This window comes from Planctomycetota bacterium (genome assembly GCA_039182125.1).
GTDB lineage: Bacteria > Planctomycetota > Phycisphaerae > Tepidisphaerales > Tepidisphaeraceae > JBCDCH01.
The window spans coordinates 1-41,112 of record JBCDCH010000032.1 but is presented as its reverse complement, the minus strand read 5'-3'; the positions used below and the strand labels follow the sequence as shown (position 1 = coordinate 41,112).

Genomic DNA, 41,112 nt, shown 5'->3' with positions numbered 1-41,112 from the left:
GGAACAGGTTGTTGAAGTGCCGGTTGAGGAACCCGCTCCGACCCCCGTGCAGGAGGAAGCCTTCGCTCAGCCCGTCGAAGCGCCCGATGTCCAACCTGCACCCGAGCCGGCGCTGCGGTTGTCGATGGTGCCGGAAGACGAGTCGGAATCGGTTGTCGATCTACCGGTGGGCGGTGATGTGGTTGCGGCGGTGTTGGAGTCTCGGCCTGACCTCATCGCCTGTAAGATTGACGTGCCGGGCAACGTGGGCCGTCTGGCCATTCGACGCGACGGTCGGCTCGCGCTGCTGAGTGTCGCGGACGAGCACCTCGCCGACCTGGAACAGCATGCGACGGCGCTGCACTGGATCCAACAGTCGGCCGGGCTGATCGCACAGGCATTGCCGCAACTGGCCGTCCGGTCTGACGTCTCACCGGTGCTGATGTTGCTCGTGGCCCACCGCCGCGCAGACGCCTCGGCCTTGCAGCCGCTGGTCGCCTCGGGCAAGGTCGAACTGCTGCCGTATCGCAAAGTGAAGTGGGGCGAGAAGACCGGTCTGTTGCTCGCAGCTTGATTGCGGCGTCAGACCTCGAAGTCTTCGTAGGTCGACTCGTCACGGGTGAGGATGTGTCGGCCGATCTCGAGCTTGTGGACAACGGACTCCATGTTGCCGGGCCGTTTGCTCTGCTTGCTGGCGACACATTCCATGACGACCTGACTGACCACCGGCGGGACGCGCGGGTTGAGGTCTTGCGGGGTCTGAATGCGGCTGTCGACGAGGAAGGCGTTGTCGCCACCCTTTTTCTTGACGGTGTAAGCCGTGGGGATATGGGTACCGGTGAGTGCCCAGTAAAGCGTTGCTCCGAAGTTGTACGCGTCGGTCGTGATGTCGACGGGTTTGCGAAGCACCTGCTCGGGGGCGATGAAGTCGGGCGTGCCCTGGATACGGTCCTTGATGGTGCCGATCGGGCATGACTGGCCGTAGTCGATCACCTTCACCATGCCCTCGGTGTCGCGCATGATGTTGTTGGGCTTCATGTCGCAGTGCACATAGCCAAGGTTGTGCATGTACTGCAAGCCACGACCGGCCTGAATGAAGGTGTCGAGCGCCTCAAGCATCGACTGCGGTGGTTTCACGTCGAGCGAGTGCCCCTCGACCAGTTCGAGAATCAGGTATGCTTCGGTGATCTTCAATAGCATCGACTTGCTGATCTTCAGATCGAAGGTCCGGCGCAGGTTTGGGTGGTTGAACTGGCGGGCGATCTCGAACTCCGCCTCCATCTGTTCGACAAAGCGGATGTCCTTGGGGTTGTGGCGAACGACGTGCTTGAGGGCGACCTCGCGGCCCGTGCGGCTGTCCCGGGCGCGGTAAATCGTGCTGCCGGCACCTTCGCCGAGTCGCTCGATGATGTCGTAGTGGAGCAGACGCTGAGACATCGGGCGTTACTTCGACAGGGACGGGGTTGAGACAGGTACGAACATCCGCGGGCGGACGGCATCAACACGGGCCGGACGGGGCGAGATGTGGCATTGGCCCGCTACAGGCATCTTCATCGGTCGTCCGCCGGGGTGTGATAAGCAGCCGGGCTCGGATGAGCGAGCAAATGGCCGGCGACGGCCTCAATCGGGAGGGGGGAAAGACAACGCACGAATCGCATTATACGTGCTGTCTTGGCACCCGCGTCAGGGTTTTGGCCGCATACACACCGCATTCCAGCGAAGTTACGGACCAATCCGATCCGTGTCCAATCGTCGATGGTTCATCGACCCGTGCGTTACCGGCGCGTCGTGATCACGGTCGGACTGCCGCCGGTCAAGGAAGGGGTGTCGTCGAGTGTGTTGCCGAGCGATGACGGGGTCGTGGTGTCGGTGGCGACCACGAGGACGGGGGCCTGATCGACGGGCGTAAGCGGCTCCGGCTCCAAGGCGAGTAACAGCCCGCCCGTCAGGGTCAAAACGGCCAGAAACGAAAAAAACACCGTGATCTGTCGGGTTGGCTGCATCGAGAATCCTGCGGCAGGTGTGTACGAGGTCGACGTCCGTGGCGATCCGTCCGATAACCGGATGTTGCCCTGTTGTAGTGGAATCGGAATCTGTGCCAAGCGCACGCCAGATTTTCGCCAGCGCGGCAGGTGATCGGACGTCGGCTCAGGGGCGAACGAGTCGCTGCAACTCCGCGGGGGAGATCGTGATCGATCGCCCGCCAGTGGATTTGGCCAGGTTCTCGAACGTTCCGTCGAAGTGATCGCTGCCGACCGCGACGGTGAAGACCGGTACCGAGACCGTGTGTGGACGCTCTCCGAACGCATCGCCGGGTACCTGCCAAGCCTTGGCGCTGATGAGCACGACGGTTCCCGTCGGCACCAAACCGCCGGCCGCCGTTTCCGCGATGGCCAGTGCCGCGGGCAGGTCCGATGCCGGGCCAGCGTCGAGGTCGATGACGGTGTCGTACAAGTCCGTCGCCGTGGACCGCGTCCATTGCGTGGGGGCGACCGGATACACCAGCTCCGGCGTCTCGCCGGCGAGCACCATTTGCACCGGCCGCTGCTCGTCGAGGCTTTGAACGCTCTTGCGGATGAGTCGAGCGTACTCCTCGCGATGCTCGGCGAAGCTCGGCCCGACATCCAGCACGTACACCACGGGGCCATCCTCGGGCAGCAACAACTCGAGCACCATCGGGTCACGGTCGGCCGCCGCCTCGCCGGAGGTCGCGACGATGGCGCCGCCGACGATCAGCCCCGCCGTCACCAATCCGACAGCCACGGCGATCGCCAGCCAACGTGTCGATCGTTTCGCCGGATCGGTTGGCCTGGCCTGCTTGGCTCGTTTGCGGGTGCGCTGTCGTAAGCCGGTGCCCATGCTGCCACTGCTCACGAGATCGCCCAACTCGTCGAGTCCCGTTCCCGAGCCGAACGTCGGTTGGTGAAGCGTCGAAGGCGTCCGGACCGGCTGCGGCGTCGGGTTTTTGGGTTTACCCAACTTGTGCTTGCTAGGAACGGTCTGAATCGCACCACAATGCCGGCACCGAACCACGCCACCGGCGAAGGCGTCGTCGATCTCCATTCGATCGTTGCAGTTGGTGCAGGTCAGCTCGATCATGCGACGGTGGGCTGTCGGAACATCATGGTCGCCACAGGTAGTACGCACCACCGGGCAGCGGTTGCAAGGTCTCCGGCAAGGTGATCGGGGATCCGTTGCTCATCGGTCGGATCGGTTCGGCCGCGGCGTAAACGCTGCCCTCGTATCCGAACGGTCGCTTGTAAATCACCACCGTCGGCTTCGTCACGCCGGCCAGTTGCGAGGCCCGATCAATGGCAACCTGGAGCTGACCGATCCCATCGATCATGCCCAGATCGACTGCGGTCTTGCCGGTGAAGATGCGCCCGCTGGAAATCGTGTCCCACGCATCGGTTGACAGTGTCCGCTGCCGAACCTTCGTCGCAAACTCGTCGAACATCTCGTCGACTAAACCTTCGAACACCGCATCCTGATCAGCGGTGCGCTCCTCCAGCGGCGAGCCCATCGACTTGAGATCGCCGGAGGTGTAAGCCCGTGGTTGAAGGCCCAGCAGCGACATGGTGCCGGTGGCGTCGAAGGTCTGGATGATCACGCCGACCGAGCCGACCAGGCTCGTCGGTTGGGCGTAAATCTCATCGGCGGCAAGGGCGACGTAGTACCCACCGGACGCGCCCAGTTCCTGCACCGCGGCGACGACGGGCTTGCCGGTTCGGGTGCGAAAGTCGGCGACGAGGTGATACAGCGCGTCGGACCCCGCGACGGTGCCGCCGGGACTGTTGACACGCAGGACGACGGCCTTGACGTGTTTGTCCTTGGCCGCCCGGTCGAGTTGCTCGGCGATGAGCGAGACCTTGTTCTCCCCGGGGCCGCCGATCGGTCCGCCCCCGGCCCGGGCATTGACGAGCAACCCTTCGACCGGGACGACCACGATCTTGTCCCGGCCGCCCTTGTCGACGACCGACTCTTGTAACCCCGTCGGGTTGGTGATCGGCGTGACCAGGAAGCTCGGCAGTGAACAACCGGCCAACAGGAACAAGCCCACGATCAACAGGCTGGGCGACATCCATTTCGGCATGTGGCCGATTGTCGTCGAGGGCGTCCGGCCTTGCAACCGCATACGGTTGGTTGTGCCGCATACGGTTTCAGAGTCCGAGTTCAACGCCCTGGTCGAGCAAGCGATCCGGCTTTTGCCGCCGAAGTTTGCCAAAGCCCTCGCCGATGTTCGAGTCGAGGTTCGCGACCGGCCGACGCCGGAACTGCTGCGGTCGATGGAGATGGAACCCGACGAGCTGCTGCTCGGGCTTTACGACGGCATTCCGCTGACTGAGCGGGGCGTCGAACCACCGACGCGCGCTCCGGACGTGATTTTTCTCTACCGAGACGACATCATGAATGTCGCCAAGAACGAAGACGACTTGGTCGATCAGGTGACGATCACGCTTTTGCACGAAATCGGTCATTACTTTGGCCTCGGCGAGGATGACCTGACGCGACTTGGTTACGGATAGCCGGTAGCGTCGGACGGTGAAACTTATTAGCCCATGATGGCGTCTCGCCGATGAAAGTCGAGACACTTTGACGAACAACCAGCCCGCAACGCCGTAATAGCGTTGACCGGACGGAGACACACACCATGCCGATTCAAACCAAACTGACCCGTTCCGCACTGATCGCCGCCGTCCTGACCGGCGGTGTCCTGATCGCCGATCGCGCCATCCCCGCTGCGAATGCATTTCAGGCCGCGTCCGAGAACGAGGCCGCCCCGGTCGTGATCGGCACCACCATGCCGAACGAAGATTTGGAACTGGCGTTCCCGACTCGTGGCCGTGTGACAGAAGTGCTCGTGAAGCCCGGCGAGATCGTTAAGGCCGGCCAGCCGCTTATCCGCCTCGACGACCGGACGCAGCAGGTCCAGTACAAGCAGGCCATGATGGCGATGGAAAGCGAAGTTCCGACCCGCATCGCGCTCCGGGAGTTGCAGCTCGACAAGGCGGAGCTCGACCTGAACAAGCGGCTCGAACAGAACAAGATGGCCGAGGAACAACGCCGCGGCCCGGTCTTTAACGCCGACGAAATCGCCGAGTACACGATCGCCGTGGAAGAGGCCAAGACCAACCTCGAGCTCGAAAGGATCGCTCTCCAGAACGCAGAGGCCGAAGTCGAGGCGGCGAAGGTGATCATCGACCAGTTGCTCGTGAGCAGTCCGGTGGACGGGATCGTCCGCGACATCGCCATCGGACTCGGCGAAGCGGTCGATGAACGGACCCCGGCCGTCATCGTGGTGCAGAACAATCCGCTCAAAGTTCGCGTCAACGATTTGACCCCGGCGCAGGTCTCGAAGCTGGAACTGGGGCAAGCGATGGAGGTCCGATATGCTGACGGTGCCGGAGGGCGTAGTGATTGGCTCACGGCGAAGCTGACGTTCATCGACCCGAAAGTCGACTTCGCCAGCGGCCGGCATTTCGTGAAACTGGAGCTTGAAAACCCCGAAGGCCTCGAAGCCGGCCGCCGTATCGAGTTGAAACTGCCGCCGGAAGTCGCCGCCCTGGCCGACGGCAGCCTCGGCGGATTCTAACGAATCTGCGTAACATTCGGCTTACTTACAACGTCGTAATCAATACAATCGGGTGTCGCCGGTCGGTTCACCGGCTTGACGGCGACGTGACCCTACCCAAGCCAAAGGCAAGCCTTGAGCACCGTCGCACAGCCATCCGATCAGAAAACGTTCGAAGAAGAACAAAAGCAGCAGCACGAGATCACGCACAACCGTCTCGTACAACGGCTGCTCGGTTCGGGCGCGAACCTGCCGGCTTTCATGGCCGAACTCGCCCGCACCCAGGCGGCCGTCGTCGCCGGCACCGAGGCCGTCGCGTTCGTCATCGAACCGTCGCCCGAGGGGTCCGCGCTCAAGCTCGTCCAGCACATCCGTAATGACAACGCCGCCCGCGATGTCCGGGTCGCCGCACAGAACGCGTTCAAGCAAATCATCCAACCCTGCGTCGAGCAGGGCAAAGACGGGGCGATCCAGGTCGGCGAGGACAGCGACCCCGACGGGCAGCAGTATTGCTTGGTGACCTTGCTCCGTAACGAGTCTGCCGTGGTCGCGGTCAGTGCGGTGATCTGTCGTTGCCGCAACGAAGACCTCGCCGCTCAACGCTTGCAGGCGATGCAACTCGTCGCCGGATACTTTGATCTCTACACACTTCGTCGCAGCCACGAGCAATCGAAGTCGGTGGCCAAGAGCCACCAGGACGTGTTGCAACTTGCGTCTTCCTTGGCCAACGCCGAGGGCTTCCAGCAGGGCGGTGCGGCGCTGTGTAACGAACTGGCCGGCCGGACCGGGGCGACCCGTGTGTCCATCGGCTGGATCAAGGGCTTGTTCAGAGGACGCGACATCGTCCTCCAGGCGATCAGTCACACGGAGGAGTTCGACAAGAAGCAGGAACTCTCGGTTCAGTTGGTCCGCACCATGGAGGAGTGCTACGACCAGGAAGAGATTGTCCAGTTCGACCCGGCTGGCCGTTCGACGGAAAACACCACCCGCGAAGCCGCCAAGCTCTCGCAAATGGAAGGCGGCACGCGTGTCGTCTCTCTTCCGTTGCGTCAGGATCAGGAAATCCGCGGCGTCGTCACGCTCGAGTTCCCCAAGGAGCGCCCGTCCACCACGCAGGAAACCACGACCCTTGCCGTGGCTGCCGAACTACTCGCACCGCAGCTCAAGGATCGTTACGACAACGACCGCTGGCTCATCACCAAGTCGATTCTCAGCGGCCGCGACCTGACCGGCAAAATCATCGGGCCGCAGTACATGCTCGGCAAGCTCATCGCCATCTGCGGATTGGCGCTGATCGTCTTCCTGTTCATCCCCGGCCTCGCCGACCACAACGTCACCGCGCCGTTCACGCTCGAACCGATCACCAAGTCCATTGTCTCCACGCCCATTGAGGGCAAGATCGAGACGGTCCACGTGCTGCCCGGTGCCGAAGTGGCCGAGGGCGATCCGTTGTTGACGTTCGACACGCGGCAGTTGCGTGACCAACAGTTCGCCGCCGAAAAGCAGGCCGCTTCGCTCCGTGCCCAAGCCGCCGAAGCTGAGGCCGAGGGTCGGATAGCCCAGTCACGGGCTTACATCCAACGCGCCGACGCGTCGGAAGCCGAAGCCCGTTTGCTCAAGCGCAAGATCGAAAACGCCACGCTCCGCGCCCCGCAAGCCGGTGTCGTGTTGACCGGCGATTACCGTGACCGGCGCGGCGATGTCGTGCAGGCCTATCAGCAGATGTTCGTCATCGCCCAGGGCGAGAAGTCCAATCTTCATGCCGTCCTCGAAGTCGACGAACGCGACATCCAGGATGTCGAGATCGGCATGACCGGCCAACTCGCCACCCGAGGCGAGCCAGGTAAGAAGTTCACGTTCGAGGTCAAAGACATCATCGAACAACCCGCCGCGATGGAGGGTGCCAGCCGCTACCGCGTCGAAGCCAAGATCGTCGACGACCCGGGCACCAACTGGTACACCGGCCAACAAGGTCAAGCCAAGGTCGATGCCGGCGATGCCACCTACGCCTGGGTGCTGACCCACCGTCTGATCGACTTCATCCGCATCAAGCTGTGGATCTAAAAGCAAGGTGGAAAGCGGAGTGAGGAAGTCGGAAGTCCAGTGAACCGGTACCCGCATTTTCTTCCTTCCGCTTTCCGCACTCCGCCTTCCGATTTTCACCTATGACTCTCCAACTCCGACCGACGTTTTCCGAGAGCTGGTACCGCGTCAAGGATCTGTCGCTGCGCCTCCGGCCCACCGCACAGATCTCACGTCAGTACTACCGCGGGGAGCGTTGGTACGTCGTCCGCGACCCGGCGAGCAACCAGTTCCACCGGCTCTCCGATGCCGCGTACCGATTCGTCGGCCTGCTCGACGGCTCCGTGACCGTCGGCCAGGCGTGGGAGATCGTGGGTGGCCAGATGGACGACATGGCCCCGACGCAGCCGGAGGTCATCCAGATTCTCACGCAGCTCTACGCTGCCAACCTCGTCGAAACCAACATCAGCCCCGACGCTCAGGTTCTGCTGCGTCGCCACAAGCAGCAGAAGACCAAGAAGCTGCAGGGCCGATTGATGAACCTGTTGTTCCCGCGCATTCCGCTGTGGGACCCCGACAACTTCCTGAGGCGTTGGCTCCCGGCGGTCGGGCCGATCATGTCGTGGGGCGGCATGATCGTTTGGCTGGTCGTCGTGGCCGTTGCCATCGCGTTGCTCTTGCCCAAGTGGGAAGAGCTGGGCAATCAGACGTCCGCGCTTTTCCAAGGCGGCGATCCGGTCAAGTGGATGTTGCTGGGCCTGACGTTCGTCGGGGTGAAGTTCATCCACGAGATGGGCCACGCGTTCAGCTGTCGGCGCTTCGGTGGCGAGTGCCACGAGGTCGGCATCATGTTCCTGGTGCTCTTCCCCTGTCCGTATGTCGATGCGTCGACGGCTTGGGGTTTCCCGAACAAGTGGAAGCGCATCTTCGTCGGCGCGGCCGGGATGATCGCCGAGATCTTCTGCGCCGCCATCGCTGCGATCATCTTCTTCTTCACCGACGAGACCTCGCTCACCAGCCAACTCGCGTACAACGTGATGCTCGTGGCCGGCGTGAGCACGATCCTCTTTAACGCCAACCCGTTGCTGCGTTACGACGGTTACTACATCCTGTCGGATTGGCTCGAGATCCCCAACCTTCAGCACAAGTCCCGCGAGTACACGCTCGGCTTGGTGCGGCGGTACATCTACCGCGTGAAGGAGACCAAGCCGCTGCCGCCCAAGAGCCAGCGCTGGCAGCTCGTGTTGTTCAACATCACATCGAGCGTCTACCGCATCTTCATCGGCTTCGCGATCATGCTGATGGTGCTCTATCAGCTGCCCGAAGAGGTCAAGGTCGTCGGCCTGATCATGGGCCTGGGCGCGATCACGACGTTCTTCATCGTGCCGATCTTCAAGCTGATCAAGTACCTGCTCACCGATCCCGAGCTGCACCGCAAGCGGGCCAAAGCATGGGTTTGGACGCTCTCGGCGTTCGGCGCGATCGTTCTGCTCGTGGGGTTGATCCAGTTCCCGAGTTATGTCTGGAGCGAAGGCGTCATCGAACCGGCGCTGCGGGAGACCGTGCGTGTCGAAGCGCCCGGACGGGTCGAGGAAGTGTTCGTCCGCAACGGCGAGAACGTCGAAGCCGGCCAGATCATCGCCCGCCTGTCCAACCCCGACCTTGAGTTGGCCCTACGCCAAGCCGAGGCCGAGTACCAAGCCGCCAAGATCGAATCCCGCGCCGCGATGATGGAGAACATGGCCAACTTCCAGGCCCTCGAACGCCAAGCCGAGTACCGCGAAGAATCCCTCAAGAAAGCCCGTGCCGACTTCGAGGAACTGTCCATCACCGCACCGATCGCCGGCCGATTCATTGCTCAAGATCCGAGCAACTACATCGGCGCATACATGCAACTCGGCCAGGAACTGGGCCGCATCGACCAACGCGATGAGCTTGAGGTGATCGCGTACATCGATCAGCAGTCGCGCGACCGGATGACCGTCCAGCCGACGCCCGAAGCCGTCGCCAACGGATGGGTTCAGGTCCGGCCCGCCGCGGATACCGGTGTCACGCTCGCCGCCGTCGATTGGCAGGTCGATCAGGCTCCGGTCAACTCCGTCGAGAGTTCCATCCTCACCGTCGCCGGCGGCGGCGCATTCGCCAACGACCCGACCGACCAGACCGGCCGCGGCACCAGCGAAGACCTCTACGTCATGCGCATGACCCTCCGCAACCCCGGCGAGAACATCGTCACCGGCCAACGGACCTATGTCCGCGCCCGTGTCGACAAAGAGCCGCTCATCGTGCAGGGCTGGCGCAAGCTGCTGCAGGTCATCCAGTCGCAAAGCACCGCACAGGCACAGGGATAACGCGATGACGATGTCGACCGTCGGAGAACTTCACGACATCTTCCACGCCCGGCGGGTCAAGGCCCCCGAGCTGAAGAACATCGACAAGGGCGTCAACGCGGCCACCGGCTGGGTGCGCAATCGCCTGCCGATCCTCGGTCGGATAAAGAAGCAGGCCGCCGCGATCGAACGCCTCGAACCCCAGGTCAAAGACCTCGGCTCGTCGATGTTCAAGGAGCGCGCCAACGAGTTCCGCGATCTCGCCCGCGTCGGAAAGCTGCAGGGCGAATCCTTCAACTTCGCGATGGCGCTGGTCCGCGAGGCGGCCAACCGATCGCTGGGCCTGCGACCGTATCCGGTGCAGATCATGGGCGCGCTCGCCATGCACCACGGCTACATCGCTGAAATGGCGACTGGTGAAGGCAAGACTCTCACCGCCGCCGTTGCCGCGGCGATCATGGCGTGGGAGGGCAAGCCCGTCCACGTCATCACGGTTAACGACTACCTCGTCGCCCGTGACGCCGAGCTCAACGAACCGCTGTTCAATCTGCTCGGCATGACCGGCGGCAGTGTCGTTCACGAGACCACGCCGATCGAGCGCCAAGACATCTACCGCCGCAACGTCATCTACGTCACGAGTAAAGAACTCGTCGCCGACTTCCTGCGCGATCAGATCATGCTCGGCAACATGCGCTCCAGCAGCCAGACCGCCGTCGCGCTGCTCGGCGGCGGGCAGCAGGGCAAGCTGCTCATCCCCGGCCTGTTCCGCACGCTTGTCGACGAGGCCGATTCGCTGCTGATCGACGAAGCCGTCACGCCGCTGATCATCTCCAACAGCCCCGACGACAACCCCAACGAAAAGCTCTACCGAGCAGCGAACGAGCTGGCGAAGCAACTCGAAAACAAGCGCGACTTCACCGTCGACAAGCAGGTCCGCCACGTCGAGATGACCCAACGCGGCCGACGCCGACTCGCCGAACTCTGCGGCGACGACGATGGTTTCTGGAAAGGCGCCCGGCGCCGCGAGGAAGTCGTCGTTCAAGCGCTTTCCGCTCTGCACTGTTTTCACCTCGACGAGCACTACCTGATCGACCCCGAGGGCAAGATCGTCATCATCGACGAGTTCACCGGCCGCACGATGGCCGACCGCTCCTGGCGTGGCGGTCTTCACCAGGCCGTCGAAGTGAAGGAAGGCGTTGCCGTCACCGCCGACAAGGAAAACCTCGCCCGCCTGAGTTTCCAGCGCTTCTTCCGTCAGTACCCCGAGATGGCCGGCATGACCGGTACCGCGTGGGAGTCGTCCGGCGAGCTTTGGCAGATCTACCTCCGCGCCGTCGTTCGTATCCCGACCAACAAGCCGAACATCCGCAAGCAGCTACCGCTGCGGTTCTTCGCGACGGCCGACCAGAAGTGGGACGCGGTCACGAAGCGCATCTGCGAACTCAACGACAAGGGCGTGCCGGTGCTCGTCGGTACGCGATCGGTGTGGAGCAGTGAGGAAGTGAGCAAGCGGCTCGAAGCACTGGGCCGACCGCACTCCGTACTCAACGCCCGGCAAGACGCGCAGGAGGCGAACATCGTCGCCGAGGCCGGCAACAAGGGGAAGATCACCGTCGCGACGAACATGGCCGGCCGCGGTACCGACATCAAGCTCGGCCGAGGTGTCGCCGAGATGGGCGGCCTGCACGTCATCTCCACCGAGCCCCACGGCTCGGCCCGGGTCGACCGCCAGCTTTACGGCCGCGCCGCCCGCCAGGGTGACCCCGGCTGCGCCCAACTCTTCGCCGCTGCTGACGATGACCTCTTCAAACGCCACGCCAAGAACCTTATCAAGCAGTGGCGCGTGATCGGCGCTTCCCGCGTCATCCGCATCGCCCAGGCCCGAGCCGAGTCGATCGCCCGCTTCAACCGCAAACAGGTGCTCAAGGCCGACGACTGGATGGACAAGTCGCTGCCGTTCTGATTTCTTGGAACAAAGTACCCGATGTCGGCGACAGTTCGTATGCATGCACTACGAACCACTTGAGAACCGCCGTCTGCTCGCTGTCACCGTTGAGCTGAAAGTCACTGGTCGGCTCGAAATCATCGGCGACGATCTAGGAAACGTGATCAACATCTTCTACGAAAACGGCACGGATGTACTGGCCGTCGATGCTGATGGTGTAGTCACAAGATTTGATCCCGATCGTGTCCGACGCTTTGACATCCAGACTAACGACGGGGACGACATCGTTACCGTTGACAGCGGTATTCGGGCCTTCGTGCGAACTGGCGAAGGTGACGATTTCATCCGCACTGCTGGTGGTAACGACAGCCTGTCGGGTGGTTCGGGCAACGATACGCTCGCGGGTGGTAGCGGTAACGACACCATCGGAGGTGGTTTTGGCAATGACATCGTGCTCGGTCAGGCCGGTGACGACGATCTGTCGTTTATCGGCACCCCGCCGGACCCAGGAGAAACCGATAACAACACCATGAACGGCGGGAGTGGTATTGATCTGCTCCGCGGGGTGGGCAGCGCCGGGATCACGGTCAACCTTGCTCTGGGTGTCGCGACCAATGACACCGAAACAACCCAGCTCATCGCCATCGAGAACGTCCGAGGGACGGTGGAGGATGACTCCATCATCGGTGACTCCGGCGCGAACCGTCTAGAAAGTGGTTCCGGTGGCAACGACACTATCTTTGGGCTCGGCGGCCCCGATACGCTTCTCGGCGATTCCGGCGATGATCTCCTCGACGGTGGCAGCGGTGATGACGAGATCCTCGGCGACTCCGGAAATGACACGATCTTCGGCGCTGGCGGCAGTGACGAGCTTGATGGCGAGTCCGGCGATGACTCGATCGAGGGCGGTACCGGAAACGACACGCTCACAGGCGGCTTTGGCGACAATGTGGTACTCGGACAAGGCGGCGATGACATCTTCTCCGTCATCGGTGGAAGTACCGCACAGACCGACGTCCTCGACGGCGGCAGCGAGATTCAAGGGGACATCGTTCAGTTCAATACGTTCAACCGGGTGTTTGCCAGTCTCGACGGCATCGCGAATGACGGTCGCGTCGATTTCGGCGACACGATCAACCTGCTCAACATCGAGAATATCCTGGGCTCCAGCGGGGCCGACACGCTCATCGGTGATGGCGGCCCCAATCTCCTGGATAGCCGCGGTGGATCGGGGCGACACGTCCTGCGTGGTAACGGTGGCGACGACACGCTGCTGGGCTCAACTGCTTCCGACGATGTCCTCTTCGGCGGCACCGGTAACGACGTCCTCCGCGGCTTCTCCGGCGACGACCTGTTCATCGCCGACAACGACGGCCAAGCCGACAGCGTCGAGGGCGGGGTTGGCAATGACACAGCCACCGTTGGCCCCGAGGACATTCTCGACAGCATCGAGAATGTCTGATTCCGTTGCGTGGTTCATTATCGGGCTTTGCCAAACGCATTTGCGTACGTGACTGTTCGACTGTTGCTCCCCGGACCTGCCGATGCAGGGATGGGCTGGGCGGACTCGTACGTGAGAATGCACCTATGACTCGAAACACAAGGCTCTCGAACGTTCGGCGACGCGGCGGTGCGCTGATCTACGCAACCGTGGCGATGCCCGTGATGTTTCTCGGCGCGGTCATCGCCGTCGACGGTGGCGGGCTGATGTCGACGCGTGCCCAACTGCAGTCGACCGCCGACGCCGCGGCACTCTCTGCCGTTTCGGGCATGTCGAACAACGCCTGGCTAAACCACGCGACCAACCTCGTTCTTGACAACGCCAACGGTAGATTCCAGCCGACCATTCCCGCCGATGGCGTGACGCTCGGTTTCTGGAATCCGAACGCGCGAACGTTCAGCAAGACCGCCACCGGAGTTGCCGACGAGGTCCAGGCAGTCCGCGTGACGGTCGAGGCACAATCGCCGACCTACTTCGCATCCTTGTTCGGATTCCAGAGCACCACGCTAACCGCGTCCGCCGTCGCCACGCCCAAGATCGGGTTCCAGGAGGATCACCTCTACTACGCACTCCTGGCCAAGGACAGTATCTACGCCGACGGCACGGCTGACTTCGACAGCTACGACTCCGACGAACGCCGCACCTTCCCCGGGTCCAACGGCTCGGGTGACCGTGAGTTCGAAGGCGGCACCAACGGACACATCACGCTCAAGAGCGGCGTCGAAATCTGGGGCGACTTCTACTCCGGACCGTCGTCGGTCGGCTCGATCCCCAGCAACATGTTCAAGTCCGGCGGTCAACAAGGCGTGATCGACTACGACATCGAGTTCGTCGAGCCGGTCATCCCCGGCCACGCGACCGACCTCGGCAGCGTCGACGTCGATTCCGGCACCTACACGCTCAGCGGCGGCACGTACATCATGAGCTCGTTCGACCTGGACCGTGATGCCAAGTTCAAAACGACCGGTGATGTCACGATCTACCTCACCGGTCACGCCCAGATCGACGGCCGGGTCGAGACACATGACATGTACCCCAAGAACCTGCGCATCGTCCAAACCGCCAACGCCGACATCGACATCACCGCGCCGCACAACACGTCCAACGAACACGAGATGCTTGCCGATTTGTATAACCCCTACGGCAAAATCGAACTCGACGGCAAGGTCGACTTCTACGGCCGCATCTGGGCGAACGACATCGCGTTGAAGAAGGGCAGCGACTTCTTTGCCGACCTCGCCGTGACGAGGCAGATCAAGAAGAAGGGCAAGAGCGCGGCGTTGGTGAAGTGAATGCCAACGGTTTTCAGCCTGTGCCTCCAGGGCTGGGCGAAGGCCGTTCTTTGAACACCCGCCACTGACGCGACTAACGTTCGGGCGTGAAGATTTACACACGCACCGGCGACGAGGGCACCACCGGACTCATCGGCGGGAAGCGGATCGAGAAACATGCGTTACGCCTCGACGCGTACGGCACGGTTGACGAACTCAATGCCACGCTCGGGTTGGCTGCGGTCGCCGCGCTGGCATCCATGCGGGCTACGCTCGCCGGGCAACAGCATGTGCTGTTCAATCTCGGTGCATACCTCGCGCTCGATACCGACGCGCCGGCCAACGTGAGCATGCCGCCGCTGACCGAGGTGTTGGTTGAGCGGTTGGAGCGCGAGATCGACGAGGCCGAGGGCCAGCTTCCGCCATTGACGCAGTTCGTCCTCCCCGGTGGCTGCGAGGCGTCGGCCCGGCTTCACTTGGCCCGAACGGTGTGCCGTCGTGCCGAGCGGGTCGTCACGAATCTCGCCAGCAGCGAGTCGGTTGCCGAACTGATCCCGCGTTACCTCAACCGTCTGAGCGACTGGCTATTCGTTCACGCCCGTCTGGCCAACCACCTCGAAGGGCACCCCGACGTGCCTTGGGACAAGCAGGCGGCCGAGGGCAAATCGCCGCTGTTCGACGAGTGAATCGGCCGCTCAACAGCCGGCCTACGATCGCTGCCCCATGGCCGACAACACCGCTGACCAACGCATCCTCGTTGCCGACAAGCTCGCCGAAGAAGGTCTCGAATTTCTCAATGAATCGGGCGTTTCCTACGACGTGAAGACCGGGCTCGACGAGGCCGGGCTGATCGCCGAGGCACCGAACTACGACGCGATCGCGTGTCGGTCGGGGATCAAGGTGACGGCACCGGTCCTCGAAGCCGGGGCCAAGGGTAAGCTCAAGGCGGTTGCTCGTGCCGGCGTCGGTGTCGACAACATCGACCTCGACGCCGCGACGAATCAGGGCGTGCTCGTGCTCAACACCGCGGCTGCCTCGACGCTCTCGACCGCCGAGCACGCCATCGCGCTGATGTACGCCTTGGCCCGGAAGATCCCCGCCGCCGACGCACATGTTCGTGGCGGCGAGTGGAAGCGGGGCAGCTTCAAGGGCACCCAACTCGCCGGCAAAACCCTTGGCGTCGTCGGCCTCGGCCGCATCGGCCAGACCGTCGCCGTTCGTGCGTTGGCGATGGAGATGAACGTCGTCGGCTTCGATCCCTTCTTCCCGGCCGACACCGCGCTCGACGGCAAGGTGAAAATCGTCAAGGACTTCGACGAGTTCCTCGCTCAGCTCGACGTGATCACCTTCCACGTCCCCAGCGGCGACAGCACCAAGCACCTTCTCGACAAGCGTCGTCTGTTCGAAGTCGCGAAGCCCAACCTGCTGGTGGTCAACGACGCACGCGGTGAGGTGCTCGATGAGTTCGCGTTGGCCGAGGCTTTGGAGGAGAAGAAGATCGCCGGCGCGGCGGTGGACGTGTACGCGACCGAGCCGCCGCAAAAAGACCACCCGTTGTTCGGCTTGGACAACGTCGTGCTCACGCCGCACCTGGGGGCGTCGACGGAGGAAGCCCAGACGGCCGTGAGTGTCGAGGCGTGCAAAGCGCTCGTCGCCTACCTGCAGAGTGGGGAGATCCGCGGCGCGGTCAACGCCGGCGGGATCAAACTCGACGTGCCGGCCGACGAGCAGCCGCTGCTCGAACTCGCGAGCCGCATCGGTCGGTTGCTCAGCGCGTACGGCAAGGGCGGGATCAAGAGCATCACGCTCCGCGCCAGCGGCACCAAGGCACCCAAGCACCTGCAAACGATGCTCCGCCTCGCGGCCGTTGAGCTGCTCCGCGATCACATGGCCGGGCCGACCAACGTGATCAACGTCGAGAAGCTCGCCGGTGATCGCGGCATCGAGCTGAACATGCACCACGAGCCCAGCCCGCCCAACGGCCTCGTCGGCGACATCGTGGGCGTTCGCGTCGATAGCACCGATGGCGAGTCACACCGCATCCTCGGCACCGCGTACCTCGACCGCCTGCCGCGCGTGCTGCGGTTCGACGACTTCAACGTCGACATGATCCCCGCCGGCCCGATGGTTCTCATCGAGAACGACGACCAGCCCGGCGTCATCGGCCACGTCGGCGCGACCTTCGGCGAAGCCGGCGTCAACATCGCCGACATGGTCATCAGCCGCGTCGGCGACAAGGCGTTGATGGTGCTCAAGACCGACGGCGTTCCGAGCAGCGAAGTCATGGATACGCTCCGCTCACGCGCGAACGTCAAGCGTGTGAAGGCGGTGACGCTGCCGGGGCGCTAGACCTTGGAAAGCGCGGCATGGCGGACAAAGTCACCGATACCACGGAAGCCTTTTTGCTTAGCAGCACGCTCAAGCGCCTGCTTCTCATAGCCACTCACACGGATGTTGATTTGTCGGTCCCGGGCTTCGGAGATCGGTCGCGGTGGTGCGACGCCGCGTTCCAAGTCTGTCGCCGCCAGCGTAACGAGACCCTCACGTGCCATCTTGAACGCCGCTTGCGGTGTTTTTCCGTCGCCGAGCGGGGACGGGTACTCCGTGCCGAAGCCGTAATAGCGACCATCGATGAACTGAATTGTGATCTGGTACTCATTCGCTAAGGTCTCGGCCTGCCGAAGGACCTTCGGTGAAAACGGTCGGCGCAGCCAAGCTTCTTCAGCCTCAGGCGTCGTCTTCGTCGGCTTGGTCTTCCGCGATGAGCTTTTCGATTGCACGGACATAAACCGGATCAACCTTTCCTTTATGCACCGGTACCGGGTAGGTCCGACGCCCGGGCTTGGTGAAGTTGTGATGCGAGCCGGAGATTCGTTCAAATGTCCAACCGGCATTTTCCAACATCCGCCGTACAACGGCGAAGCGAACAGGCGATGGCATACAGAATCCTCATGGGCAGTTTCACATTGAAACTGGAGTCAACACGACACATCGGTGGCCTACCCGCTGTGGGCCACTCATCGCTCAGTAGTTCCATGAATGATTCCGATCCGCGCCCGCGTGTGCGGGCGAAATTAGATGCGTCGCGCCTGCGTGGGCAGGCAACCTGTTACTGAGCCAAAGAAGTATAGCGAAAGCTATGCAATCGTCAATCGATCAGCTTCTCCCGCAACCGCTGTTGCACCAGCTTCGGGTTCAGGCCTTTGCCGTTGCGCATGACCATGCCGACGAGGGCGCCGAAGGCGGCTTGTTTGCCGCCGCGGTAGTCTTGGAGCGGTTGCGGGTTGTCGGCGATGAGCTTGTCGATGGCGTCGTCGACGGGGCCGGTGTCGTTGGACTGGATCAGGCCCAGATCCGTCGCGGCGGTCTCGGCGGGGCGGTCGGTTTCGATCAGACTTTCGAGGATTTTTCGGCCGGTCTCCTTGCTCGCCTGCACCTTGCCCTCCTGCACGAGCAGCCCGACCTCGGCGACGCGGGCCGGCGTGAGCGGAAGGTCGGCCAACTCCTCGCGGCGGTTGCCGGCGATCTCGCGCATCGTGTCGATCAGCGCAAGCGCCCGCTTGGGCTCGGCACCGGCGTCGACGATCGCGTCGAAGTAGTCGCCGGCGGATTTGTCCGATGCGATCACCTGCGCCGACTCCGGCGGCAGGCCGAGCTTGGCGTAACGCTCGCGGCGTTGCCGCGGCAGTTCGCCAATGCTCGCCTTGATCTCGTGCAGCCACTGCTCGCTCACGCGTACCGGCATGAGGTCCGGGTCGGGGAAGTAGCGGTAGTCGTGGGCTTCTTCCTTCTCGCGCTGCAAGACCGTTTGCTCGTTGTCCGCGTCCCAGCCGTAGGTCGATTTACGGCCGAGGTCGCCGGTCTCGAGCCAGGTCTGAATCTGCCGCCGCACCTCGTAGTCGGTCGCCTTCTCCAGCACGTTGAAGCTGTTGAGGTTCTTGATCTCGGTGATGGCGGTTTTATGAACGTTGCCGTCGGCGTCGGTGATGTGAACGTTGATGTTCGGCTCGAAGCGCATGTGGCCCATCTGCATTTGGCCGTGGCTGATGCCGAGGAACTGGACGAGGCGTTGCAACTCCTGACCGAACGCGGCGACTTCCTTCGCGGTGCTGAAGTCCGGCTCGGTGACGATCTCCAGCAACGGCGTGCCGGCGCGGTTGAGGTCGACGATGGAGAAGTCGATCTCGTAGCCGCCGGGTGCGTCGTGCAGCAGCTTGCCGGCGTCTTCTTCCAAGTGCGCACGGCGGATGCGGATGGGTCGGACCTCGCCATCGACTTCGAGCTCGAACACACCCTCGCCGCAGAGCGGCTGATCGTACTGGCTGATCTGGTAGTTCTTGGGCAGGTCGGGGTAGTAATACGACTTGCGATCCCACTTGCAGTGCTCGGCGATCTTGCAGCCGAGCGCGAGCCCGGCCTTGATCGAGTACTCGACGGCCTTCTTGTTCATCACCGGCAACACACCCGGCAGGCCGAGAACGACCGGATCAACCTGCGTGTTGGGGTCACCGCCGAAGCCGTTCTTTGCGGCGGTGAACATCTTGGACTCGGTGGCGAGCTGGACGTGAATCTCGAGACCGACGAGGACTTTGTAGTCCTTGACCTGGCGGGCGCTGTCTGGCATGCCGCGACATTACGAACTGCCGGGGCGATGAGCAATCCGCTACGCGTGCTCGCCTTCGACGGCTTGGCGCTTGTTGGGCAAAGCGCGGTCGGAGCGGAGGTTGCCGGGCGTTTCGCCGTCCTCGCCGTAGACCTCCTCGACGTGCTTCTTGAAGCGTTCGTCTTCCATGAGCTGGGACATGAGCACGCGGCGGTAGCCGGCGGCGCGGAGCTGTTCCTTGACGCTGTCGGTGCGTTCCTGTCGGAGCTTCTCGTTCTGGCCGTAGAGGGCTTCCTCAAGTGCCTCGTTCTCGAGCAGCAGGGCGTACATGGCGTCGGCGTTCTTGGAGTTGCTGAAGAGCCCGCCGTAGCCGGCCGCCTTCTTGCGGTACTCCTCGATGCGGTCGGTCATGGTGTCGATCTTCGACTTCAGGTCGTCGTTCTCGGTGCGCAGGTCCTTGAGTTCCTCGTCGAACACCAGCTTGAAGCCGCGCTGGGCGTCGAACAGTTCCTTCTCACGCGACTGGACGTACGCCTTTTGGCCGCGTGCGCCGGCCCAGTGTCCGAGCTTGTAGCCGAGGAAGATGCCGACCGCCGCGATGACGCCGACGATGACCCAGAAGAGCCAGCCGTTGTCGGCGACGAAACCGAGGAAACGCTCCATGACCGTCGGGTCAACCGCGGCGGTCGCAAACGTGACGAGTTCGAGAGGCGTGCTCATTGCCCGCAGTGTAGCGATGTCGGGGCCGACCTGCAGCGGTCAGGCGTCCACTCGCAACAAGTCGCGAGCGACTTTCACCTGACGGGCCATTTTCGCCAGCCGCTTGCGGCGGTACTGCCGGCGGATCGAGTTGACCATGAGCGCCGTCAACGCGATGACCGTCAACGGAATCACCACCGTACTCAGCACCAACGTGTACGTTTGCAACGCATCATGCTGCTGGGCGTCTAGCACCAGGAAGAGCATGTACGCGACGAAGTAGAACAGGAAGATGCTGCCTTCGAAGCGTGTGATCTTGAAGCCGGTGAAGAAGACCGGAAAGCACGCGACCATGACCGCGACCATTACGGGAATGTCGAAATAGAGTGCTTCGGTGGGGACGCGAATGCCTTGCGGGTCGACCACGGACGTGATCCCGAGCACGGCCATGATGTTGAACAGATTGGAGCCGACGACATTGCCGACGGCGAGGTCACCTTGTTTCTTGAACGCCGCCATGCCCGACGCGGCGACCTCCGGCAGCGAGGTGCCCGCCGCGATGATCGTCAGCCCGATGATCAACTCGGAAATCTTGAAGTACTCCGCGATCGCCACCGCGCCGTTGACCAGCATGTTCGCACTGACCACGAGCATCAGCACGCCTAGTGCGACGAGGCCGATGTTGAGCGCGACCTGCGCGAACGTCTTGGGTGCCTCGGGGATGTCTTCGTCGGCGGCGACCTCGAACTTGCCGCGTCGTGCTTGGATGTACAGCCGTAGCAGGTAGGCCGCGAGAACCGCCACGAGGATCAGCCCGTCCCAGGTGCTGATGAGCCCGTTCAGACCCATCACCCAAACGGCGAACGCCATGATGATCATCAACGGCACATCGCGGCGCACGATCGGCAGCTTCACCCGCATCGGCCGGATCACCGCGCACAGGCCAAGGATGAGCAACACGTTGAAGATGTTGGAGCCGATGACGTTGCCCAGCGCGAGCGAGCCTTTCTCGTCGGCCGCCGCCTTCACGCTCACCGCCAGTTCCGGCGCGCTGGTCCCGAACGACACGACCGTCAGCCCGACCACCAGCGGCGAGATCCCCAATGCTCGACTGATCGCCGACGCACCGCGAACCAGCACGTCGGCACCGATGATCAACACCGGGAAGCCAACCAACATCAGAATGATCGTCAACGCGTCCAAGGCCGGCATCCTAGTGACGTTGCGTTCGCGGGCGCGGCAAATGGTTCAATCGAAGATGTCGATCCACCACGGCTTGCGCTTCTTATAGTACTTCTTGTCGTAGTGCGGCGGGGGCGGGTAGTAGGCCGGCGGTGGGGGCGGGGCGTGGTGCGTCGGCTGGTGATGTGTCGGTTGTGGCGGCGGAGGGGGAGTGGCCGGTTGGCGTGACGTTTCGTGGTGGGCCCGCTCGAGGATCTTGTCAAGTTCACCGCGGTCGAGCCAGATGCCTCGACACTGCGGGCAGTAGTCGATCTCGACGCCCGACCGTTCGGCCATCACCAGCTTCTTCCCCGGGCAGACCGGGCACATCATGTCCAGTTCGATCGGCATGAGATCATGGTAGGTGGACAAACCTCCACACCGTGGGGCTGGCGTTCGTACAGGCCCGGAATCGACGCACGGTCGCATTCAAGGCCCTTTCATCCGTTCATCCGCATGGACGGATGGAAGGTGCTATACTGCCCGCATGACCGCGACGCTTCAGCAAGACACGCCGCTGCGACTCAAGCCCGGCCGCAAGCGCTTCCTCGACGTGCTCGCCGAGCGCGTGCTTGTCATGGACGGCGCGATGGGGTCGGCGCTTCAGGAGTTTGATCTTGATCTCGAGAAGGACTGGATGGGCCAGGAGAACATGAGCGAGGTACTCAACTTCTCCCGCCCGGACGTTATCAAGGACATCCACAAAGGCTTTCTCGAGATCGGCTGTGACGCGGTCGAGTCCAACACGTTCGGTGGCAACCGCATCGTGATGGCCGAGGCCGACATGGTCGACAAGGCGTACGAGGTGTCCAGGCTTGGTGCCGAGATCGCGCGCGACGCCTGCAACGAATACGAAACCGACGACTGCCCGCGCTTCGTCGTCGGCTCGATCGGCCCGGGCACTAAGCTCATCTCGCTGGGTAACTGCACGTGGGAAGAGATGGAGCAGTCGTACTACGAAAACGTGCTCGGCCTCATCGACGGCGGGGCGGACGTGCTGCTCATCGAGACGTGCCAAGATCTGCTGCAGATCAAGTGCTGCCTGTCGTCGATCGATCGCGCTTGCGAGGAGCGCGGGCTGACCGGTCTGCCGATCGAGGGCGGCGACCGGCCGCCGATCATGGTGCAGCTTTCCATGGACCTCAACGCCGGCCAGTCGATGCTCATGGGCAGCGATTCGCAGACGGCGTTGGCCGCGCTGCTGCCGTATGACCAGATCGACGTGTTGGGCCTGAACTGTGCCACCGGCCCGGTCGAACTGACCGAGCATATCCGCTACTTCAGCCGACATTGGCCGCGGTATATCTCGTGCCTGCCCAACGCCGGGATGCCGATCATGGTCGATGGCAAGAGCGAGTTCCCGCTCGGGCCGGCCGACTTCGCCAAGGGTCTGCTGCGATTCGTCGACGAGTTCGACATCAACATCGTCGGCGGTTGCTGCGGCACGAAAGTGCCGCACCTGAAAGCCGTGCTCGACGGTCTGGTCGAGCTCGGCTGAGTGGGTTAACGTCGGCGACGGATCAGTCCGAGACCTGCGGCCGCGAGAAGCCCCAGACTCGCTGGCTCTGGCACCGGCTGCGAGACGATGTTGTCGATCGAAAGGCCGTCCGTCTCTCCGGCAGCGACCGAGAGCGTGAACGAGGAAATTTCGGCCGAGCTGTTCACGCCGATGAACACCTCGTCGTCGGTGTCCGAAATGAGCGACTCCAGCGATACCGAACTTCCGAGAAAGTCCAACGTCGACTCACCGCTGAAGTCGATGTCATCGATGAGCAAGCCGAAGTTGGTGACCGGTTGGTCAAAGGTGAACGTCACGCTCGGGATGAAACCGCCGGTGTTATCGAGAAACAGGTCGAGCTCGAGGTTGGTCGAGCCGAAGAACTCGGTGTCGATTTCGTAGTCGGTTGCGAACGTGCTCGTTCCGTTCGCGGTGAGGCTGAAGCCATTGAAAGGCGTCGCGACGGTTTGGTCGAGCGGGCCGTCGACTTCGTCCTGGAAGTCTTCAACAACGGGGCTGGGGAGCGAACCGGTGAACGTCGCCTCGTCGGTCGAGAAGATGACGAACTGCCCGAAGGCCGGCACGGCAAACGCGATGGCGGCGAGCGCGGTAAGAGTCTGCATTTTCTGCATGGTCAATGTCCTTGCTGAGAGGGTCGGGATGCGAGTTGTTAGCGTCGGCGGCGTAGCGCGAGCAGGCCGATCGCGAGCGGACCAAGCACCGTCGGCTCGGGAATCAGTCCAGGGCCGGTGACCGTCGTCACGTATGACTGCGGCCCGCTGCTGGCGGCGAACTGGCTGGTGACAAAGAAGTAATCGGTGTCCTCGAAGAGCAGCGCTTCGATGATCGACTGACCGTCGGCCGCGCCGTTGCTCGCAAAGCCATTGCCCAGACCGAGGTCCAGCAGATTGGCCGTCGGGTCGGTCGGGTCGAAGCTGCCTTCGTACAGGAACGTGAATCCGTCGCCATCGCTGACGGTGCTGTCGAAGATGTAGCCGCCGGAGACTTCCGGGCTGAAAGGAACCACGTCGAAAAACGTCGGCCCGAGGCCGCTGACGCCGACGATCGAGAACGGGCGATCCCACTGCGGCCCGCTCGATACGTCGCTGGTCAACGTCGTCACCACGTCCGGCGCGTCGGTGAGCAGGTGATACGTCACATCGGTCAGTTGGCTTATGCCGGGGGTGTTGCCGGCGTCGAACCACTGGAAGCTGAACGACCCGGTGCCGACGGCATCGACAAATCCGTCCTGCACATCCGCGAACGGGTAGTCCGCGATGGACATCTCGCCGGCAATGGGCGGGCCTTCGTTGATGCCCCAGGCGATGGTCTGCCCGTCTGGGCTGACGACGTCGGCGGCAACTTCCATGGAGAACGGGAACGTTCCGCCGTCGAAGTCGCCGGAAAGCGGAAACCACTGTGCCGTGACGCCGACGCCGCTGATCGTCTCGGTCGCCGTGAACGGAACGTCGACCACGGACACGCTCGGCGCATCGATGGTGACATCCGCCCCCGGCGTGGAGGCGACAAGCCGCTGGGCCGCGAGGGCCGGTGTGGCGATCAGGGTGACGGCCGCGCAGGAGATGAGAACTTTCACGAAGTACTCCCGCGACGACGCAAGAGCCCGAGCCCTGCAACGGCGAGCAGCCCAAGCGTCGCCGGCTCGGGGATCGCGGAGACGAACAGTGCGTTCACGTCCTGATCGGTCGTGCCGCCGAAGCTGTCCTCGTCGAAGAACAACGTCGCGGTGTCTGCCACGGGGTCGTAGATGAAGATGTCGCCATCCTCGAAGGCCACGCTGCCGACGGTCTCGTCCGCCACCGTCGAGAGCGCGAAACGACCGTCATTGAGCAAATGGATGCCGTCGAGGTCCGCCAAAGGAAACAGGAAGATGTCCGATTCGGCGACCTCGACCGAAAGCGTGCTGGTCCCGGGCACGAAACGGAGAATGTCCCCGTCGCTGAAGTCCTCACTCCCAATGCTCGCGTCCGACTGAACGCTCAGGAGCAGGTCACCGTTCGGTGCCACGCTTACCGCATCGACGTCTTCGCTCGTTGAGGTGAAGACGCTGTCACTCGAAAACACCGTCGTGACTGCGAGTGTCGTCGGGTTGATCTCCACGATGTCGCCGTCGTCGAACGTGACGCCGTTGAAGCTGCCGTTGAACGCGGTCGACACGAGCACGTTGCCGTTGGGTAGAAGGTGAAACGCGTCGAGATCGCCCGCCTCGACGGAGAAGAAGCTCGTTCCGATGTCGGTGGCGATGTTGTAATCGATCGCGTCTTCATCGGTAAACGTGACACCGCCGAGTTCGTTATCGACGTTGCTCACGACACTGAGCGTCACCTGCTGGGCGTGGACCTGCTCGCTGCCAGCGAGTGTCCATGCCACGGCACATCCGGCCGCCAAAACGGCGGCATTCTTGCAAAACTTCATGTGGGTTCCTCGTTGCCTTTCTCTCCGCGACACACGTTTCCAGGGCGTATCGCTTGGGTTTGCGGTTGACGATTCGTTGTATCAGGACAGCGAACCGGGTCAAGTGTTTTCCAGTCAATCGGCCGGCTCGTCCGCATCTGATCGTGCCACGCCCAACGCGCGACGTGCCTCGACGGCGAGGCGTCGGCCGACCTGTTCCTCTTCGTCAACGACGACTTCAGCCCCGGCGAGCATGATCTCCCAGCGGGCCGCGTGATAACGGCTGCGGGCGATGATCATGACGTGCGGGCAAAGTTGACGTGCAACGTGAACGACCTGTCGCACGATCGCCGGGTCGGGCAGCGTGACGATGAACGCGGCCGCGTCTTGCAGGCCAGCGTGTTCGAGAACCTCGGCCTTGGTGGCGTCGCCGGACTGGAAGGACAAGCCGTACTGCTCGGCGGTCGAGCGGGCCTTGGGATTCAGGTCGAGCACGGTGATGCGATCGCTATACGCATTGATCAGGTCGCCGGCGACGAGCTGACCCGCGGGACCGAAGCCGGCGAGAATCACTTTCCGTTCAGACTCCGCGACCGGCTCGATGGGTTCGATCGACTCGTGTTCGTCCGACTGCCGGCGTCGCAGCTTCAACGCAAGCGTCGGGCCGAACTTCACCAGGTACGGCGTTGCGAACAACGTCACCACCGTCACGCTGACGATCAGCTTGAACGCCTGCTCGTCGATCAACGGCCCGCGCGCGATCTTTGCCAGCACGAACGAAAATTCACCCACCTGCGCGATCGCGAAGCCGGTGAGCGCGGCGGGGATCGGCGCTTGTTTGAGCAGCTTCGTCGGCAGGCTCAGTATGCCGAACACGACCGCCGCTTTCCCCACGAGCACCGCGAGCGTCGCCCCGGCAACCAAGTGGATGTTCGCGAAAGCCCACAGCGGGTCGGCCAGCATCCCGACCGCCGCGAAGAACAACGTGACCAGCGCCGTGCGGAGCGACGCGATGTCCGCCCGAACCTGTGTCGCGAACGGCGAGCCCGCCATCAACACCCCCGCGAGGAACGCCCCGATCGCCGGACTGATCTCGATGGTGTGCGCCGCGGCCGCGCTTCCGAACGCGAGCACCACCGCGAGCAGGATCGGAAACTCCCGGTTGCGTGCCCACTCCTTGAGGTTGAGCAGCTTGGGCACGACGAAGTTGAACAGCAGGAGAAACCCGCCGACAAGGATCGCCGCGAAGAGCAGCGTCTTACCGAGCGAAAACGCCATCTCGGTCGCGGTGCCTCCCAACGCGAGTGCGCTGACGGTGAGCGTGACGGGCAGCACCGCGACGTCCTGCACGAGAAGGATTCCCGTCGCGTTGCGGCCATGCGGGGCTTCGATCGTGGCGGTGTCGACGAGAAGCCGCAGGACCGTCGCCGTTGACGAGAGCGCGATCATGCACCCGATCGCCAGGGCGGCTTTCGGCGGGAGGCCGATGACACTCGTCGTGGCGAACACGACCGTCGCGGTGACGACGATTTGCAGTGTGCCGCCGAGCAGGGCGATCGAGCCGAGCTTTCGCAGCCGGGCGAAAGAGAACTCGAGCCCGATTGTGAACAGCAGCAGGGCCACGCCCATCTCCGCGATCAAATCCACGTCGCCCATGGAGCTGTCGCCGACGAGCCCGAGCATGTTCGGCCCGACCAACATCCCCGCCGCGAGGTACCCGACGATCGCCGACTGTTTGAAAAGCTCCGCAACCGTCCCCAACACCAACGCCGACCCGAGTAAAAGCAGAACGATGAACAGGACGTTCCAGCCGCTGACTTCACCGGCGGCAAGCATGAGGGGCAACGGCATGCGGCGAGGGTAGCGTGACGCCGCCGATCCCCAAGATCGCACTTGTTGGTTGTCCAGCCGGCCTGCATCCGTTCATCCGGCTGAACGGATGGATGCGGGACGGTTCGTCGGGTAGGATGCAGCGACATGTCTGCCAATCGCTACGCCATCGGTCGCGAGGTCACGCCGATCGACCAGTTCTCGTCGTTGACCCAGGCCGCCGACGCCAAGCCGCAGAACTCGTACCTCATCGTCGGCGAGCGCACCAACACCAACGGCTCCCGCCAGTTCAAGCGCCTGCTTCAGGAAGAGGACTGGGACGGCCTGGTGTCGATGGCCCGTGACGAGGTCAAGGGCGGGGCGATGATGATCGATGTCTGTGTCGACTTTGTCGGTCGTGACGGCGTGCGTGACATGCACGAGGTGGTGAGCCGGTACGTCCGACAGATCCCTGTCCCGTTGATGCTCGACTCGACCGACCCGGCGGTGATGGAGGCGGGCCTGAAGCTCGCCGGCGGGCGCTGCGCGATCAACTCGATGAACCTCGAGGAGGGCGAGGAGAAGCTCGCCGAGATCTGCAAGCTCGCCAAGAAGTACGGCGCGTCCGTCGTCGCCGGCTGCATCGACGAGGATCCGGAAAACGCGATGGGCCGGACCGAGCAGCGGAAGATCGACATCGCCCACCGCATCCGCGACCTCGCCGTCGAGAAGTACGGCCTGCGTGACTGCGACCTGATGTTCGACCCCCTCGTGCTGCCGATCTCCACCGGCATCGAGGAAGACCGTCGCAACGCCCTCGAAACCATCGCCGGCACCAAGCGGATCATGGCGGAGCTGCCCGAGTGCCAGACCGTCGTCGGCCTGTCCAACGTCGGCTTCGGTCTCAACCCGTACCCCCGGCAGGTGCTCAACTCCGTCTTCCTCCACGAGCTCCGCGAGGTCGGCCTGACCGGCGCGATCGCCCACGCCTCGAAGATTCTGCCGAAGAACAAGATCCCCGACGAGTTCTGGGATGCCGCGCTCGATGTCATGTATGACCGACGCGACAAGCACGAAGACCCGCTGACGAACTTCATCAGTGTCTTCCCAGAGGATGCCGGCGCTGACGTTGCGGCCGGGCCGTCGCTCGACGACTTGGCCGTCGACGAAGCGCTCAAGCAGCACATCATCGACGGCGAGAAGCGCGACCTGACCAAACGCCTCGACACCGCGATGGGTGAGGGCCATGCGCCGCTCGACATCATCAACAACATCCTCCTCAGCGGCATGAAAGTCGTCGGTGATCTCTTTGGCCGCGGCGAGATGCAGTTGCCGTTCGTGTTGCAAAGTGCCGAGACGATGAAGGCGGCGGTCGCCCACCTCGAGCCGCACATGGAAAAGGTCGAAGGCACCACCAAGGGCAGCATCGTCCTCGCCACCGTCAAGGGTGACGTCCACGACATTGGGAAGAACCTCGTCGACATCATCCTCACCAACAACGGCTACACGGTTCACAACATCGGCATCAAGCAGACCGTCGACGACATCCTCAAGAAGCAGAACGAACTCAAGGCCGACGCGATCGGGATGAGCGGGCTGCTCGTGAAGTCGGTCGCGGTGATGAAGGACAACCTCGGCGAGTTCAACCAGCGCAACGTCGACGTGCCCGTCCTGCTAGGCGGTGCGGCCCTGACCCGCGACTACGCCGAGGACGATCTCGCCACGCTCTACGGCGGTAAAGTCATGTACTGCAAGGACGCCTTCGACGGCCTGCACGTCATGGACGCCATCGCCGAGCACCGCCTCGACGCGATGTTCAACGAACAAGTCGACCGCGCTCAGAAGCGTAAGCAGCTCAAGGCCGGGGCGAAACAGCCACAGAGCAAGCAGGGCAAAACCGTTGATGTCGCCAAGGACAACCCGGTGCCGACCCCGCCGTTCTGGGGCAAGCGCACCGCGACTGACATCCCGCTGCCGACGATCTTCGGCTACGTCAACACCGTTGCGCTCTACGCCGGCCAGTGGGGCTTCAAGAAGAAGGGCCTGACCAACGAGCAGTACGAGGCGACCCTTGCCGACAAGGCCGACCCGGTCTTCGAGCAACTCAAACAACGCGCCCTCGCCGAAGGCTTCCTGCACCCCGGCGTGACATTCGGCTACTTTCCCGTGCAGTCCAAGGGCGATGACGTGATCGTCTACGACCCCGCCGACTTCGAGAAGGGCTCGCGTGAGCCGAAGGGCAAGCCGGTCGAGATCGCACGGTTCAACCTGCCGCGTCAGGACGGTCGGCGCAATCTGTGCATCGCCGACTTCTTCCGAAACACCGCGTCGGGTGAGTACGACGTGCTCGGCCTGCAGTGTGTCACCATGGGCCACGCGGTGAGCGAGATGACCGCCGAGCTGTTCAAGGACAACGCTTACCAGGACTACATGTACCTGCACGGCTTCGGCGTCGAATGCGCCGAGGGGTTGGCCGAGTTCTGGCACAAGCGCATGCGGGCCGAGCTCGGCTTCGCGTCCGAGGACGACTCGGACGTCCGCAAGCTCTTCCAGCAGAAGTACCGCGGCTCCCGCTACTCCTTCGGCTACCCCGCCTGCCCCAACCTCGAAGACCGCACCAAGGTCCTCGACCTGCTCGACCCCGATGCCATCGGCGTCACGCTCTCCGAGGAGTACATGCTCGTCCCCGAGCAGAGCACCGACGCCCTGGTCGTGCATCACCCGCAGGCAAAGTACTTCGACGTTTGACCGGGCTCAGTTCCGACGAATATGGGCACGGTGATCAAGTCTTGCGAACAACTTGCTTGCATTCACCGATCCGATCCGGCATAACGCACGTATGAGCCAGCCGCCACAAGATCAGGGGACCGCCGGACAGCCGATGAACTACCAGACGCAGGGCCCGGGCAAGCCCAAGGGCATGGCGATCACCGCCATGGTTCTGGGCATCTGTGCGTTTGTGCCGGGGTGTTGCATTCCGTATCTCAACTGGGTCATCGCGCCGATCTGTGCGTTGCTCGCGATCATCTTCGGCACCGTCGCGCTCAAGGCCGTCGCCCGCGGCGAGGCCGATGGGGGCGGCATGGCCAAGACCGGCTTGATCCTCGGCATTATCAACCTCGCGCTGATCGTCATCGGCATCATCCTCGTGGTGATCGTCGGCGTGTCGGTGTGGAACTCCGATGGCTTCCAGCAAGCGCTCGAAGAGGCCGAAGCCGCTTCCCAGAACGATGGCGAGTTCCAGTTCGACTTCGAGTCCGCGGAGTGAGCGGCCCGTGCTTCGCGGATGGGCTATGCTCTTAGTCCCGCAGTCGCGGGGCCTACCGCCATGTCCGACCAGATGCCCGAGGGAAGTCCGTTTGCCGTCGATCTTGAAATTGCCATCGCCGCTGCCCGGGAGGCCGGGGCCCGTGTGGCCGAGCATGCGTGTGACGGCGTGAAGCGGCTGACCAAGACTCACGAAGCCACGACCGACGAAGCCGTCACGATCGCCGATCGCGAGGCACAGGCCATCGTCGTCGCGACACTCCGCAAGCATTTCCCGACCGACGGCATCATCGGCGAAGAGTCCGAAGACGGCTCGGCGATCACTGCCGACATCAACGACCCCGCCGGGCGTAACTGGGTCATCGATCCGATCGACGGCACCAACAACTTCATCGCCGGCCTGGGCAACTATGCCGTGTGCATCGGTCTGCTCGTCGATGGCGAACCGGTCGTCGGCGTGGTGTTCGACGTGTCCCGCGATCGTCTGTACGCCGGGGCCAAGGGTTCGGCCGTCATGGTCAACGGTGAGCCGATCGATCTGTGTTGCGAGGACGTCAGCAAGGCGAGCGTGCTGATGATGACGAGCAACCTGCTCGATCGCCACGGCAAAGCCCCCGGCTGGGCGACGACGTTCCTGAGCCAGACCGACTTGAAGGTCCGCATCCTCGGCACCGCCGCGCTGGAGGCAACGATGGTCGCGGCCGGCACCGCGCAAGCCGCCATCACCGTCAACGGCAAGCTCTGGGATGCCGTCGCGCCGTGCGCACTGGTGTTGGCCAATGGCGGGCGCGTCACCGACTTCGTCGGCAACGACGTGTTTCCGTACGACGTCACCGACTACCGCGGCGCGAAGGTGCCGTTCCTCGCGGCGACCACGCAAGCGCTTCCGGTCATCCTCGAGCACATGCGTCGAAACCCCTGAGCAGCGGGGCAGCGTTTCGTCACTTCACCGCTTGCTTGACCAAGTCGCCCATCGCCGCGGCGATGACCTGCTCGGCGATGACCACGTCCGTCGCGCCGCGGCGTCGGGCTTCGTAGGCGCTGCTCGTAAAGTACGTCCGGGCCACGATACGAATGTCCGGCTTGGCCTGATGAACGGTGTCGATGCACCGCATCACGCTCGCCTCGTCGGGCAGGGCGATCACGACCAAGTCGGCCGACTCGAGCCCCGCGTCACGCATCGTGTCGAGCTCGGTCGCATCGCCGAGGCGTATGTCCATGCCCGACTTGCACCGCTCCACCGTGACGGCGTTACGCTCGATCACCGAAACTTCCCAGCCGGCCAGACACAGCGCTTCATGAGCCATCCGTCCCGGCACGCCGAAGCCGGCGATGATGGCGTGTTTCGGGTTGGCGTGCTCCTCCGACTGCATGGGGCCATCGTAAGCGTTTGGGCCCACATGCAACCTTCACACGCCGGCTTTCATCGGTGATCCGGTCGGGCCTATCCTTCCTGAATGCAGTCACGCAAGCACGATCGATCCGATGCCCAGTCGCAGAAGCGACGCAACACCGTCACTCGCGCCAACGCGGAGGCGACTCAAGAGACCATCGAGCGGAACCAGCCGGTACGCGACGAGGACTTGGCCAAGGCTCGCGGACTGGTCGACGAACTCGTGGCCGAGTTGGCTGACTTGAACAACGGCGACCTCGTCGGCGACGTGATGAAAAGCGCGCTCAAGCTGTTGCGGGACCAAACCAACCGTGGCGACATCAAACTCATCGACAAATCGTTCAAGGAACTCCGCTACGCCCTGAGGGTTTTCGGACCCTACCGCGACACACGCAAGGTCAGCATTTTCGGCTCGGCCCGCACGCCCGAAGGGCATCCGGATTACGAAACTGCGGCACAGTTCGGCAGGGCGATGGCGTCGGCGGGATGGATGATCATCACCGGCGCCGGCGGCGGCATCATGGAGGCCGGCCATGTCGGGGCCGACACCGACGCCTCCTTCGGGCTCAACATCTCCCTGCCCTTCGAGCAGTCGGCCAACACCGTCATCGACGGCGACACCAAGCTCGTCGACTTCAAGTACTTCTTCACCCGCAAGCTGATGTTCATGCGCACGAGCCATGCGGTGGTGCTCTGCCCGGGCGGGTTCGGCACCATGGACGAAGGCTTCGAAGCACTCACGCTGGTGCAGACGGGCAAGAGCGTGCCGGTGCCGATCGTGATGCTCGAGAAACCGGGCGGTTCGTACTGGAAAGCCTGGGACGAGTACGTCCGGGATCACTTGCTCGCCGGCGGACTGATCAGCCCCGAAGACCTGCACCTTTACAAGATCGCCGTCAACGTCGAAGAGGCGGTCGACGAGTGCAAGGCGTTTTACAAGAACTACCACTCGCTGCGTTACACGCGCAACCGGTTGCTCCTACGTCTGCAGCACAAGCCGACCGATGCCCAACTCGATGAGATCGCCGAGACGTTTGCCGACATCGCGGTGGAGCAGAACTGGCGTGTGAGCGGCCCGCTGCGGCTCGAACGCAACGAGCCGGACCTTCGTCACCTGACCCGTCTGTCGTTCACCTTCAACCGCAAGGATCACGGCCGATTACGGCAACTGATCAATCGTCTCAACGGTTTGGTTTGAGCAGAAGTTCAAGACCGAGTTGCTTTTGCCGAAGCGTTGGATCACGTTCGGACGATGCCTAGAGTCTTGCCGCACTGGCCCTTGGTGTAACGGTAGCACGAAGGTTTCTGGTACCTTTAGTCGGGGTTCGAATCCCTGAGGGCCAATCCCCCCAAAGCATTTTGCTTCACGGTCGGATCGTCACGATCCGCTCGCTGGTGGGTGTGGCGACGGTGAGGTTGATGCTCTCGCCGGGCGCTATGTCCGCGAGGCGACCGAGTAGCTCGTCAGGCGTGTCGATTTCGATCCCGTTGATTTCGAGGATGGCGTCACCGGGCCGAAGGCCGGCTCGTGCGGCAGGGCTCGCATTGCGGACCGCACCGACGACGATCCGGCGGTTTGGCACATTGGGCAATGCCGCCGGGTCCGCCAAAACGAACCCGAGCATTTGCGGGCTCAACGCACGGCTCGGCACCGGCGGGGCGGCAAAGCTGAGCATGTCCGTCGGCAACTCGCCGAGCGTGACCCGTACTTCGATCGGTTGCTCGTCGCGGACGACTTCGAGCGTCACCGCAGTGCCCGGCGACATCGAGGCAATGAGGTTGCGCAGGTCTTGATCTTCGAAAATGGTCTCGCCGTTGACGGCCGTGACGATGTCGCCGGCTTCGAGGGCGGCGGCGGCGGGGGTGTTGGCGTAGACGGTGCGGATGAAGGCACCGTTGATCGGGGCGGCGTCGATGGTTACGCCGAGCCAGCCGCGTCGGACGCGGCCGATGTCTTTGAGTTGCTCGACGATCGGGCGCGCCATCGACTCGGGGATGGCAAAGCCGATGCCGTCGAACCCGCCGGACCGCGAGGCGATGGCGGTGTTGATGCCGACGACTCGGCCGGTGAGATCCACCAACGGCCCGCCGGAGTTCCCCGGGTTGATCGCCGCGTCGGTCTGGATGAAATCCTCGTAACTTCCACGGCCCAGCACACCGGCCCGACCACGGCGGCGGTCTAGCGTGTTGCGGCCGAGTTCGCTGACGATGCCGGCCGTCATCGACCCGACGTAGCCGAACGGCGAACCGAACGCGACAACCCAGTCGCCCTTGCCCAGCCGTTCGCTCTCGCCCCAGTCCGCCGCTATCAGGCGCGGCGCGGAGATTTCGATCACGGCGAGGTCGGTCGGCGGGTCCGTGCCGATGACCTGGGCGTCGGGGCTGGTGAACTCCCGACCGTCGGCGAGCGTGACGACGATGCCGGTGGCGTTGGCGACGACGTGGTTGTTGGTCACGATCCAACCGCGGCCGCCGTCGACCTCGATGATCACGCCCGAGCCGTTGCCGACCTCGACCGGGCCACCGCCGGGGATCGGCGCGGATCGCTGGGTGATGATGTCGACGACGCTCGGCTCGATGGCGGTCGAGACGTCACGGAACACGATCGAAAGGTCACCGATGCTCGCGAGACGATCGCGGGCCTGATTTGCATCGGCCAGGGCCTGGCGATAAACGCGGACGTCGAGCAACCAGAGTGTCGCGAGCACGATGGCCGCGCCCACGACAAAGCCGCTCACGAGGATCAACGTACGTCGGGCCGCGGTCCACCAGGTCATTGCTGCTCCCCGTAAATGTGCTCGCCGGCCGGATAGTCGCCGGATTCGACGGCGAGCCGCCAACGGTTCACCGTCGCCATCGTCGCGGCGCGAACGTCACTTTCCTCAATGTCGAAGCGCGGTACGAACTTCGGCGGCTTGGCGGTGAGGCCGAGCAGATCGTGAAGCACCACGACATACGACGTGCAGCCCGGCCCGGCACCGCAGCCGATGACCGGGACGTCCACCGCGTCGAGTACCGCATCGGTCGCGGCCGTGGTGGTGGCTTCAAGCAGGACGCCGACCGCACCGCTGTCGACGCAGTTCTCGGCATCCGCGGCCAGCGCGGCGATCTCGGCGTCGGTCCGGCCACGATAGCGGTAGCCGCCGTCGCGCATCACCGTTTGCGGCGTCAGGCCCAGGTGCGCGAAGACGGCCACGCCGTGGTCGGCGAGCGTTGAAACGACGTCCAAGTGCTTCGCGGCCGCTTCGAGTTTGACCGCGTCGCAGTCGGTCGCCTTCACGGCATCGAGCACGTCCTGGGCAGTCGCCGCGAAAGCGACGTCGAGCATGACGAAGGCGTCGGGATTGCCGCGTCGCGCGGCGTTGGCCATGTCGCTGAGCGTTGCTTGCTGGATCGGGAGCGTGGTGCGGTGCCCGTGGAGAACGTTGGCCGCGGAGTCGCCGATGAGCAGCTGGTCGACACCGGCCTCGCCGAGCAACGCGGCGTAGGTCGCGTCGTAACAGGTGAGCATCGGCACGCACGCGCCGTCTCGCCGGGCCTGTTGGAGGGTCCGCAGTGACATCACGCCATGGTATCACGGCCGCAGCGCCACCGCCGTCATCGGCGTAAGCGGAAACTCCTCGAGCACCGCGTGCAGGTCGTCGAGCGTCAGCGCCTGCACCGTCTGCATGTCGTCCTCGAGGCTTCGGTACTGTTCGTTGTAGAGCCAAGTCGCGCCGAGGCTGCGCATGCGGCCCATGATCGACTCGCCGTGGAGCGTGAGGCTGCCGGCGATCTTGTTCTTGGCGCGTTGAAGTTCGTCGTTAGTGATGTCGCCGCGCGCGTCCGCGAGGACTTTGCGGGCCAGGTCGAACGCCTCGCCGTCGCGGTCGGGGGCGGTGGTGAGCGAGAGGTAGAAGCTGCCGACGCCGTCGTGGGGGTAGCTGCCGAAGTCGGCCTCCTCGGCGATGGCCGGATCGACCAGCGCCCAGTACAGCCGCGAGCCTTCGTCGTCGCCGAGGATGTCGCTGAGCACCCGGGCGGCGAAACGGGCGTCGTCTTGCTGCGTCGGGCCGGCGGTCAGGGCCATCGTATAGCTGCGGTTGAGCTTCTCGTCCGTCACGACCACCCGGCGATCCTCGGCGGCGTTCGACGATGCCTCCCGCATGTCCGGAAACACCCGTGGCCAGTGTCCGTACAACCGCTCGGCCTCGGCGACGATGTGGTCGAAGTCGAATGCGCCCGCCACGCTCAGCACCATGTTGCCCGGGCCGTATCGGCTGTCGAAGTAGCCCTTCATCTGATCCCGCGTCAGTGCCTCGATGCGCTCGGCGGGTCCGAGGATGCTCATGCCCAGCGGGTGCTGCCCGAAGTGCTCGGCCATAACGCGTTCGTAGAGGCGATGACCCGGGTCGTCCTGATACATCGCGATTTCTTCGAGGATGACGTTCTTCTCGGTCGTGAAGTCATCGTCGCGTAGCGACGGACGAAGCAGGTGCCCGAGCATGTCGAGCGCCTGGTCGGTGAACTTCGGCAGCACTTGCGCGTAGTACGCGGTCATCTCCTGGCTGGTGAACGCGTTGTAGCGTGCGCCGATCTCGTCGAAGATGCGATTGACGTCCTCCCAGCCGAGCGTGTCGTCGCCCTTGAACATCATGTGCTCGAGGAAGTGGGAGACGCCGTTGATATCGGGTGACTCGTCGCGCGAGCCGGTCTTGACGAACAGGCCGGCGGCGACGGAGTGGGCCGAGGGATTGTGCTCGGCGAGGATCTGCAGTCCATTGGGCAGCGTGTGTGCGTGGAACGAGAGCGACATAGGCGGGATGGTACGGCGGTGCGAACCGCGTTGCGGAGCAACGCAGCTGCGCGTACTGATTCATGTATCGCAGTGCGCCGAGCTGCGTTGCTCCGCAACGCGGTTCAGCGGCGGCGACGCCGAATGGTGCGGACGGTGATGTTCCGTTCGGGCTTCTGTTTGCGGATGAACGCGAGGAACGGTTGGAGCTTCTCCGCCGTGCGCAGGGCCTGGATGTCGGCGTAGTCGGCCGCGAGTTGCTTGTTGGTGAACGTCGCGTGTATCTGCTTGTGGCACGGCTTGCACGTCGGCACGCGTTCCTCTGGACCGCCACCGCGCGACTTGGGGCGCAGGTGATGGAGCGTGATCATCTTCTTCGGCACGGTTCGGCCGCATAGTTCGCAGCGATCGTCCATTCGGGGACTTTACGGTTCGCCGCCGGTGACGTCGCGGAAGTCTTGGAGGGCTTCGCGCCAAGGACGCATGTGCTTCCCGGTGGCGGATTCATAGGCGGACAGGTCGAGCACGCTGTAGCCGGGGCGATGGGCGGCGTCGGGTTTGTCGGCGGCGTACTCGGCGGCGGTAGTCGGCGTGAGATCGGCTTCGACATTGAACACGTCGAAGGTGGCCGCGGCGAAATCGTGCCAGTTGGTCTCGCCGGCGTTGGTCGCGTGAAAGATGCCTTCCGCGTCGGCGTCGACGAGGTTGAGCAAGGCTTCGGCGAGGTCGTAGGTGAACGTCGGCGTGCCGCGCTGGTCGTTGATGACCTTCAGTGAAACACCCTTGCGTGCAAGGGTCACCATCGTCTTCGGAAAACTCGGGCCGTTGGGTCCGTAGAGCCAAGCCGTGCGGACGATGCACCAGCCGGGCGGGCTTTGTTTTTGCAGTGCCTGTTCCCCGAGCAGTTTGCTCCGACCGTAAGCGCTGACCGGTCCGACGGGATGATCGACCTTGTACGGCTCGGTCGCGGTACCGTCGAAGACGTAGTCGGTCGATACGTGAACGAGCTTGGCGTCGGAACGCTTCGCCGCGTAGGCGATGTTGCCCACCGCTTCGCCGTTGACCATGTTGGCGACGGCCGGCTCCTGCTCGGCTTTGTCGACGGCGGTGTATGCGGCGCAGTTGAAGACAACGGCGGGACGGACTCGATCAAACAACGCGTCGACGGCGGTGCGGTCGGTCAGGTCGGTGTCCTCGCGGTCGACGCTGGTGCAGGTGAGCCGACGCCGGGAGAGGGCGCGCTTGAGGGCGTAGGCGAGCATGCCATTACCGCCGAGGACGAGGATGGGTGTGTCCGGGCCGAGCATCTGTTCATGATTATCGGCGTTCGATCTCACGGACTGAAGCCTGCCTTCATGCAGCACTCGATGTCGTCACCCGTCCTGTCCGAAGTCTTTCATTTGTTCCGTGAAGACATGACTTTCGAAAGCAGCGTTCATCCGCGAATGGCGTGGAACAACGTGATTTTCTGATGAAACGAAAGTCGATTGTTTCGGCATTGTTGATCACTTTCCCGGCCTCGTACAACACGTCGGACGGCCGAGGTTCGGTCGCGTCGTTGCTGCTGCCGCACTTACTGCGGTCAAGGAAAGGCTTTCATGAATCACGGCCCGAGTCATGAATCGAGCGTGTTGATCCTCGGCGGAGGATGCGCCGGGTTGAGCCTCGCTTGGAGGCTGCTCGATCAAGACACCGGGCCCATCACGATCGTCGAGCCGCGGACGATTTACACACGAGACCGGACGTGGTGCTTCTGGTTGCCGGACGAAACACGCCGCGACGTTCCGCGAGCCGTGTTGAATGTCATCCAGGATCGTTGGGACCGTTGGCGTGTTGTGGATCGCGACGGACGTGTGGTCGAGCGATCCATGAACGGGCTGGCGTACTGCTGTCTGCCGGCCGACCGGTTCTACGACTTGATGCTGACGCGGTTGCAAAAGAGTAACCGCGTCAGTTTTTTGCATGCCCAAGCCGTCGGACCGAGCGATGCGACCGGCGTGATGATCGAGACACCGACTGGTGAGCGCCGGCGTGTGTCGGGCGATGTTGTGGTCGATACCAGGCCACCGACGAACTACGACCCGCACGGGTTCGCGCGGGTTGCGGTCGAGCGAGGGGAGGTCGTGCAACAATTCGCCGGGGCGGATTACGAGAACATCGACGGATCTGATGCCGACGGCGGCTGCGCCACGTTGATGGACTTCGAGGCGGTCGAACAGTCGGGCGAAAGCCCGTGTGTGGAGTTTCTTTACGTGTTGCCGCAAGGGCGGGGCAGGGCTCTCGTGGAGTGGACGGGCATGCTCGCCGAGCCTGTGTCGGCAACGGAGGGTTGGGCACGGCTGGACGCGGCGGTCGCGCGGTCGATGCCGGGCTGGCGTCGGTTGCCCGAGGGCCATTGCGAATCCGGTACGCTGCCGATGTCGCCGTCCAGCGACCGTGTGTCGAGCAATGACGGCGTGATCCGTCTCGGCGTCGCCGGCGGGGCGTGTAGGCCCTCGACCGGCTACGCGTTTCTGCAGATTCAGCGTCAGGCCAAGGCGATCGCCGAGCAACTTGCGGGGCAACGAACGGCAACAGCCGTCCCCCGCCGTCCTGCGGCGATTCGCTATCTGGATGCGGTGTTTCTGCGTCGCATGCGTCGTGAGCCGGCCAGTTTCCCGAAAGTGTTCGCGGACCTGTTCGCACGGACTCGGCCTGACCGGCTCGCGCGGTTTTTGAGTGACGTGCCGCAGCTGTCGGATTGCCTGGCCGTCATCGCCGCGATGCCGAAGTTTCCGTTTGCACACGAGGCGATCGTCGGTGGTCTGGCCGAGCGGTTTCCGCCGCGTGATGCGTGGCAGTCACATCGCAGGATTGCGGTCGCTGCGACGCTGGTCCTGGCCGTACTCGCCGCTGTCGCAACACTGCCGGTCACGTTGCAGGTGGTCCTTCTTGTGCTTGCGGCCTCGGTCGGCATGGCACACGGTGCGACCGACGTTTGGCTCGGACGCGATCTTTTGGGTGATGACCGTGCCGGGCGGTTGCGCTTCGGTGGCGGATACCTGGCGCTGACGTTGGTCGCGCTTGCGTTGTACGTGCTGGCTCCGTCGGTGTGGCATTGGGCGTTCTTCGTTCTGGCTTGGCTGCACTTCGGGTTCGGCGAACTTCCCGCGTTACTTCCGCGTGGACCCGGTGAGTTCGCGGTGTCGGCCGTGCGTGGGGCGATGCCATTGACGTTGCCGGCGCTGTTGCACCCTGACGCGGTGACCTGGGCACTGACGGTACTGGTCGGCGCGGCATCGGCGAGCAGCATGACGATGGTCCTCGCAACGCTGGGCTTGCCGACGCTCATCGCGGCTCTCATGCTGGTGATGGCTTCGCTCGTCATGCGTCGATGGTGGTCGGCGCTTGAGCTCGCAGTCGTCACATTCGCATTGATCATGCCGCCACCGCTGATCGCGTTTGCGATCTACTTTGCCGTCTGGCACTCCGCCCGGCACTTGCTCAGCGATGTCGTCGATGCGCCTGCGGCGGTCTGCAGAGAAAGTCGTCCGTGGTCGCCGGTGGTGGCGGCGACGCTCGCGCCGATCGTCATCGCGGCGATCGTCGGTTTTGCCATATCGAACATTCAGTCGGTAACCGCGACCTCTTCGGCGGTGCGCGTCGCGTTCGTCACGCTCGGTTGCCTGACTTTCCCGCACATGATCCTTGTCGCCGTCGTGGCGACACGAACTCGATCTTTCAACTCTCCACCCCCACCCCAACCGGCCGCTTCGGCCAGGAGTCATTTGTCATGGTCATGGAGAACTACATCGTCTTCGCCCCGTGGGCGCAGCTAACCATCGCGCACGTTCTGTCCCTCGGGGCCGCGTGTATGTTCGCGGGCCTGCTTTACTTCATCGTGACGGCCAAGCAGATCGCGCCGAAGTATCGCATCGCCAACTGGCTCGGTGCCGTGGTCATGGTGTCGGCCGCTTTGGAACTTGGTAACCAGTACATCGTCTGGAAGAGCACCATGAGCGGTGTCGAGTCGGCCACCGGCGGCACCGTCTTCGGGGCGCTCACGGGCACGGCCTTTTCCAACGGCTATCGCTACGTGAACTGGTCGATCGACGTGCCGGTGCTGCTCGCGCAGTTCGTGGTGGTCTTCGGCCTGGTCGGCAAGAAGTTCTGGTCGCCGGTCATCCAGTTCACCATCGCAGGTTTGCTGATGATCTACACCGGCTACATCGGCCAGTACTTCGAAGCAGTTCCGACCGATGCGGCAAGCAATCTCGCGGCCATCGCCGCCGCCGACCCGAGCGTGCTCACACCAGGCAACACCGTTGGAAGCGTCGGCCAGCCGTGGCCGTACTGGTTGTGGTTCGTGGTGTCCTGCGTGTTCTACGCGTGGATCCTCGTACTGGTGCTCAAGGTCGGGCTCTCGGCCGACAACCTCTCCAAGCTGCCGCCGGTCGCGCGGACGTGGATGAAGGCCGTCGTCTGGACGCTGGTCGGTTCGTGGATGCTGTACCTCGTCGGCTACCTGATGCCGGCCGTGAGCATCTCGCAGGAGTCGGCGGTCATCCGTCAAGGTGCCTACACCGTGGCCGACGTCGTGTCGAAGGTGATCTACGGCATCATGATCGGTTACGTCGCGGTGTTGCGTTCCAACGCGGAGGGCTACAGCGAGGCGAGCCTCAACCGTCTCGGTTTCGACGACGCGCATCAGCCCGTCGCCGCTAACAGTTAGACAGCGACCGTCGGATGGAAGCATCCGTTCAGAAAAGCAAGGCGGGCGACACGATGTGTCGCCCGCCGTGCTGGTCGTATGCAACGTCGATCCCCGGCCGGC

At 63.5% G+C, this 41,112-nt stretch carries 36 protein-coding genes and 1 tRNA gene; 18 read left to right on the top strand and 19 right to left on the bottom strand.

Annotated features, from left to right (window positions below):
* On the top strand, positions 1-553 hold a 553-nt coding region (locus AAGD32_10115; protein ID MEM8874601.1), incomplete at its 5' end, for a hypothetical protein.
* Positions 554-561: 8 nt separating this feature from the next.
* On the opposite strand, the gene AAGD32_10110 is transcribed toward AAGD32_10115, so the two are convergent.
* The 4 genes from AAGD32_10110 to sppA all read right to left on the bottom strand — a co-directional run bounded on the left by AAGD32_10110 (position 562) and on the right by sppA (position 4,072).
* Positions 562-1,416: a serine/threonine-protein kinase gene (locus tag AAGD32_10110; GenBank protein MEM8874600.1), complete on the bottom strand. Its 855-nt coding sequence runs from the start codon at positions 1,414-1,416 to the stop codon at positions 562-564.
* 338 nt (positions 1,417-1,754) lie between these two features.
* Positions 1,755-2,081, bottom strand: coding sequence for a hypothetical protein (locus AAGD32_10105; GenBank protein MEM8874599.1), 327 nt, complete (start codon positions 2,079-2,081; stop codon positions 1,755-1,757).
* A gap of 46 nt (positions 2,082-2,127) precedes the next feature.
* Positions 2,128-3,078 carry a hypothetical protein gene (locus AAGD32_10100; protein MEM8874598.1) on the bottom strand — a complete coding sequence of 317 codons (951 nt, stop codon included), beginning with the start codon at positions 3,076-3,078 and terminating at the stop codon, positions 2,128-2,130.
* 22 nt (positions 3,079-3,100) lie between these two features.
* Positions 3,101-4,072 (bottom strand): signal peptide peptidase SppA, encoded by a 972-nt coding sequence (sppA, locus tag AAGD32_10095; GenBank protein ID MEM8874597.1) that lies wholly within the window; start codon positions 4,070-4,072, stop codon positions 3,101-3,103.
* 52 nt (positions 4,073-4,124) lie between these two features.
* On the opposite strand from sppA, the gene AAGD32_10090 reads away from it, so the two are divergent.
* From AAGD32_10090 to serA, 9 genes are all read left to right on the top strand, one after another.
* Positions 4,125-4,505, top strand: a complete 381-nt coding sequence (locus AAGD32_10090; protein ID MEM8874596.1) for a metallopeptidase family protein — start codon at positions 4,125-4,127, stop codon at positions 4,503-4,505.
* Between the two features lie 125 nt (positions 4,506-4,630).
* On the top strand, positions 4,631-5,572 hold the full coding sequence (locus tag AAGD32_10085) for an HlyD family efflux transporter periplasmic adaptor subunit (GenBank protein MEM8874595.1): 942 nt from the start codon (positions 4,631-4,633) through the stop codon (positions 5,570-5,572).
* Between the two features lie 114 nt (positions 5,573-5,686).
* Positions 5,687-7,615, top strand: coding sequence for an efflux RND transporter periplasmic adaptor subunit (locus tag AAGD32_10080; GenBank protein ID MEM8874594.1), 1,929 nt, complete (start codon positions 5,687-5,689; stop codon positions 7,613-7,615).
* Positions 7,616-7,716: 101 nt separating this feature from the next.
* Positions 7,717-9,924, top strand: a complete 2,208-nt coding sequence (locus AAGD32_10075) for a biotin/lipoyl-binding protein (protein ID MEM8874593.1) — start codon at positions 7,717-7,719, stop codon at positions 9,922-9,924.
* A 4-nt stretch (positions 9,925-9,928) separates the two neighbouring features.
* Complete coding sequence (locus AAGD32_10070; GenBank protein ID MEM8874592.1) at positions 9,929-11,866, top strand: hypothetical protein; 1,938 nt, start codon at positions 9,929-9,931, stop codon at positions 11,864-11,866.
* Between the two features lie 43 nt (positions 11,867-11,909).
* Entirely contained in the window at positions 11,910-13,310 is a 1,401-nt protein-coding gene (locus AAGD32_10065; protein MEM8874591.1) for a calcium-binding protein, read from the top strand.
* A 125-nt stretch (positions 13,311-13,435) separates the two neighbouring features.
* Positions 13,436-14,641 carry a TadG family pilus assembly protein gene (locus tag AAGD32_10060; protein ID MEM8874590.1) on the top strand — a complete coding sequence of 402 codons (1,206 nt, stop codon included), beginning with the start codon at positions 13,436-13,438 and terminating at the stop codon, positions 14,639-14,641.
* An 86-nt stretch (positions 14,642-14,727) separates the two neighbouring features.
* The gene (locus tag AAGD32_10055; protein ID MEM8874589.1) at positions 14,728-15,306 is read left to right on the top strand and encodes a cob(I)yrinic acid a,c-diamide adenosyltransferase; all 579 of its coding nucleotides are present in this window, start codon (positions 14,728-14,730) and stop codon (positions 15,304-15,306) included.
* 37 nt (positions 15,307-15,343) lie between these two features.
* Positions 15,344-16,969, top strand: a complete 1,626-nt coding sequence (gene serA, locus AAGD32_10050) for a phosphoglycerate dehydrogenase (protein ID MEM8874588.1) — start codon at positions 15,344-15,346, stop codon at positions 16,967-16,969.
* On the opposite strand, the gene AAGD32_10045 is transcribed toward serA, so the two are convergent.
* From AAGD32_10045 to AAGD32_10025, 5 genes are all read right to left on the bottom strand, one after another.
* The gene (locus tag AAGD32_10045) at positions 16,966-17,406 is read right to left on the bottom strand and encodes a hypothetical protein (GenBank protein MEM8874587.1); all 441 of its coding nucleotides are present in this window, start codon (positions 17,404-17,406) and stop codon (positions 16,966-16,968) included. The two genes, serA and AAGD32_10045, sit on opposite strands and share 4 nt — an antisense overlap.
* A 362-nt stretch (positions 17,407-17,768) precedes the next feature.
* Complete coding sequence (gatB, locus tag AAGD32_10040; protein MEM8874586.1) at positions 17,769-19,244, bottom strand: Asp-tRNA(Asn)/Glu-tRNA(Gln) amidotransferase subunit GatB; 1,476 nt, start codon at positions 19,242-19,244, stop codon at positions 17,769-17,771.
* A gap of 39 nt (positions 19,245-19,283) precedes the next feature.
* Positions 19,284-19,943 (bottom strand): hypothetical protein, encoded by a 660-nt coding sequence (locus tag AAGD32_10035; protein MEM8874585.1) that lies wholly within the window; start codon positions 19,941-19,943, stop codon positions 19,284-19,286.
* 39 nt (positions 19,944-19,982) lie between these two features.
* Positions 19,983-21,134 (bottom strand): calcium/sodium antiporter, encoded by a 1,152-nt coding sequence (locus AAGD32_10030; protein MEM8874584.1) that lies wholly within the window; start codon positions 21,132-21,134, stop codon positions 19,983-19,985.
* Between the two features lie 36 nt (positions 21,135-21,170).
* Positions 21,171-21,476, bottom strand: coding sequence for a zf-TFIIB domain-containing protein (locus AAGD32_10025; protein ID MEM8874583.1), 306 nt, complete (start codon positions 21,474-21,476; stop codon positions 21,171-21,173).
* A gap of 154 nt (positions 21,477-21,630) precedes the next feature.
* Here AAGD32_10025 and AAGD32_10020 point away from each other — a divergent pair, with 154 nt between their 5' ends.
* Positions 21,631-22,641, top strand: a complete 1,011-nt coding sequence (locus AAGD32_10020; protein MEM8874582.1) for a homocysteine S-methyltransferase family protein — start codon at positions 21,631-21,633, stop codon at positions 22,639-22,641.
* A 5-nt stretch (positions 22,642-22,646) separates the two neighbouring features.
* Here AAGD32_10020 and AAGD32_10015 read toward each other — a convergent pair whose 3' ends face one another.
* The 4 genes from AAGD32_10015 to AAGD32_10000 form a co-directional block, all read right to left on the bottom strand.
* On the bottom strand, positions 22,647-23,264 hold the full coding sequence (locus AAGD32_10015; protein MEM8874581.1) for a PEP-CTERM sorting domain-containing protein: 618 nt from the start codon (positions 23,262-23,264) through the stop codon (positions 22,647-22,649).
* Between the two features lie 47 nt (positions 23,265-23,311).
* Positions 23,312-24,238 (bottom strand): hypothetical protein, encoded by a 927-nt coding sequence (locus AAGD32_10010; protein MEM8874580.1) that lies wholly within the window; start codon positions 24,236-24,238, stop codon positions 23,312-23,314.
* Positions 24,235-25,077 carry a PEP-CTERM sorting domain-containing protein gene (locus tag AAGD32_10005; GenBank protein MEM8874579.1) on the bottom strand — a complete coding sequence of 281 codons (843 nt, stop codon included), beginning with the start codon at positions 25,075-25,077 and terminating at the stop codon, positions 24,235-24,237. Before AAGD32_10005 ends, AAGD32_10010 begins: the two co-directional genes overlap by 4 nt.
* A gap of 114 nt (positions 25,078-25,191) precedes the next feature.
* A complete protein-coding gene (locus AAGD32_10000; protein MEM8874578.1) occupies positions 25,192-26,907 on the bottom strand; it encodes a cation:proton antiporter in 1,716 nt (571 codons plus the stop codon).
* A gap of 126 nt (positions 26,908-27,033) precedes the next feature.
* On the opposite strand from AAGD32_10000, the gene AAGD32_09995 reads away from it, so the two are divergent.
* From AAGD32_09995 to AAGD32_09985, 3 genes are all read left to right on the top strand, one after another.
* Entirely contained in the window at positions 27,034-29,613 is a 2,580-nt protein-coding gene (locus AAGD32_09995; protein ID MEM8874577.1) for a vitamin B12 dependent-methionine synthase activation domain-containing protein, read from the top strand.
* A 91-nt stretch (positions 29,614-29,704) separates the two neighbouring features.
* Positions 29,705-30,133, top strand: coding sequence for a DUF4190 domain-containing protein (locus AAGD32_09990; protein MEM8874576.1), 429 nt, complete (start codon positions 29,705-29,707; stop codon positions 30,131-30,133).
* Positions 30,134-30,193: 60 nt separating this feature from the next.
* Positions 30,194-31,054, top strand: coding sequence for an inositol monophosphatase family protein (locus AAGD32_09985; GenBank protein ID MEM8874575.1), 861 nt, complete (start codon positions 30,194-30,196; stop codon positions 31,052-31,054).
* Between the two features lie 19 nt (positions 31,055-31,073).
* Here the strand turns inward: AAGD32_09985 and AAGD32_09980 are convergent, their stop codons facing one another.
* Positions 31,074-31,505, bottom strand: a complete 432-nt coding sequence (locus AAGD32_09980) for an NAD(P)-binding protein (GenBank protein ID MEM8874574.1) — start codon at positions 31,503-31,505, stop codon at positions 31,074-31,076.
* An 84-nt stretch (positions 31,506-31,589) separates the two neighbouring features.
* Here AAGD32_09980 and AAGD32_09975 point away from each other — a divergent pair, with 84 nt between their 5' ends.
* Positions 31,590-32,723, top strand: coding sequence for a TIGR00730 family Rossman fold protein (locus tag AAGD32_09975; GenBank protein MEM8874573.1), 1,134 nt, complete (start codon positions 31,590-31,592; stop codon positions 32,721-32,723).
* Between the two features lie 75 nt (positions 32,724-32,798).
* A tRNA-Gln gene (locus AAGD32_09970) sits at positions 32,799-32,869 on the top strand.
* 20 nt (positions 32,870-32,889) lie between these two features.
* Here AAGD32_09970 and AAGD32_09965 read toward each other — a convergent pair.
* The 5 genes from AAGD32_09965 to rfbD all read right to left on the bottom strand — a co-directional run bounded on the left by AAGD32_09965 (position 32,890) and on the right by rfbD (position 37,606).
* Positions 32,890-34,302 (bottom strand): trypsin-like peptidase domain-containing protein, encoded by a 1,413-nt coding sequence (locus AAGD32_09965; protein MEM8874572.1) that lies wholly within the window; start codon positions 34,300-34,302, stop codon positions 32,890-32,892.
* Positions 34,299-35,087: a 3-methyl-2-oxobutanoate hydroxymethyltransferase gene (locus tag AAGD32_09960; protein MEM8874571.1), complete on the bottom strand. Its 789-nt coding sequence runs from the start codon at positions 35,085-35,087 to the stop codon at positions 34,299-34,301. Before AAGD32_09960 ends, AAGD32_09965 begins: the two co-directional genes overlap by 4 nt.
* Positions 35,088-35,099: 12 nt before the next feature.
* Complete coding sequence (locus AAGD32_09955; protein MEM8874570.1) at positions 35,100-36,320, bottom strand: pitrilysin family protein; 1,221 nt, start codon at positions 36,318-36,320, stop codon at positions 35,100-35,102.
* Between the two features lie 104 nt (positions 36,321-36,424).
* Complete coding sequence (locus AAGD32_09950; protein ID MEM8874569.1) at positions 36,425-36,715, bottom strand: HNH endonuclease signature motif containing protein; 291 nt, start codon at positions 36,713-36,715, stop codon at positions 36,425-36,427.
* Positions 36,716-36,724: 9 nt separating this feature from the next.
* The gene (gene rfbD, locus AAGD32_09945) at positions 36,725-37,606 is read right to left on the bottom strand and encodes a dTDP-4-dehydrorhamnose reductase (GenBank protein ID MEM8874568.1); all 882 of its coding nucleotides are present in this window, start codon (positions 37,604-37,606) and stop codon (positions 36,725-36,727) included.
* A 291-nt stretch (positions 37,607-37,897) separates the two neighbouring features.
* Here rfbD and AAGD32_09940 point away from each other — a divergent pair, with 291 nt between their 5' ends.
* Together AAGD32_09940 and AAGD32_09935 are read left to right on the top strand one after the other, a co-directional pair.
* Positions 37,898-40,117: a beta-carotene 15,15'-dioxygenase, Brp/Blh family gene (locus AAGD32_09940; protein ID MEM8874567.1), complete on the top strand. Its 2,220-nt coding sequence runs from the start codon at positions 37,898-37,900 to the stop codon at positions 40,115-40,117.
* Positions 40,078-41,010: a bacteriorhodopsin gene (locus tag AAGD32_09935; GenBank protein MEM8874566.1), complete on the top strand. Its 933-nt coding sequence runs from the start codon at positions 40,078-40,080 to the stop codon at positions 41,008-41,010. Before AAGD32_09940 ends, AAGD32_09935 begins: the two co-directional genes overlap by 40 nt.
* The last annotated feature ends 102 nt before the right edge of the window (positions 41,011-41,112 follow it).

What these genes read in the sequence shown, in the direction of transcription:
- AAGD32_10110 (MEM8874600.1), bottom strand. Translation starts at nt 1,416, where the DNA reads ATGTCTCAGCGTCTGCTCCACTACGACATCATCGAGCGACTCGGCGAA.
- AAGD32_10100 (MEM8874598.1), bottom strand. Translation starts at nt 3,078, where the DNA reads ATGATCGAGCTGACCTGCACCAACTGCAACGATCGAATGGAGATCGAC.
- sppA (MEM8874597.1), bottom strand. Translation starts at nt 4,072, where the DNA reads ATGCCGAAATGGATGTCGCCCAGCCTGTTGATCGTGGGCTTGTTCCTG.
- AAGD32_10085 (MEM8874595.1), top strand. Translation starts at nt 4,631, where the DNA reads ATGCCGATTCAAACCAAACTGACCCGTTCCGCACTGATCGCCGCCGTC.
- AAGD32_10075 (MEM8874593.1), top strand. Translation starts at nt 7,717, where the DNA reads ATGACTCTCCAACTCCGACCGACGTTTTCCGAGAGCTGGTACCGCGTC.
- AAGD32_10070 (MEM8874592.1), top strand. Translation starts at nt 9,929, where the DNA reads ATGACGATGTCGACCGTCGGAGAACTTCACGACATCTTCCACGCCCGG.
- AAGD32_10065 (MEM8874591.1), top strand. Translation starts at nt 11,910, where the DNA reads ATGCACTACGAACCACTTGAGAACCGCCGTCTGCTCGCTGTCACCGTT.
- AAGD32_10060 (MEM8874590.1), top strand. Translation starts at nt 13,436, where the DNA reads ATGACTCGAAACACAAGGCTCTCGAACGTTCGGCGACGCGGCGGTGCG.
- serA (MEM8874588.1), top strand. Translation starts at nt 15,344, where the DNA reads ATGGCCGACAACACCGCTGACCAACGCATCCTCGTTGCCGACAAGCTC.
- AAGD32_10045 (MEM8874587.1), bottom strand. Translation starts at nt 17,406, where the DNA reads ATGTCCGTGCAATCGAAAAGCTCATCGCGGAAGACCAAGCCGACGAAG.
- gatB (MEM8874586.1), bottom strand. Translation starts at nt 19,244, where the DNA reads ATGCCAGACAGCGCCCGCCAGGTCAAGGACTACAAAGTCCTCGTCGGT.
- AAGD32_10035 (MEM8874585.1), bottom strand. Translation starts at nt 19,943, where the DNA reads ATGAGCACGCCTCTCGAACTCGTCACGTTTGCGACCGCCGCGGTTGAC.
- AAGD32_10030 (MEM8874584.1), bottom strand. Translation starts at nt 21,134, where the DNA reads ATGCCGGCCTTGGACGCGTTGACGATCATTCTGATGTTGGTTGGCTTC.
- AAGD32_10025 (MEM8874583.1), bottom strand. Translation starts at nt 21,476, where the DNA reads ATGATGTGCCCGGTCTGCCCGGGGAAGAAGCTGGTGATGGCCGAACGG.
- AAGD32_10020 (MEM8874582.1), top strand. Translation starts at nt 21,631, where the DNA reads ATGACCGCGACGCTTCAGCAAGACACGCCGCTGCGACTCAAGCCCGGC.
- AAGD32_10015 (MEM8874581.1), bottom strand. Translation starts at nt 23,264, where the DNA reads ATGCAGACTCTTACCGCGCTCGCCGCCATCGCGTTTGCCGTGCCGGCC.
- AAGD32_10005 (MEM8874579.1), bottom strand. Translation starts at nt 25,077, where the DNA reads ATGAAGTTTTGCAAGAATGCCGCCGTTTTGGCGGCCGGATGTGCCGTG.
- AAGD32_10000 (MEM8874578.1), bottom strand. Translation starts at nt 26,907, where the DNA reads ATGCCGTTGCCCCTCATGCTTGCCGCCGGTGAAGTCAGCGGCTGGAAC.
- AAGD32_09995 (MEM8874577.1), top strand. Translation starts at nt 27,034, where the DNA reads ATGTCTGCCAATCGCTACGCCATCGGTCGCGAGGTCACGCCGATCGAC.
- AAGD32_09990 (MEM8874576.1), top strand. Translation starts at nt 29,705, where the DNA reads ATGAGCCAGCCGCCACAAGATCAGGGGACCGCCGGACAGCCGATGAAC.
- AAGD32_09985 (MEM8874575.1), top strand. Translation starts at nt 30,194, where the DNA reads ATGTCCGACCAGATGCCCGAGGGAAGTCCGTTTGCCGTCGATCTTGAA.
- AAGD32_09980 (MEM8874574.1), bottom strand. Translation starts at nt 31,505, where the DNA reads ATGCAGTCGGAGGAGCACGCCAACCCGAAACACGCCATCATCGCCGGC.
- AAGD32_09975 (MEM8874573.1), top strand. Translation starts at nt 31,590, where the DNA reads ATGCAGTCACGCAAGCACGATCGATCCGATGCCCAGTCGCAGAAGCGA.
- AAGD32_09965 (MEM8874572.1), bottom strand. Translation starts at nt 34,302, where the DNA reads ATGACCTGGTGGACCGCGGCCCGACGTACGTTGATCCTCGTGAGCGGC.
- AAGD32_09960 (MEM8874571.1), bottom strand. Translation starts at nt 35,087, where the DNA reads ATGTCACTGCGGACCCTCCAACAGGCCCGGCGAGACGGCGCGTGCGTG.
- AAGD32_09955 (MEM8874570.1), bottom strand. Translation starts at nt 36,320, where the DNA reads ATGTCGCTCTCGTTCCACGCACACACGCTGCCCAATGGACTGCAGATC.
- AAGD32_09950 (MEM8874569.1), bottom strand. Translation starts at nt 36,715, where the DNA reads ATGGACGATCGCTGCGAACTATGCGGCCGAACCGTGCCGAAGAAGATG.
- rfbD (MEM8874568.1), bottom strand. Translation starts at nt 37,606, where the DNA reads ATGCTCGGCCCGGACACACCCATCCTCGTCCTCGGCGGTAATGGCATG.
- AAGD32_09940 (MEM8874567.1), top strand. Translation starts at nt 37,898, where the DNA reads ATGAATCACGGCCCGAGTCATGAATCGAGCGTGTTGATCCTCGGCGGA.
- AAGD32_09935 (MEM8874566.1), top strand. Translation starts at nt 40,078, where the DNA reads ATGGAGAACTACATCGTCTTCGCCCCGTGGGCGCAGCTAACCATCGCG.